The sequence below is a fragment of the Rhodoferax sp. RT4P68 genome (genome assembly GCF_056521305.1).
Genome location: NZ_JBWMBB010000010.1, coordinates 56,350 through 111,609, shown reverse-complemented (window position 1 = coordinate 111,609; position 55,260 = coordinate 56,350). Strand labels below are relative to the sequence as shown.

General features: G+C 67.3%; 58 protein-coding genes (2 of these 58 cut by a window edge). 34 read left to right on the top strand and 24 right to left on the bottom strand.

The genetic code is table 11. The annotated features are described in order from the left end of the window. The 4 genes in view from traD to AC099J_RS20895 are tightly spaced (at most 47 nt apart) and all read right to left on the bottom strand, a layout consistent with a single transcriptional unit that may run on beyond the window. Positions 1-851, bottom strand: the 5' end (the start) of a protein-coding gene (gene traD / locus AC099J_RS20910) for a conjugative transfer system coupling protein TraD (RefSeq protein ID WP_479617213.1). Its footprint begins 1,075 nt before the window's first position; the window shows 851 of its 1,926 coding nt (coding positions 1-851); its start codon is at positions 849-851; its stop codon lies off the left edge, out of view. A gap of 4 nt (positions 852-855) precedes the next feature. Next, positions 856-2,652: a MobH family relaxase gene (gene mobH, locus AC099J_RS20905; RefSeq protein WP_479617212.1), complete on the bottom strand. Its 1,797-nt coding sequence runs from the start codon at positions 2,650-2,652 to the stop codon at positions 856-858. 47 nt (positions 2,653-2,699) lie between these two features. Beyond that, on the bottom strand, positions 2,700-3,368 hold the full coding sequence (locus AC099J_RS20900; protein WP_479617211.1) for a FlhC family transcriptional regulator: 669 nt from the start codon (positions 3,366-3,368) through the stop codon (positions 2,700-2,702). 11 nt (positions 3,369-3,379) lie between these two features. Continuing rightward, a complete protein-coding gene (locus AC099J_RS20895) occupies positions 3,380-3,685 on the bottom strand; it encodes a hypothetical protein (protein WP_479617210.1) in 306 nt (101 codons plus the stop codon). A 356-nt stretch (positions 3,686-4,041) separates the two neighbouring features. Here AC099J_RS20895 and AC099J_RS20890 point away from each other — a divergent pair, with 356 nt between their 5' ends. Beyond that, on the top strand, positions 4,042-4,689 hold the full coding sequence (locus tag AC099J_RS20890) for a S24 family peptidase (protein ID WP_479617209.1): 648 nt from the start codon (positions 4,042-4,044) through the stop codon (positions 4,687-4,689). A 56-nt stretch (positions 4,690-4,745) separates the two neighbouring features. On the opposite strand, the gene AC099J_RS20885 is transcribed toward AC099J_RS20890, so the two are convergent. The 5 genes from AC099J_RS20885 to AC099J_RS20865 all read right to left on the bottom strand — a co-directional run bounded on the left by AC099J_RS20885 (position 4,746) and on the right by AC099J_RS20865 (position 9,417). After that, positions 4,746-5,810 carry a DUF932 domain-containing protein gene (locus tag AC099J_RS20885; RefSeq protein ID WP_479617208.1) on the bottom strand — a complete coding sequence of 355 codons (1,065 nt, stop codon included), beginning with the start codon at positions 5,808-5,810 and terminating at the stop codon, positions 4,746-4,748. Positions 5,811-6,111: 301 nt separating this feature from the next. Next, positions 6,112-7,125, bottom strand: a complete 1,014-nt coding sequence (locus AC099J_RS20880; protein ID WP_479617207.1) for a DUF7146 domain-containing protein — start codon at positions 7,123-7,125, stop codon at positions 6,112-6,114. Then, the gene (locus AC099J_RS20875; RefSeq protein WP_479617206.1) at positions 7,112-8,149 is read right to left on the bottom strand and encodes a hypothetical protein; all 1,038 of its coding nucleotides are present in this window, start codon (positions 8,147-8,149) and stop codon (positions 7,112-7,114) included. The genes AC099J_RS20880 and AC099J_RS20875 overlap by 14 nt, the downstream gene beginning before the upstream one ends. Further along, complete coding sequence (locus tag AC099J_RS20870; protein WP_479617205.1) at positions 8,053-8,778, bottom strand: ATP-binding protein; 726 nt, start codon at positions 8,776-8,778, stop codon at positions 8,053-8,055. The genes AC099J_RS20875 and AC099J_RS20870 overlap by 97 nt, the downstream gene beginning before the upstream one ends. 99 nt (positions 8,779-8,877) lie before the next feature. Further along, positions 8,878-9,417 carry a hypothetical protein gene (locus tag AC099J_RS20865; protein ID WP_479617204.1) on the bottom strand — a complete coding sequence of 180 codons (540 nt, stop codon included), beginning with the start codon at positions 9,415-9,417 and terminating at the stop codon, positions 8,878-8,880. 469 nt (positions 9,418-9,886) lie between these two features. On the opposite strand from AC099J_RS20865, the gene AC099J_RS20860 reads away from it, so the two are divergent. From AC099J_RS20860 to AC099J_RS20850, 3 genes are all read left to right on the top strand, one after another. Beyond that, positions 9,887-10,651: a DUF1845 domain-containing protein gene (locus AC099J_RS20860; RefSeq protein ID WP_479617203.1), complete on the top strand. Its 765-nt coding sequence runs from the start codon at positions 9,887-9,889 to the stop codon at positions 10,649-10,651. A gap of 258 nt (positions 10,652-10,909) precedes the next feature. Next, the gene (locus AC099J_RS20855) at positions 10,910-11,230 is read left to right on the top strand and encodes a helix-turn-helix transcriptional regulator (protein WP_479617202.1); all 321 of its coding nucleotides are present in this window, start codon (positions 10,910-10,912) and stop codon (positions 11,228-11,230) included. A gap of 147 nt (positions 11,231-11,377) precedes the next feature. Then, the gene (locus AC099J_RS20850) at positions 11,378-11,929 is read left to right on the top strand and encodes a DNA repair protein (protein ID WP_479617201.1); all 552 of its coding nucleotides are present in this window, start codon (positions 11,378-11,380) and stop codon (positions 11,927-11,929) included. 433 nt (positions 11,930-12,362) lie between these two features. On the opposite strand, the gene AC099J_RS20845 is transcribed toward AC099J_RS20850, so the two are convergent. From AC099J_RS20845 to AC099J_RS20830, 4 genes are all read right to left on the bottom strand, one after another. After that, positions 12,363-13,127 carry a hypothetical protein gene (locus AC099J_RS20845; protein ID WP_479617200.1) on the bottom strand — a complete coding sequence of 255 codons (765 nt, stop codon included), beginning with the start codon at positions 13,125-13,127 and terminating at the stop codon, positions 12,363-12,365. Positions 13,128-13,229: 102 nt separating this feature from the next. Continuing rightward, positions 13,230-13,670 (bottom strand): type II CBASS E2 protein, encoded by a 441-nt coding sequence (locus AC099J_RS20840; RefSeq protein WP_479617199.1) that lies wholly within the window; start codon positions 13,668-13,670, stop codon positions 13,230-13,232. A gap of 33 nt (positions 13,671-13,703) precedes the next feature. Then, positions 13,704-14,960, bottom strand: coding sequence for an SMODS domain-containing nucleotidyltransferase (locus tag AC099J_RS20835; RefSeq protein ID WP_479617198.1), 1,257 nt, complete (start codon positions 14,958-14,960; stop codon positions 13,704-13,706). Between the two features lie 54 nt (positions 14,961-15,014). Next, a complete protein-coding gene (locus AC099J_RS20830) occupies positions 15,015-15,197 on the bottom strand; it encodes a hypothetical protein (protein ID WP_479617197.1) in 183 nt (60 codons plus the stop codon). Positions 15,198-15,372: 175 nt separating this feature from the next. Here AC099J_RS20830 and AC099J_RS20825 point away from each other — a divergent pair, with 175 nt between their 5' ends. Further along, positions 15,373-15,750 carry a helix-turn-helix domain-containing protein gene (locus AC099J_RS20825; RefSeq protein ID WP_479617196.1) on the top strand — a complete coding sequence of 126 codons (378 nt, stop codon included), beginning with the start codon at positions 15,373-15,375 and terminating at the stop codon, positions 15,748-15,750. Continuing rightward, on the top strand, positions 15,747-16,613 hold the full coding sequence (locus tag AC099J_RS20820) for an ImmA/IrrE family metallo-endopeptidase (protein ID WP_479617195.1): 867 nt from the start codon (positions 15,747-15,749) through the stop codon (positions 16,611-16,613). Before AC099J_RS20825 ends, AC099J_RS20820 begins: the two co-directional genes overlap by 4 nt. A gap of 189 nt (positions 16,614-16,802) precedes the next feature. Here the strand turns inward: AC099J_RS20820 and AC099J_RS20815 are convergent, their stop codons facing one another. After that, positions 16,803-18,059: a DUF1173 family protein gene (locus tag AC099J_RS20815; protein WP_479617194.1), complete on the bottom strand. Its 1,257-nt coding sequence runs from the start codon at positions 18,057-18,059 to the stop codon at positions 16,803-16,805. Between the two features lie 5 nt (positions 18,060-18,064). Next, positions 18,065-19,006, bottom strand: coding sequence for a tyrosine-type recombinase/integrase (locus tag AC099J_RS20810; RefSeq protein ID WP_479617193.1), 942 nt, complete (start codon positions 19,004-19,006; stop codon positions 18,065-18,067). A 193-nt stretch (positions 19,007-19,199) separates the two neighbouring features. Here AC099J_RS20810 and AC099J_RS20805 point away from each other — a divergent pair, with 193 nt between their 5' ends. The 5 genes from AC099J_RS20805 to AC099J_RS20785 all read left to right on the top strand — a co-directional run bounded on the left by AC099J_RS20805 (position 19,200) and on the right by AC099J_RS20785 (position 25,116). Continuing rightward, positions 19,200-20,267 (top strand): recombination directionality factor, encoded by a 1,068-nt coding sequence (locus AC099J_RS20805; protein WP_479617192.1) that lies wholly within the window; start codon positions 19,200-19,202, stop codon positions 20,265-20,267. 16 nt (positions 20,268-20,283) lie between these two features. Next, entirely contained in the window at positions 20,284-21,573 is a 1,290-nt protein-coding gene (locus AC099J_RS20800; protein WP_479617191.1) for a metallophosphoesterase family protein, read from the top strand. Between the two features lie 34 nt (positions 21,574-21,607). Then, entirely contained in the window at positions 21,608-22,246 is a 639-nt protein-coding gene (locus tag AC099J_RS20795) for a hypothetical protein (RefSeq protein ID WP_479617190.1), read from the top strand. 7 nt (positions 22,247-22,253) lie between these two features. Then, positions 22,254-22,553, top strand: a complete 300-nt coding sequence (locus tag AC099J_RS20790; RefSeq protein WP_479617189.1) for a hypothetical protein — start codon at positions 22,254-22,256, stop codon at positions 22,551-22,553. A gap of 94 nt (positions 22,554-22,647) precedes the next feature. Next, on the top strand, positions 22,648-25,116 hold the full coding sequence (locus AC099J_RS20785; protein WP_479617188.1) for a DNA repair protein: 2,469 nt from the start codon (positions 22,648-22,650) through the stop codon (positions 25,114-25,116). A gap of 37 nt (positions 25,117-25,153) precedes the next feature. On the opposite strand, the gene AC099J_RS20780 is transcribed toward AC099J_RS20785, so the two are convergent. Further along, complete coding sequence (locus AC099J_RS20780) at positions 25,154-25,720, bottom strand: JAB domain-containing protein (protein WP_479617187.1); 567 nt, start codon at positions 25,718-25,720, stop codon at positions 25,154-25,156. Between the two features lie 287 nt (positions 25,721-26,007). On the opposite strand from AC099J_RS20780, the gene AC099J_RS20775 reads away from it, so the two are divergent. Then, complete coding sequence (locus AC099J_RS20775) at positions 26,008-26,220, top strand: hypothetical protein (protein ID WP_479617186.1); 213 nt, start codon at positions 26,008-26,010, stop codon at positions 26,218-26,220. A 48-nt stretch (positions 26,221-26,268) separates the two neighbouring features. On the opposite strand, the gene AC099J_RS20770 is transcribed toward AC099J_RS20775, so the two are convergent. Further along, positions 26,269-26,799, bottom strand: coding sequence for a hypothetical protein (locus AC099J_RS20770; RefSeq protein WP_479617185.1), 531 nt, complete (start codon positions 26,797-26,799; stop codon positions 26,269-26,271). 63 nt (positions 26,800-26,862) lie between these two features. Next, positions 26,863-27,027, bottom strand: coding sequence for a hypothetical protein (locus tag AC099J_RS20765; RefSeq protein ID WP_479617184.1), 165 nt, complete (start codon positions 27,025-27,027; stop codon positions 26,863-26,865). 125 nt (positions 27,028-27,152) lie between these two features. On the opposite strand from AC099J_RS20765, the gene AC099J_RS20760 reads away from it, so the two are divergent. Further along, on the top strand, positions 27,153-27,395 hold the full coding sequence (locus AC099J_RS20760; protein WP_479617183.1) for a hypothetical protein: 243 nt from the start codon (positions 27,153-27,155) through the stop codon (positions 27,393-27,395). Positions 27,396-27,566: 171 nt separating this feature from the next. Here AC099J_RS20760 and AC099J_RS20755 read toward each other — a convergent pair whose 3' ends face one another. The 4 genes from AC099J_RS20755 to AC099J_RS20740 form a co-directional block, all read right to left on the bottom strand. Then, positions 27,567-28,112: a hypothetical protein gene (locus AC099J_RS20755; protein WP_479617182.1), complete on the bottom strand. Its 546-nt coding sequence runs from the start codon at positions 28,110-28,112 to the stop codon at positions 27,567-27,569. A gap of 356 nt (positions 28,113-28,468) precedes the next feature. Then, a complete protein-coding gene (locus AC099J_RS20750) occupies positions 28,469-28,828 on the bottom strand; it encodes a DUF4148 domain-containing protein (RefSeq protein ID WP_479617181.1) in 360 nt (119 codons plus the stop codon). Positions 28,829-28,893: 65 nt separating this feature from the next. Then, a complete protein-coding gene (locus AC099J_RS20745) occupies positions 28,894-30,258 on the bottom strand; it encodes a heavy metal sensor histidine kinase (RefSeq protein ID WP_479617180.1) in 1,365 nt (454 codons plus the stop codon). Next, complete coding sequence (locus tag AC099J_RS20740; protein WP_479617179.1) at positions 30,255-30,938, bottom strand: heavy metal response regulator transcription factor; 684 nt, start codon at positions 30,936-30,938, stop codon at positions 30,255-30,257. The genes AC099J_RS20745 and AC099J_RS20740 overlap by 4 nt, the downstream gene beginning before the upstream one ends. Before the next feature lie 126 nt (positions 30,939-31,064). Between AC099J_RS20740 and AC099J_RS20735 the strand changes: the two genes are divergently transcribed. The 7 genes from AC099J_RS20735 (at position 31,065) to AC099J_RS20705 (ending at position 40,009) form a co-directional block, all read left to right on the top strand. After that, the gene (locus tag AC099J_RS20735; RefSeq protein WP_479617178.1) at positions 31,065-31,424 is read left to right on the top strand and encodes a hypothetical protein; all 360 of its coding nucleotides are present in this window, start codon (positions 31,065-31,067) and stop codon (positions 31,422-31,424) included. 77 nt (positions 31,425-31,501) lie between these two features. Further along, positions 31,502-32,764, top strand: coding sequence for a TolC family protein (locus AC099J_RS20730; protein WP_479617177.1), 1,263 nt, complete (start codon positions 31,502-31,504; stop codon positions 32,762-32,764). 23 nt (positions 32,765-32,787) lie between these two features. After that, positions 32,788-33,336 (top strand): hypothetical protein, encoded by a 549-nt coding sequence (locus AC099J_RS20725; protein ID WP_479617176.1) that lies wholly within the window; start codon positions 32,788-32,790, stop codon positions 33,334-33,336. Continuing rightward, positions 33,333-34,442 carry an efflux RND transporter periplasmic adaptor subunit gene (locus AC099J_RS20720; protein WP_479617175.1) on the top strand — a complete coding sequence of 370 codons (1,110 nt, stop codon included), beginning with the start codon at positions 33,333-33,335 and terminating at the stop codon, positions 34,440-34,442. The genes AC099J_RS20725 and AC099J_RS20720 overlap by 4 nt, the downstream gene beginning before the upstream one ends. A 6-nt stretch (positions 34,443-34,448) precedes the next feature. Then, a complete protein-coding gene (locus AC099J_RS20715; RefSeq protein WP_479617174.1) occupies positions 34,449-37,565 on the top strand; it encodes an efflux RND transporter permease subunit in 3,117 nt (1,038 codons plus the stop codon). A 24-nt stretch (positions 37,566-37,589) separates the two neighbouring features. Beyond that, entirely contained in the window at positions 37,590-37,967 is a 378-nt protein-coding gene (locus tag AC099J_RS20710) for a hypothetical protein (protein ID WP_479617173.1), read from the top strand. A 134-nt stretch (positions 37,968-38,101) separates the two neighbouring features. Next, positions 38,102-40,009 carry a heavy metal translocating P-type ATPase gene (locus AC099J_RS20705; protein ID WP_479617369.1) on the top strand — a complete coding sequence of 636 codons (1,908 nt, stop codon included), beginning with the start codon at positions 38,102-38,104 and terminating at the stop codon, positions 40,007-40,009. A 93-nt stretch (positions 40,010-40,102) separates the two neighbouring features. Here AC099J_RS20705 and AC099J_RS20700 read toward each other — a convergent pair whose 3' ends face one another. After that, positions 40,103-40,495, bottom strand: coding sequence for a YkvA family protein (locus AC099J_RS20700; protein ID WP_479617172.1), 393 nt, complete (start codon positions 40,493-40,495; stop codon positions 40,103-40,105). A gap of 262 nt (positions 40,496-40,757) precedes the next feature. Between AC099J_RS20700 and AC099J_RS20695 the strand changes: the two genes are divergently transcribed. The 9 genes from AC099J_RS20695 (at position 40,758) to AC099J_RS20655 (ending at position 51,060) form a co-directional block, all read left to right on the top strand. Further along, positions 40,758-41,123 carry a DUF4148 domain-containing protein gene (locus tag AC099J_RS20695; RefSeq protein WP_479617171.1) on the top strand — a complete coding sequence of 122 codons (366 nt, stop codon included), beginning with the start codon at positions 40,758-40,760 and terminating at the stop codon, positions 41,121-41,123. A 758-nt stretch (positions 41,124-41,881) separates the two neighbouring features. Further along, complete coding sequence (locus tag AC099J_RS20690; protein WP_479617170.1) at positions 41,882-43,075, top strand: TolC family protein; 1,194 nt, start codon at positions 41,882-41,884, stop codon at positions 43,073-43,075. 17 nt (positions 43,076-43,092) lie between these two features. Beyond that, on the top strand, positions 43,093-44,619 hold the full coding sequence (locus AC099J_RS20685) for an efflux RND transporter periplasmic adaptor subunit (protein ID WP_479617169.1): 1,527 nt from the start codon (positions 43,093-43,095) through the stop codon (positions 44,617-44,619). A gap of 14 nt (positions 44,620-44,633) precedes the next feature. Continuing rightward, the gene (locus AC099J_RS20680; protein WP_479617168.1) at positions 44,634-44,975 is read left to right on the top strand and encodes a P-II family nitrogen regulator; all 342 of its coding nucleotides are present in this window, start codon (positions 44,634-44,636) and stop codon (positions 44,973-44,975) included. 14 nt (positions 44,976-44,989) lie between these two features. Continuing rightward, positions 44,990-48,187 (top strand): efflux RND transporter permease subunit, encoded by a 3,198-nt coding sequence (locus tag AC099J_RS20675; protein WP_479617167.1) that lies wholly within the window; start codon positions 44,990-44,992, stop codon positions 48,185-48,187. 189 nt (positions 48,188-48,376) lie between these two features. After that, complete coding sequence (locus AC099J_RS20670; RefSeq protein WP_479617166.1) at positions 48,377-48,637, top strand: hypothetical protein; 261 nt, start codon at positions 48,377-48,379, stop codon at positions 48,635-48,637. A gap of 178 nt (positions 48,638-48,815) precedes the next feature. Next, positions 48,816-49,607 carry a HupE/UreJ family protein gene (locus AC099J_RS20665; protein WP_479617165.1) on the top strand — a complete coding sequence of 264 codons (792 nt, stop codon included), beginning with the start codon at positions 48,816-48,818 and terminating at the stop codon, positions 49,605-49,607. A gap of 46 nt (positions 49,608-49,653) precedes the next feature. Further along, entirely contained in the window at positions 49,654-50,004 is a 351-nt protein-coding gene (locus AC099J_RS20660) for a DUF6488 family protein (protein ID WP_479617164.1), read from the top strand. A gap of 3 nt (positions 50,005-50,007) precedes the next feature. Next, on the top strand, positions 50,008-51,060 hold the full coding sequence (locus AC099J_RS20655; RefSeq protein WP_479617163.1) for a DMT family transporter: 1,053 nt from the start codon (positions 50,008-50,010) through the stop codon (positions 51,058-51,060). Between the two features lie 65 nt (positions 51,061-51,125). On the opposite strand, the gene AC099J_RS20650 is transcribed toward AC099J_RS20655, so the two are convergent. Next, the gene (locus AC099J_RS20650) at positions 51,126-52,847 is read right to left on the bottom strand and encodes a hypothetical protein (protein WP_479617162.1); all 1,722 of its coding nucleotides are present in this window, start codon (positions 52,845-52,847) and stop codon (positions 51,126-51,128) included. A gap of 301 nt (positions 52,848-53,148) precedes the next feature. Between AC099J_RS20650 and AC099J_RS20645 the strand changes: the two genes are divergently transcribed. The 5 genes from AC099J_RS20645 to AC099J_RS20625 form a co-directional block, all read left to right on the top strand. Further along, positions 53,149-53,592, top strand: coding sequence for a hypothetical protein (locus tag AC099J_RS20645; protein ID WP_479617161.1), 444 nt, complete (start codon positions 53,149-53,151; stop codon positions 53,590-53,592). 189 nt (positions 53,593-53,781) lie between these two features. Continuing rightward, positions 53,782-54,246: a hypothetical protein gene (locus AC099J_RS20640; protein WP_479617160.1), complete on the top strand. Its 465-nt coding sequence runs from the start codon at positions 53,782-53,784 to the stop codon at positions 54,244-54,246. Between the two features lie 10 nt (positions 54,247-54,256). Continuing rightward, the gene (locus AC099J_RS20635; RefSeq protein ID WP_479617159.1) at positions 54,257-54,712 is read left to right on the top strand and encodes a DUF302 domain-containing protein; all 456 of its coding nucleotides are present in this window, start codon (positions 54,257-54,259) and stop codon (positions 54,710-54,712) included. A 50-nt stretch (positions 54,713-54,762) separates the two neighbouring features. Further along, a complete protein-coding gene (locus AC099J_RS20630; protein ID WP_479617158.1) occupies positions 54,763-55,086 on the top strand; it encodes a DUF2933 domain-containing protein in 324 nt (107 codons plus the stop codon). Beyond that, positions 55,083-55,260, top strand: the beginning of a protein-coding gene (locus AC099J_RS20625) for a methyltransferase family protein (RefSeq protein ID WP_479617157.1). It continues 479 nt past the right edge of the window; only the first 178 of its 657 coding nucleotides appear in the window; it begins with the start codon at positions 55,083-55,085; its stop codon lies beyond the right edge, outside the window. The genes AC099J_RS20630 and AC099J_RS20625 overlap by 4 nt, the downstream gene beginning before the upstream one ends.

The following is a 55,260-nucleotide window of genomic DNA, read 5'->3' as shown; positions in this document are numbered from 1 at the left end:
TCGACCAGACCCTGCACCACGACGTTCACGGCGTCCCAGCCGAAGGCGCTGAAGGCGCCGGCTGTGTCGGGCGGCATGATGGCCTGGATGCGCGAGGCGATCTCGGTCGGCTTCTGCCAGTTGAAGGTGAAGTCCAGCCGCACGCCGCGCTCAGGGAAGGCCGGATGGAATTCCAGGAAGCAGTCGGGCTCGCGGTAGTCGGCGCAGGCCCGCTCCACCACGCGCTTGAGGCGCTGGCTGTTCTTCGGGTCGATCACGACCACCACGTCGCCGCGGCGCACCGCCTGGGTGATCAGGCAGGCCAGGGCCACGCCCTTGCCCGACTGCGTGGTGCCGACCAGCAGCGTGCCGCCCTCGAAGTTCTGCAGCGGCCGGTGCAGCGCGTGCTCGCGCGGCTCTACGCCGTGGATGTAGGGCAGGCCGATCTCGGCATCGGGCTGGGCGGACTGGCCCTGGCCTAGGAAACGCTGGAGCCAGGCCGGCACGGCCAGTTGGCGGTAGTCGACCTTGGAGAGTTCGTAGAGGCGCTGGGCGTGCACGGGCTGCCAGGCGAAGCCGAAGCCGAGGAAGACCTGGTCCGGGTCAGGGCACAGAGCGGCCATCGCTTGGGGGCCGATCACCTGGACTCGGCGGCCGCCCAGCGCGCCGCGCAAGCGCAGCACGCGTGCAGCCTGCGCAATGCGGCGCCAGGCCATGGCGAGGCAGACGGCGGCCAGTCCCACGGACGGCCCCTGCGGCAGTGTTTCCCACCACGCGACTGCCGCGAAGTAGATGCCGGTCATGACCCAGACCACCGCCGCATGCGCCTCGTACGCGGGGCGCCACGGCATTTCATAGCGGCGGGTCAGCATGGGGTCACCCGATGGATGGGGCGTCGACAGAAGCGACCTGGACGGAGCCCGGGTCGCTTCCGGACGTTGGGGCGGACTCCAGACCGGCAAAGTGGTCGGTCAACAGCACCACGCCGGGGACCGCGGTGCCGGCGACGTGGATGACGCGCGTGGGTTCACCGCGACCGTTGCCGACCAGCATGCCGGCGTCCCGCAGGGCGCGCAGGGCCAGCGCCGGCTGGATGCCACGCCGCTGGAACTGGTCGAGCGCGACGAACACGCCGCCGTCCACGCGTTGCAGCGTCGCCCCGTCAGCGTCGGCGGCATGTGCGGCCGTCAGTTCGTCGAGTGTCTTCCGCACGGTGGGATGCAAACGCATCGGGGCCTTGAAGCGCACCGTTGGAAGGGCTGGGGGCCGCGTGGCGCGGGGATGGTTGCCGTCGATGTGGGCGCCGCCATCCTCGCTGCTGTCGCGCGCCGACGGAGGCGGCGCCGCATCGAGCAAGGACAACTGCCCACCATTGCCGCGACCAGCAAGACCACCGGCGACGGGCGCTGGCGCACGGTCATCGTCATCACGGTCGCCGATGTCCGCCGACGGGGCTGAAGGCGCTTGCGGGCTCGGCCTGGTATTTGGTCCGGCAGGTACACGCAGCACCAACCACGTGTCCAGCGGTTCGGCCAGCGCTGGCAGGCCGGCCAGCAACAACAGCGGCAACGCCAGCTTGAGGGCTTCCAGCGGCCCCTTCGCACCGGGCGGGCGGATCACCCAGACTGGCAGGTCGGGTGCACGCAGCGCGATGGCGCCGGCCTGCGCCAGCACGTCCAGGACCTCCAGCGCGGTGCCAGGCATGCCAGCCAGTTCATCGCCTTCCAGCAGTGCGAGCACATCGTGGCCGCAGGCCGGCCACAGCAGGAACAGGCCGTCCAGCCCATACCAGACGCGGCTTTTGTCCTGGTTCGGCGTCCACCCCGCGTGCCCGGCCGCCAGCCGACGCAGGGCCTCCAGCACGACGCGGGCCAGGTGCTCCCCGGCTGCAGGTGCACCCTGGCGCCGCGCATGCGCCAGCAGGTCGCGGTGGATCACGAGGGCGGCGGAACGGCGCACCAGACGGTCCAGCACGTTGTGCTCGACCAGCGCCACGCCGCCGATGCTGGCCATCAGGTGCGGCACGATCACGGCGTTGCCCCGGGTCAGGTCGTGCAGCACGGTGGCCGGCACCACATGGGGCAGCGCGAACAGCCCGAACCCCCGTGCCTCATGTCCCCCGCGAGAAGCATGCGCAGCGCCGGATGCGCGCACGTCGACGCGCCAGTGCACCGCGTAGCGCTGCGCTTGCTGCTGCGCAAGCCAGGGCGCGAGCGGCCCCAGGCACGCCGGCCACTCGGCGCCGTTGTCCGTGACCACCGTGACCGCCAGCGCGCGGTGCAGCTCGCTGCACAGGCCGCCGATGAAGGTGGCCAGCCGCCAGCGCGGCTCCAGCTCGACGCGCTCGGAGATCGTGGCCTTGCCCGAGAAGATGTGCGCGTCCGTGCCCTGCAGCGCGAAGAACGCCGTTTCCAGGCCCAGCCGCAGCAGGCCGCCCGGCTCGCTTAAGAAGCTGTCTGCCGTGGCGGGCAGGCGGTGCACGAAGTCCGCATAGCGCCGCACCAGCGGCAGCAGTTCGCGCTCGAAGGCCGCGCGGTCCGCGCCGTAGCAGAGCTTGATCCGCGCCAGCAGGGCGCCGTGCTCGGCCAGCACGTCGACCGGCTCGGCCGACAGGCCGTGCGCACCGGATCGGCGCCGCGGCGCGGCCGGTCGGGTCGATGGAATGGGCGCCACGGACAAGCTCCACGCCCCCACGGGCGTCCTGGCGCCCCATTCTTCGCCTAGTGCGGCGGCGGCGCACCTGGAAACGGCCCCCCATTTGCGGCGATTTCGGGATCAGCAGCCCGTGGTGCGTCGTTCGCGGTCGTGTAAGGGATGGCACGCTCCGCAGGGGCGGGCAGCGGGGGCAGTGCCGCCGCCAGGCGCGGGTCGCGCGGCGCGCGTTCGACCAGCTTGCAGATTGGGCACGCTGCGCCGGTGGCGGCGTTGGTGACCGTCAGGCCGTCCAGGAACTCATGGCACTTCGGGCACCGGCGGATGCGGAAGCAGGCGCTGCGCGTGATCCACAGGCCGGCTGTGTTCGCCGCCAGATCGAAGCCTCGGTCAAAGCCGATGCGGGCGACATCGCCACGCAGCGACCCGTAGTAGCGGTAGGCCGCAACCAGGGCTTCGGCCGCACCAAACCCTTGCGCGCGCAGGCGTTCGAACGTGGCCACCAGGATGGACGCATCGACGCGGTGCGGCAGGCTGGCGACGTGGTACCAATCCCGCGTGTCGGGCGGGCGGCCGCGCGGCGGCTCGACGTTGTCCGCGAACAGAAGCTGCTTTAACTCCCTCAGCGGCAGCCCGGTCAGGTAGTGGATGGTGCGAACGCGGGCACCCAGCAACGCGCAGTCGCGCGCCAGCGCCAGGGCCCGCAACCGCTGCTCGATGCGGTTTGCGATGGACATGGCAGCCTCCGTTACGTGGAGGTGTCGGGAGCGTCGACGGAGGGCGTCGCCGGATGTGCGGCGGCCAGGGTGCCGGCGAGCTGGGCAGGCGCTTCCAGCAGATCCATGAAGTCGCTGCGCAGCAGCATCAGCGAGGTGGGGCCGACGGCCTCGACTCGGCTCAGCAGCTTGTCGGGCGACATGGCCCGCAATCGGGCTGCCGCTTCGGCATGCAGGCCGAACGCGCGGCAGGTGTCGATGGGGTGACTCTCCAGGCCCACGCGGACGGCGAGCAGCAGATGGAGGTTCGTGCGTTGCACATTGACGAGGGGGCACATGGTCGGGTTCCTTGCGCGGGTGGCCCGGGGCGGGCCGAGGGTTACGTCGGTTTCATGGTGGTGGTGGTTTGCCGGTGGAAGAAGCCGCATGCAGCATATGTTGCGCGGCCAAAACCAATAGGCACAAATTGTTCCCATCTGTAGTGCGGATTCGGTTGCCATGCGAGAACACACGCCGGGTGGGGCGGTGTCGCACGCGTGCAACTGACGGGCGACGAGGTCCCGTTCAAACTCGCGCTTTGGGATCCCCAATAGCTCCAACAACGACCATGACCCCAAAACTTCCGAAGCGGCCCCGCCCAGGACGAGACAACAAGAGCAGCACAAGCGTCGCGCCTGCGCAGCACACCGCCGCGATGGGCCGCCTCGCGGAGGCCATCGATCCGACGCTGAGCCTGGTGCCCGGCGTGCGCGAACGCTTGCAGTCCCGCCTGCATGCCATGGGCATCCCGGCGTCGCGCACCGTCTCCTACGCCGCGCGCATCACGCAGCGCACCGCGCAGAGCGTGCGGCGCTGGTTCGACCCCCAGGCGCCCGGGCTGCCCGACCTGGCCTCGTTCACCCGGCTGTGCGTGGGCCTGGGCTGCCGCTCGGACAGCTTGCTCGGCATCGACCAAAGCGCCGCAGCGCCTACCCCGTCGACGCAGGACACGCGGGTGCTGGCCGACAGCATCGAGGCCATGGCACGCACCCTGGCGGCACGCGGCGGCGCCGGCACCCCCTTGCGCGTGCCGGGCGACGAGATGGCACCCCAGCTGGGCGAGGGCGACCTGGTCTTTGTCGACACGGGCCACGCGGGCCTGGATGGCAACGGCATCTACGCCGTGGAGTACGAGGGCCGTCGTTTGATCCGGCGCATCGAGCAGCGCCTGGGCGACCGCATCGTGCTCAAGTGCGACAACCCCGCCTACCGCGACTGCGAACTCAGTGCCGCGTTCACACGCGACGGGCGCTTGCGCATCCTGGGCAAGGTGCATGCCGTGATCGGCCTGCGCCTGCTCTGAGCCGGCGGCCGCGCAGGCGAGGGAGAGCCTTCTCCCCTGCACCTGCGCGGCGCCCCTCATGCGGCTGTGGCGATCGCCATCCACTCCGGCGCGCTCCATTCGATCAGCCGGCCACCCAGCACTTCGAACTCGGTCGCCCGGTCGTAGTCCTCGATCTCCTGGCTGTAGTGCGTGACCGCGTTCACCATGCCGTAAGCCGACAGATCGCCTCCTGTCACCAGGTGGCGCAGCACGCCGGCTCGCTCGGTGTCGTTCAGCGTGCAGCGCTGGGCCAGCACCTGGACCGCCTCCACCGGGTCGCCGACAAGCCGGATGCCCATGGTCTGGCGCAGCTTGTTGGCCGCCTGCTGGAAGCTCAGTTCGGACACGGCCGCCTGCACCACGTCGCGTGCCTTCAGGAAGAAGGCCTTGTCGTCGGCCTGCAGCGTGTCGTCCTGGTAGATCGTCACGGTTTCGTCGTCGCGTGCCAGGGCGCGGCCTACATGCGTCCTGCTCAGCGTGCGGTCCGGCACGATCAGCCCATTGCGGCAGACCAGCCGGAACAACAGCGGCTGCACCGACAGCCGGCCCTGGCCGACTTCTGAGTTGGTGATGGCCACTCCCGCCTGCACGATGTCGCCGGGCGCCATCTCGCACTGCAGCTGTGGCGTGATGCACTTGAGGTACATGCGCGTCTCGGTCAGTTCGACGGATTCGAACACCACGTCCGGCAGACCCTGCAGGATCGGCAGCACGGCCTCGGCCAGGTCGTAGTTGTCGAGCCGGCGGTAGCGGTCGGACAGCACCGCGCGCACCCGGCCATCCAGTGTGCGCAGCAGACGGCGCGCGCTTTCGTGTTCCAGCCAGGTGTTGACGTTGCGGTCCAGCAGGCTGGGCTGCTCGGCGCGCATGCGCTCAAAGTAGGCATGCGGAATGCCGAGCTTGTCGGCGAGCTGACGCCGCGCCAACTGCGTGACGCCGTACTCGACGGCCCCACTGGCTTCGGCGACCACCAGGCGGGTGTCGCCGGTGTCGCTGGTCGCGTGCCGCACGAGTGCGGACGGCACGACCAAATCCTTCTTGCTGTCCAGCTGGCGCTGCAGTTCCTGCGCCAGGCTCAGCAGGGTACGTCCAGATCTCATGACCATCTCCTTCAAGGGTGAGCGAAGAGGACACGGCGCCCCAGCGGGACGGGTGTCCCCAGGGGGTGGAACAAGGCACCGGCAAGCCGGTACCACCTCGGTGCGATTGCGCGCACCATCGACTCCAGGGCTGCCTTCGCCGCGCGAGCGGCCTGGTCTGGCAGCGACCAGTGGGGAAACGGGTGAGTGACCTTGTCGGCGCAGGCTGTCCTGATGCCAATCTGCGCTGAAAAGGCCGGGCGCGGCCTGTGCCGTCGCCCGCCAGGGAATGGCGCGTCGCCGCGCCGGGGTGGCCGCGTGCTCATGCCACGCGCAGCTGGGCCGTTTGCTGGCGCTGGCGCCAGACATCGGCCCAGTCCGATCCGGCGGCCTTGGGCAGGTAGACCTGGACCTCACGCGCCGTGCCGACCTCGCGCCGCAGCCGCCGCGCCAGTGCGTAGGCACTGGCCTGGCCGGTGAAGTCGCCATCGGCGTCGTTGTCGGCGTAGATGCAGACCCGGCGCACGGTGGCCGGCACCCAGAGCTTCTCCAGATTGCCCGCGCCGAGCGCGCACCACACCGGCTTGCCGGTGGCCAGCAGCACGGCCAGGCCGGTCTCCAGGCCCTCGCACACCGCCAGTTCGTCCGTGGCCTCGGCCAGGGGAACGGCCGCACCCACATAGCCGCCCGACAGCAGCTTCTTCGCATCCTGTGCGTCCAGCTTGTGGCCGTCCGTCAGGTAGGTGCGGTGCAAGGTCACCAGGCCCTGCGGGCTCTGCACGCTGGCCAGCATGGCCGGGTAGTCGGCCAACTTGCGCGCACGCGGGCCTCCGTCCTTGCGGAAGTAGCCCAGGGCGGGGTGGCAGCGCAGGGCAGACGGGTACGCCGCCAGGCCCAGGCCACGACTCTGCAGGTAGCGGTCGACCGCATCGCCGGGCGAGACCGGGCGTGCCTCGTCCCAAATGCGCTGCGCCAGTGCGCGCATGCGCTCTGGGGTGGGCGCAGTCGGCTGACCGGTCGTGGCCACCGGCGCCACCGGCAGGCGGCCCAGCAGTGACTCCACGGCGGTGAGGGCCGCATGGAAGTCCAGGCCTTTGCAGGCCTGCAGCAGCTTGAAGCCACCGCCGGGGCCGCACTTGCGGCAGTGGTAGTTGCCTTCGCCGAACTTGTCGGTGTACTGGAACCGGTCCACGCCCGCGCGGCACAGCGGGCAGGCCATGGGCTTGCGCAGCAGCATCCGCCCGTCCAGGCCTTGAGCGCGCAGGATCTCGGTCCAGCGGCCGTGCGCGGCCCGCCGGGCGGCGTCCACGCGCTGCGCGTACTCAGGGTTGACCATGCAGCGCTCCCAGTTGCCGCTCTTCCAATCCGAGGTTCCCCAGCGGGATGGCGACCAGCGGCGAGCCGACCAGCTCGACCGAGCAACCTGACGCCGCACCGTTGCCGACGCTGATCTCGAACGAGCAGCCGTGCAGCAGCGGGTAGCGGTCCAGCTTCATGGTGGCCAGCAGCGCCGACAGCGTGGCCTGCGCATCGGTGGAGCGCAGGTGCTGGATCAACGCCGCCAGGGCCTCGCGGTCGGCCTGCATGGCGCCGTCCTGGTACCGGTCGCAGTCGTCGAGGAAGTCCGACAGCTGGCGCACCGGCTCGCCACTGCACTCGCCGGCGGGCAGCAGCAGCTGCTCGGCATGGCAGACACCGGCGTCGTCGACCTCGGCTTCCTCCTGGCCTACCCGGATGCGCACGGCGCGACACAGCGCGACACGCGTGCGCACCACCCGGCCTTCGAGCTGCGCCTGCGTCTGCACGTCCAGCGCCTCGACCTGGGCCGGGGTGTCGTCCAGCATGCGGATGTGGCGCTGCGCCCAATGGCAGGCATGCAGACCGTGCGGTCTGACGACCAGCCAGTGGCGCGCGCGGGCCAGCATCCAGTGGGCGGCGTTGCCGGCATGCGGATCCTCCAGCGCGACCAGGCGCACCTGGCCTTGCTCGATCTCCGCACGGCTGGGCGCCGTAGCCACCGGGTCCATGAAGGCCCGGGCGAACGCATGGCCCTGGACCGGGTAGCCACCGATGCGCTCGCACAGCGCGGTCGGCAATTCGTCCAGGTCGTTGAGCAGCTCCAGCAGGTTCCAGCTGCGCATGGCGTTGTGGAATGTGTCGACGAAGCTGCGGTCCGGCAGTCCGTCGCGCGCCTTGTTCAGGTGGTGGCGCCAGCACTGGCGCAGCTGCGCCTCGATGCGCGGGAGCTGCTGGTCGGCGTCGATCAACATGTCGCGGTCCGGCAGCCGGGCCACGAACTGGCGCGGGTCCAGGTGCACGACATTGACGCGGTCACTTTCGTAGTACGAAGGCGCGTGCACGCAGAAGCCTGCAGGAATACCAGCATGCCGCGCATGGCGCGGCCGTCGTGGTGGCCCGTCAGGTGCACGGCGCCGATGGGCGTGGCTTCGAACACCAGGCAGTCCTCGGCATAGCGGCGCACCATGCGTTCGCCGTTGAAGACCACATCGACCGGGAAGCCCTGGCACAGCCGGTCCATGCGCACGGACAGTTCCGGCAGGTCCACGCCGTGCAACTCGATGCGCGTGCCCTGGACGACGGCCTCTGTGGCGACGACCTCGCACGGCGTGCGGTCCAACGCGGCGGCGGTGTCGATGTCGACGCAGTGCTGACCCGAGTGCACGATGCAGCGCGTGGCCGCATACAGGCACTTTGTGAAGCCCAGGCCGAACGGGCGTTCCTCGACCACGGTCTGGCTGTCCCAGCCCGAATGGTGGAAGGTCAGCAGGGCCTGGAAGTCCTGCAGGCCGCAGCCGTCGTCCTGGACGGTCAGGCGCTGGGCGTCCAGGTCGTAGTCGACCTCGATGTGCTGCGCGCCGGCACGGCGCGCGTTCTGCAGCAGCTCGGTGACGAGCGTGAAGCGGTTGGAGAAGGCGTAGCGCTGGTTGCGCAGCGCGCCGGCTTCGTCGATGTGCACTTGGATCTGCATGGTCATCTCCTGTGGAATGCGGGTCGCGCAAACGGAGCGCGGCACCGCGGGGGTGGATGGGTCGGGCGAGTGGACCGCGTGGGCGATCCGGGCAATAACTCAGGCGAACATGTCGCCTTGCAGCGCAATGCGCCGCACCTCCTCGTTCAGCCACTGCGGGTTGGCGGCCAGGCGCGCGGCCACCCAGTCGGGGTGGTCCAGCACGGCCTCGCGCACCCAGCCTGGGTAGCGCAGCAGGGTCTCGCGCAGCCAAGGTTGGACGGCGGCGCGGATGCGGTCGCGGACTTCTTCGGCGTCCACGAGCCCGCAATAGGGCAGCGGCGACAGCGGGCTGCAGCCCACTACGCGCAGACAGGACACGAACGAGAACGGCTGGCCGTCCTTGGTGCGTTCGGTGAAGACCCAGCGCAGCGTGTCCAGCTTCTCCTCCAGCGGCGTCTCCGGCTCGGCCAGCCGCTGGATCTCCCGGAGCAGCCGCCAATGCAGCAACACCAGGTCTTCTTCGCTCCATTCGACGGGCGCATCGACATCGAAGGCGTCGGTGTCGGCGCAGCGGGTGTCGGTCTCGAGCAGGTCGACCGGCACGTGGAACAGCGTGTCAACGGCAACGGCCTGCGAACAAGCGTGGGTGTGCAACATGGTGGGCTCCTGGGATGAACAGAAGGAGGCCACCAGCACCCGCGGGGCGTGGAGCCCCCAGGGGTTGGCAAACATCGGATCCGGGAAGGATCGGGACACGAGGCTGGCTTGCGCGCGGCGCGTTGCGTCGTGCGTCCGGTCTGCCAGCGACCGGCGGGAAAGCTTTCGGTGCCAGGCCAGGCACAGGGCCTGGGCTGGCCTCGAAAGCGGGTTCCGCGAACCGGTTCAGTCCGTGACGTCGCACGGCGCTGAGGGCGCGTGGACGTCGGTCTCTCCAGGGCTCGCCAGGGCAGGGCCAGCTACTGCATGGGACGCACAGTAGGCGCCCCGTTGCACGGCGTCAACGGTCCAGGCGGTCTCATGTGGGGCTGATGTCGAAATCGCCGCAAATCGCCCCCCGTTTCGCATGGCAATGCGGCTGAGACTGCCTGATCATGGCGACGGCGCGTTGGCGCTGCAGGAGGATGCCATGGCCCAGATCGATGTCGTCAAGCATGACCAGGGGGGCGTCAACGCCCGCATCCTTGCGCGCGAGAACAAGGCGGACTTCCGGCGCATCGAGGCGGCCAGCCTGAAGATCCCGGTGCGCTTCGCCAGCCCGGATGGCAAGCGCTCCTTCGTGCGCTACTTCAACACCTTCCAGCTCGGCAGCCACTTCGTGTCGGTGATCGCGCGCACGCGGTTGGACCATGCCGAGGTAGCGAAGGCCGAGGCGGCGCTGCGGGCGCAGATGGACAAGGTGGCAGACGACCTGAACCAGGCGATCGACGCGGCGGAGGCGCTGTTCCAGGCGCATGGCATCACGGCCGCCGCGACCTACGACACGGTGCCGATGGTGATGGAGGTGGGGGTTCTGTCGTCGAGCGGGCGGCGGTATCTGGAGATCCTGGGCAAGCTGGACCAGCTGATGCCGCTGCTGCAGACGCTGGAGATCCACGAGGTGGCAACGCCCGAGGGCATCGACCGAGAGCGTGCGGCGCTGAAGCGGAGGGTACGGGAGTTGGCCAGCAGCGCGCGCAGCCTGGCGGGGCGGCTGCGGCGGCAGATGAATGCGCTGGATGCCAGGGGTTCGGAGGGCAGTGCAGCGGTGCAGGCGGCGGACGATGCAGCCGATCCAGCGGCCGAGCCAACGGTCGACCACGCAGCCGCTGCGGCCGCAGCGGCCGCCGCGACCGTGCGGACGGAGCCTGTGCCCCATGCGCCGGAGCAAGGCGTGTCAGGCGCGCCCGCGTAGTCTCGCGCGTGCCATGCGAGAACGGCCGGGCATGGGGGTTGGTTTGACGTTGAAGGGGCGCCATCGCCAGGATGCGGTGGCCACGGTGGACTAGAGTTTCAGCATCGCCGTTCTGGCGCGTCGCAGTCGTCACCTGCCCTATGGCGAGCTTCTTCGCCACATCTCCCCCACGTGTGCGTTTCACGTCCCTGCCCGAGCGGAGCGCCGGCGGTCGACGGCATCGGTCTGGCGCTCCTTGGCAGCACATCGAACTTGACCATGGTGGCTGCGACCGAGATGGTCTTCCATGTCTGCCGGCGAATGCCGGCGCAAGGGTCGATCATGCAAGACGTTTCCCGTGCATCCCACTCCCTTTCCACGATGGCGGTCAATCCGCCACCTCCAGCGGCGGAGCCCACAGGCCTGCCGCTGACCGGGTTTGTGCGCGCCCGGCTGCTGCTGCGCCTGATTCCGTTCTCCAGAGCGACGCTTTGGCGGCGCGTCAAAGCGGGAAGTTTCCCTGGGCCGGTCCGGCTGTCCGAGGGCATCACGGCCTGGCGCGCGGAGGACATTCGGCGGTGGATCCAGGAATGCCGCTGAGCGGCACAGGCGGCGCTGATTCGTCCTCGGGTTCACTGCCTGGCTGAACGGGCGTCTGGGCAGACGCACGCGTCGACCAAGCGGCCGACGCTACAGTGCTAGGGCAATGAGCTGTGCTCATTTGCCTGCCCGTGCTCAACCTACCAGATGACCTACGTGCGCACGTCGTTCTGCAAGAACCTGCATGCGAAGTGTTACCTGAGCGAGTCGGCCTGCATCGTCACCAGCTTGAACCTGTACGAGTTCTCGATGGTGAACAACAACGAGATGGGCGTGCTGATCGATCGCCTCGCCGACGTCGACTTGTACCGTGATGCCTACGAGGAAGCTCAACGCATCATCCGAATCAGCGACGAGGTCCGGATCACGCTCGAACGCGTGGAGCGCAAGCCCGAGGCCCCGGCATCCTTGGCGACCAAACCCGACGCGGCGAAGCCAACGACTGAAGCGCCTCCGTCAGCGTCTACAGCGGCCACCACGCAGTACGAGAAGATCACGACCGCCAAGATCGCAGTCAAGCTTGGGATGACGACCAAGGCGTTCCAGGAGCGCCTGGTTGCGCTTGGGATGCTGGAGCTGCGTGAGGGTGGCCGGCACTACTTGACCGATGCAGGCAAGGGCGTCGGCGGGGAGTGGCGGCCGGGTCCAGGTGGCGGCTATATGCTGTGGCCTGACGGGTTCAGCCTGTCGGCCGGCTGAATGTGCTGCTGAGCGCCTGCATCCATTTGATGGTGGGCGTTGGCATCAAGTCTACGACCGGCCAGCTGCTGTCATTGGCCATGTGGCGCCGAAAGTCAATTTGGGGCGCAGAACGATCGCCCACGTTGCTTCGTGTTTTTCCGAACATGGCTTTTCTCTGCAAAGCCGTATGAGCTGCCTCATCTAAGCGTGGCCGCGCGGTGAAAAGAACGAGGCCCTTACAACCTGCGCTACTTCTTAACCCTCGACGTCCTGGTTTTCGCTTCCAAGTTCGCCTCGGCCGCCATGCCGGCGCGATGGCCGGCCGCAGAAGCGTAGCGAAAGCGCCGAGCCTGTTGCTCAGCAGCCGCAGCAGGTGGCGCTACACGGCAGGATTCTCCGATCCGCGGCGTCGCAGTCACAAGTTATCAACATCACAAGAAACGCGCTGATTCTAGATTTTGAGCGTCGCCTTTATCTTGTCCCACTCTGCGGAGACTTCGTCGTTCAACTCGTCGAAGATCTTGGAAGATAACGTGACCCCTGCACTAGCCTTGGAAGTCTCGTACATCGTGACAGCGTCAAGAGCATGTGCTTTGAACTGCACACCAGATGGCTGGTTCAAGAACAGCTTGTAGACGTCATCGAACGTCCGATCGCACCGAATTCGCAGCCACTCGATTCGAACCCATTTGGACAGTATCTGCTCACTGAAAAGAACTTGCGACGCGACCACAATCAATCCGAGTTCGGTCTTGCGGTAGTGCAACAGCACCGACCAGATCAGCGCGTAGCCGATGATCTTGACTCGCTCCCGGCGCGCCATCTTCAGGGCAATCGTCTTGCTGAACAGGCTGTTCTCAAGAACCTGCGCTGCCATTCGTTTGATCGGTTCCTTGAAGTCGTTGTTGTAGTAGCCGTCTGTCTGCTGGTGAGTTAAGTTGACGGCGCACGCGCTGCTGAAGAAGTCCTGGCGACGCTTGTCTTCTGCACGCGGCGTCAGATAGACCTTCAAGATAAGGCCGAGCGTGAACATTGCCACAACGCAGAGGCAGAAGGAGAGCAGGATGAGGTCGTAGACGTCTGGGACCTTCTTCTGATCAACCAGCAGTGTCGCGATCGACAGCGCCCCATTGAGGTAGAACAGGCCGTCCGAGACAGCTTCGGCAGCCTGAACGGAAGCAAAGTAGTTGGTGCGGATCGGGTCGGACCTAGACATGGCGTCCCGTCTGCACGGCGCAGACGCCGAGTGCAAGTATGTCGATGCCAATCGCAAATCCCGCCTGCATCGGGATGTGTTTCCGAACGGAGAGCGTGTTCATCAGATTCCCAGGCTCCTAGTCGGTAGTCGGCGTTTCCTTCGAGTCGGTGGGTGTTCCCCGCCGCCGGCCCACTGACCCGTGGCCAGCCACTCCTCGAAGTAGTTCAACCACTCGGCGGTCCAGGCCAGGTAGGTATCCAAGAACCGCATCTGCGGCTGCCACTCGTTTTTGCGCGGAAGCCATAGGCACAGTATGGTGCCGGGCCCGTCCTGCCTGTAGATGTGGGGCAGGGACCGGCCGTCCGCCAACGCGTCGAGATCGGGGTCCAGGACAACCATACGCGGCCAACGATTTCGGGTCACCACCAGCATGCAGCGGTAGAGACGCGAGAAGCTGGTCGGCGAGAGCGAGAACGTGAAGCGAAGCTCGCGTCCCTGTATCAGTTGCACACGCGATCCAGGAAAGTCCAGCCGGCGCAGCTCCACGGCGCGTTCGGCCAACGTGGGAATGCGGACAGGCGGTGTCGCTCGCATTCAATCACCGTAGTTGGTGTGAGCTCGGGCAGCTGTTGATACGGCAGCACCGGATCCCGCCAGGAAGACTGCGCGGCCTGCGAAGCGGTTGGCCTCCCTGCGTTGTGCGTTGTCTTCCAGCACAGCGGCTCGGGCCCGTGGACCGAAGGCACGCTCGGCAGCACGCGCGATGACGTCCATGCCCGAGTTGTGATCGATCGCATCGACGAGAGCGCTGAGATCCGCTGCAAGGCGCTCGTGCCAGGCGTCGAAAGCCTTCTGCCTGGCCTTTGTGTCCATGCACGCGGCCAAGTTGTCGCTCTGGGCCGTCGGATTGTCGAGGTACCAGAACTCGCCGCCATCCGGCCGCTCGAATCGCTGGATGAGCGTGGGCATCCGCGCAACGATGTCCAGTAGCAAGTCCATCGGGCCGTCGTGCGGCTGCGGCGCCTCGATCTCGTACGCGGTGGCCGCCAGGGTGGTCACGAAGCAGGAAGGGGGCGCCAGGTTGACGGTCCCTGTGGGAGCGCCGAACGCGATGTTCCGGTTGATCTTGATGAGCTGAACCAGCCGCGAGAGCAGCCGCGCGAAGACTTCTTCCGCGTCAGGAAGAGGAAGCAGTTGCGCCTCGCGCAGGGAGTCGAAGGTCATGCCAAGCTCCTTCCTGCGCTCGAAGGCAGGAGGGATCAGTGCGATCCTGTCAAACAGCTGGCAGTAGCCGCGTGGGTTCGTGGAGATGTAGCGCTGGAGATCGCGGTCGGGAATGCGGGCGTGCGTGTCGCCGAACAGCACGACGTGCGATGCGTCGTCGATGATCGGTGCGAAATCCGCCTTCATGCCACCGGCATAGGTGAGCGTCACGCAGCGATCATCCCGTTTGATCTTCAATCCGTGGCGATCGGCGTAGCGCTTGATTGCAACGAAGAGATGCTCAATTAGCATTGCCGGCCCGCCTGGGCCACCGTACCGCTGCAGTCCATCACGCTCCAGGCACGCGGCCAAGTCGATGTCGAAACCTTCGCGGAACTCGTCCATCGGCCGCACCATGGTGCCGAGTTGACGTGAGCCGTGCGCGTGCACCTGATACAAGAGGCCGTCAAACTCAGGGCAGGTGGCCAAGTACTCGCCAGTGCTTTGGTAGGCGCGATCGAGGTCGCTCAACTGGGTCTGTGTTGGTTCGTAGACGCGCGCAATGGCTTCGGCCAGATAGAAGAACCTGGCCGAAGCGCCGGTTGAGAAACGGCGGCGCTGCGAAACAACGGGCAAGTCACGATGCATGCTGATCTCCAACAAATTGCGGGAAGCAGCGCACAACTGCTGGCCCGCTGCTACTTACTTCACTGGCTTCTCCTTGCGGACGCCCTTGAACGGATCCCCGTCGGCCTTCTGGTCCATGAAGCGGCCGGTCGTCGCGTTCCGCTTCGTCCAGACCTCCGTCTGAGGATTGAAGACCTGCGAACGGTCGCGTACCGCTCCGACACGGACGCTGTCGCCGAGAGGTTTGTTCCTGGCCATGGCTCATTCCTTACGATGGACGTGCTTGCGGGCGCGAGGGTTGGATGGCATAGTCACTGTCTGCACGGGCAACACGAAGTTTTCAAAAAATCATCTTTCGTGCCCTGCTAATTTTCTCGTTTGTTGCCTGTGTGGGCAACACTTTACACCTATTTTTTGATGAAAGGAAGCCCTCATGGCGCAGTCTGGCTTGGGAATGCTCTTGCGGAAGTTGCGCGAGGCCCGAGACCTGTCATCGCGGGAGCTCGGTCAGCTCGCAGACATCGACCACACCTACATCTACCGCCTGGAAACTGGGGAGAAGCAGTCTCCCTCCAGCGAACTGTTGGAGCGGCTGCTGCGTGTACTGAAAGCGAAGCCGCGGGAGGTCGAGATGGCCCAATTCATGATGGGCAATGAAGTCAACCCAGACTGGGTCGAGTACGTGCTTGGCAAAGAGTTGACGGCAGAGGCGTTTGAGATGGGCGCCACGATGCGACACCGTGGGGCCGGAAGGCCTGACATGGAGGCCATTGCTGCGCGCGTGCGCAGGGCACTCGAGGACGACGAGTGATCGACGAGCCGGCAATCCGCCAGATGGCCCGCCGGTTCATGGCAGGGCTCGATCTGTCGGACATCGACAAGGATCTGAAGGTCTACACCCGAAAAGTCAACGCCAGGCTCACGACCGAAGAGATGAGCCCTGGCGAGTCGGGTTACACGCTAACCCGACGGGACGGAAAGTCGACGATCGTGGTCAACGAGTTGGAGCGACGCGAGCGCCAGCGGTTCTCGGTGTGCCATGAGGTGGCCCATCTCGTGCTGGGGCTCGCGTCCAACCACCAAGAGACCCCCGCCTGGTCCTACGTCAAGCGAGATGACAACGAGATCGCGTGCGACATCTTTGCTTCCGAGATGCTGATGCCGCTCGACGCGTTCAAGCGCGACGTCGATCAAGATGAACCGTCGTTCGAGTTGATCGAACGTCTGCGCTCGCAGTATGTGGTCTCGTTCGCTGCCTGTGCCTCGCGCCTGGCGGCCGTAACCGACTACCCGTGCGCCTTTGTGTTCATGAACGCGACGGTGATCCGGTATGCGTCGCGCTCCAAGGCGTTGCGCGATCTGAATGCTTGGGTCGAGATGCGCACGCCGATTCCGCCTGGATCTGTCGCTGAGCGTCTGGTCCGAGAGGGCGAATGGTCAGGCGAAAATGCCTGTGTTGCTCAGGACGTGTGGTTTCGGGACTGGCCCAAGGGCTACGACCTAACTGAGATGGCAAAACACCATCCGTCCTTCGACGAGACTTTCTCCTTGCTCTGGTTCGAGCCGGACAGCGGTCCGGACGAACCGGTCAAGGCTTGGAGTGGCGCCGTAAGGCAGGACGACGACGGTGGGCTACAGGAGCTCGATGGAGTCTTGAAGTTCAAGGATAAGTGACGTAGCTGCCGACTCATCCCCTCAAGGCGTCCAGGACCTAGTGTCCAAGACCGCCCCGCCCCCCCCCGCGGAAATCTGCGACGGGTGATCGGCAGGTATGTGCCCACACCGGTCTTTGGAACCTGCGATATGCAAGAACGTTGTGGGCACACAGCGGGCACCCGCTACACCCTGAAATCGGGGCTCGACTCAGACACTATTTGTCAAGTGATCTGCGAGCGGCAGCGGCGGCATGGGCGACTCCAATAGCCACGCCCACGCAGTTGGTGTCGCCGCCTGCAGCAGGCGGTCCTTGATTGCACGGTCCTGATCCGACATAAAAGCACTCAGAAGATGCAGCGCAACCGGGCTGGGTCCTGCATCGAGCAGCAGCGCATTGGCAAACAGCGCAGCCGTCCGCGCGTCGTAGCGCAGCGGCTTGAAGAAACGCCGCTGCTGCGCGACCAGGGCCTCAACCAACGGCAGTTCGTGCGGGCCTTCCAGCGGAATCCAGTCGCGGCTCGTCAGCATCAGGCAGGCGGTGTCGATCTCTTGCGCAAATGGGCGACGCGCGCGGACCAGCGCTGCCACGACCAGGCGCAGGCGCCGGCCGCCGTCGGCTTCGTGAGCTTCCAGCAGCGGCCGGTATGCCCGCACCAGGCGCTGCCAGCCCTGCGGCTCCAGCAGCAAGGGCAGGTCGGGCATGTGGCGGATCCACAGGCGGTGCACCAGATCGCCCGCCTCGTAGGACTTGAAGTCGCCGACCACCAGCGCCATCGGTGCGCAGCCGTCCTTGGGGTGCGTGATGGCCAGCTTCTCGCTGCGACGCGCCGCGACCTCGGCCATCCGGCGTTCGTCGAAGCGCTCCGGCACGTACAGGCGCTCGGCCAACGTGGCGCCCTTGACGGCGATGCCTTCGGCCGCCTCCATCAGGTACTTGTGCAGCACGCCCTGGTGGCGTCGGCCAGCCATGGCCGGCGTCCAGCGGTTGAAACCGGCACGCTCGAACAGGTAGTGCAGCACGGCCCGCAGCGACATGCGGGCTCGCGGGTTAGCCACGTCCCCATGGTCTCCGGGCGTGCCCGGAGGCACGGCACGTCCCTGCAGGCGCACCCACGGGAAATCCACCCGCAGCTCGACGCGCTCCGATCCGGCGTCGCGCACCGCGTTGCCGACCAGATGACCCAGCCCGGAGCAGGTGCAGTCTGGCTCGTACGAGGGGCAGCTCGGGTGGTGCTGGGGGCCGCTGTCCGGCAGGCGCTTGACGCTGTAACGCTCATGCCGCGCGACGTACATGTCGAGCCCGGCAGGCGTGCACAAACAACGCGGCCGGTCGCCGCCCGCGTGTGCACGCGCCAGCGCCTGCTGGAACGCGGGCTCCTGACCCGACCACGTGCGGCCGTACAGCGCGAACTGCTGCGCGTCGGCCGGGAGTTCCGGTCTATCAGACAGGTCGTCGGCGTCCATGGCGATCAGACCAGGTCCCGCGTCAGCGCGTCCAGGTTCGGCAACCGGCGCGGGAACTGCTCGCGCACCGCGCGGCGATCGCCGATGCCAAACAGCAGGCCGATCTGCCCCTCGTCGGCGCCGCGCGCGTACAGGCGATCGGCCACGGTGTGCCGCGCCGTCAAGGCCGTCACCTGCTTCTGTTCGGCATGCCGGAACAGCTTGCGGTATTGGTGCCAGATGGCGCGGCATTCAAAGCGGTGTTGGCCTGGTTCGCCATAGGGTGTGATCGTGTAGCCGGTGCCAGTGGAGGACAGGAAAAGGCGGCTGTCCGGGTCCAGTCCCCGGTACTCGGCATTCGTGCCGACGCCGCGGCCGTGGGCCAACCGCTCGGCCAGGTAGGCGTCCAGCGCGTCGCGCAGGCGGGCGCTGGCGAACAGCAAGGGCCGCACGCGCCCGGTGATCGTGACTTCGCTGCGCAGCTGCGAGACCTGTCGCACGCTGCCGTCCACCGCCAGGTAGTCGCGTACCAGCAAGCGGGCGATCTCCATCGGACGCGCGGCCGTGGCGAACAGCAGGAGGTACAGCGCCACATCCTCCAGCGGCTGCCGGCTGCGCGTCCGGATGCGTTGCGCACCGGCGGTGATCTCGGCCGCCGAGAGGATGACGATGGATCGGTCTTGGGCATCGTCCGTGGGTTCCAGACCATCGAGTGCGCGCAGCACGTCGTCGCGGTGCAGGCGCAGGCGCCGCACGAAGCTGGCCGCCTCGGCGTTGAGGCCTGCGATGCCGGCCGTGCCGGCCAGACGCACGGCGACGACCTTGATGCGGCGCTCGACGGCCGTCCGGGTGACGCCGCGCGCGGCCGCCACGGCGTCGTAGGTCTCGCCGCGTACCACCGCGCGCAGCATGCCGACCGAGCATTCCCAGCTCGAAGGGGGCGACTCGGCGATGTCCAGTTCATCCATGCGGTTCTCCCATCGTGCATGCCCGACATAGCCACATGCTGGCGGATGGCAGCGCTGGATGCCAGCGGAAACCACCCCCTGAATCGCGCGATATCGACACTGGCATGCGCCGCCGGCAGCGGGACTTGAAGCCGCGCGGATGCACGAGACCATGTTGAGGCCGGCATGTGCCGGCGCCGCACAGGAGCCCTCCATGCCCACCGCACTCGTTTCGGTCCCCGGCGGACCGCCGTCCCTGGCCCCGCTGCTGGGCCACGGCCCGGCCCGCATCCCCACGGCCGGCAAGATCCGGCCCGGCATCATGGTGCTGACCCGCAAGGCGGCCGACCATCCCGAGGCCAAGACCATCTACCGGCAAGGCCTGGCGGAAGGCCGCTCGTTCGAGCAGATCGAACGCATGCTGGCCGAGGCGTTGCCGCAGCTCAAATCGCCGCTGGTGCCGCGCAACGTGCCCTGGTTCACCGTGCGTGGCCAGGACTTCCCGAACCCCGAAGTGGCGCAGCAGATCCTGGACCTGTATGGCGAGGACCGGGGCCAGGGGCACCGGCTGTACCGCCTGCCGGTCGTGTTCCCGTCGGACCACTGGAGCACCGTGATGCCGCACGAGCTGGTCTGCTGGACCACGCATGCCAAGCGCTACTGGTCGCAGTACGGCGCCGATGGCCAGCGCCAGTGCCTGCAGCATGCGCCGGTGCCGATGGACGCGACAGGCCGCCGCACCATCCGCGTATTCGCCGGACGCAAGGTGGTGCCGCGCGAAGACAACGGCGGCGTCTGCGATCCCGAGGCCTGCCCGGAGTACCAGAACCGCCAATGCAACCTGAGCGGCCGCTTCCTGTTCTTCGTGCCGGGCGTGCGCTCGATCAGTGCGCTGGAGTTGCCGACCAACAGCTTCTACGCCATGAGCCGCGCGGTGCAGCGCTTCCAGGCGGTCGCGCAACTGCGCGGCGGCCGCATCTCGGGCTTTCTGGGGCGCGAGCGCGCGAGCTTTGTGCTGACCAAGGTGCTGCAGGAGGTCGCGCATCTGGACGACCAGGGCCGGCCGCTACGCGTGCCGCAATGGATCATCGAACTGGAGGCGCCGGTGGACGTGACCGCGCTGCTGCGCGAGCACGAGGACGAGGAGACGGCGCTGCGGCAGGCGCAGTGGGCGGCCGGCGTGCTGGAGAACCGGGGGGAGGGTGACCTGTTGCCCGGGGTCGGTGCACCCGCGGTATCCGCTGCACCCGCTGTACCCGCTGCAGCCGTCGTTCGCGCTTGAGGCAAGGAGGCCCAGCATGCGCATTGCCCACCTCTCCGACCTGCACTACGGCACGCGGATGCTGCAGGAAGCCGACCGCTGCCTGGGGTACGCCATCGACCGCGTCGCCGCCCTGGGCGTTGACGCCGCCGTGCTGTCCGGCGACGCCACCGACCACGCGCTGGAGCTGCATGCGCCAGCCGCGTCACGCCTGCTGGCCCAGGTGCGCCGGCTGGCCGACCACTGCCCGGTGCTCATCCTGCAGGGCACCTATTCGCACGAGCCCCCGGGCACGCTGGATGTGTTCCGCACGCTGGGCGGGCGCCACGCGGTGCATGTGGCAGACCGCATCCAGCAGGTGGCGCTGACGGATGCCGGTCACTGGGTGGCATCGGCTTCATGGCGCTTCGAGGCGCTGCCGGTGGGTGCGGTCGGCGTCTTCTCCTGCGTGCCAACCGTCAACAAGGCCAGCGTCGCGGCGGCTGTCGGCGGCGCCCAGGCCGGCGAGGCGCTGGGCGAACAGTTGGCGGCACTCCTGGCGGGCTTCGCGCCGATACACCGCGCCGCCCGGGCACGCGGACTGCCGACCCTCGGCGTGTCGCACGGCACCGTGTTCGGCTGCCTGAGCGAGCACGGCGTGCCGATGGCCGGCTTCGACCATGAATTCACCACCGGCGCGCTGTTCGCGGCCCAGGCCCAGGCGTTTCTGCTGGGGCACATCCACCGGCACCAGGCCTGGCGCCAGGACGGTGTCTGTGGCGAACAGTGCATCGCCTACGCCGGATCGATAGGGCGCTTCCACCATGGCGAGCAGGGCGACAAGGGTTTTCTGGTCTGGGACGTCCAGGCGCAGCGCGCGCAGTGCCGGCTGGAGCCCACGCCGGCGCGACGCACGGTCGACATCGTGTTCGAGGGCCGTCCCGACTTGGAGGCGTTGCGCGCGGCGGCTGCGAACGCGGCGGTGCCCGGCGCCAGCGTGCGCGTGCGCTGGACCATCGCGGAGGAGGACCGGGGTGCCGTGGACCGAGAGGCCATGCTGCGCATCCTGGACGGCGCGGCGGATGTGCAACTGGAAGGCCGCATCGTGCCGCTGGCCCGGGCGCGGGCGCCAGGGATCTCTCAGCTGCCGCAGCTGGCCGACCAGGTGCGCGCCTGGGCGCAGACGGTGCAGGCCGATGCCGAGCCACTGCAGCAGTGCCTGGCAGCGTTGGCGGCGGCTTCTCCGGAGGACATCGCGGCGGGCATCCTGTCGCGCGCGTCGAACGACGCCGCAGCCCAGCCCACTGCTCCCCAGAATCCGGGCGGAGACGTCGCCACCGTTTGCTAGGATGCCCCGGATCACCAGCACCCAGAACATGACGATGAACGCCAAGACGATTGCCACCATCCAGGCTGCGGGCGCAGCCCTGCACCAGGCCCAGGCCGCGCTGACCGAAGACGGGCAGCGCTGCGCGGAGCGCGTGCGCGAGGCCCTGGGCCAGGATGCGTTCAGCGTGTCGAACGACGGGCTGTTCGAGCACTGGAAGTCGGTCTCGCGCCTGGCGCAGTCGCTGTCGGCGATGGAAGCGCAGTTGAAGGACCTGTACTTCATGGCCATCGAACTGGCGGCCACCGGCCACGCATCGCAGCCGAGGTCGGCACCACGTCTGGCGATGGCCTCAGCGCCGGCACCGCCCGCACCGCGTGGGCGGGGGACCGGCGACGTGGTGGACGTGGTGTTCGCAGCGCCGCGCACGATGAAGCGGCGCGGTGCAGGATTGGTCACGCCAGCGGCGGCCGAGCCCACCCCCACGCCAGCACCACGCCTGCGCGGCAACGCGGTCGGCACGCTGGCCTTCCTGCGGGCGCGTCTTGACCGCGACCGCTTCACGCGCCTGACCCACGCCGAACTGGCCGACGGCGTGCCGATGCCGCGCGGCTCGGTCGGCGCCACCATCGCCAGCCTCAAAATCAAGGGCCTGCTGGTGGAGGGCGAACGCGGCAGCTACCGCCTGGCGTAGGGACGCGATGCCGCTGCAGCACACCCTGCACCGACTGCGGCCGCGCACCGCTGCTGCGCCGCACAGCCCGCCGGATGCGCGCCTGGACGACCTGCAGCACCTGCCCGAGGCCGAACTGGCACAGTTGGCCAGCACCCTGCGGGTCGAGGCCTTGCGCGGCGTGCTGGAGGCGCGCGGCCAGGCGCATCTGTGCGAAGCCGAACTGCGGCGCCGCCGCGGTGCGGGTCCGGCGCACAATGCCGACCGCCTGGATCTGCGGCCGCTGGACGCGCGTGGTGGGCGTCGGCCTTGGTGGGCGTTCTGGTGAACAGACGGGCTGCCAGGATCCGCTGAGCTGGGCCTTGCGGCCGGGTGATCGGCTGGCAAGCTGGTCGCATTGAACGTTTCTTCGGAGGCCGGCCATGCAACCACTGCAACTCACGCTCACGGGATTCAAGGGCATCCGCGACGGTCTGGGGCGGGCCGACCTGCATCTGGACCTGGAGGCGCTGGCCGGCGATGCCGAACTGATCGCCATCACCGGCGCCAACGGCAGCGGCAAGACCACCGTCATCGACAACCTCACGCCGTATTGCCTGCTGGCCAGCCGGGGCGCCAGCGCTGGCACAGGCGGCTTCAGCTACTACGACCATGTCTACCTGCCCGAGAGCGTCAAGGACCTGGTCTGGGCGCACGAGGGCCGCAGCTACCGCTCGCAGATCGTCGTGCGGCTGAATGGTCGGCGCCGCACCGAGGCGTTTCTGCACCGGCTGGACGACGATGGCCGCTGGCGGCCGGTGGTGCTGGCGCAGGGCACGCGCTCCGACGGGCGCCTGGAGACCTATACGGCCTGTGTCGAATCGATCTGCGGCACGGCGGAGACCTTCTTCACGTCCGTGTTCGCTGCCCAGGGGCGGCGTCCGCTCAGCAGCTACCGCAATGCCGAGATCAAGGGGCTGCTGGCCGAGTTGCTCGGGCAGGATGCCATCCTGGCCATGGGTGCCAAGGCGGCCGAGACGGCGCGTCTCGTCAAGAGCGGCCTGGGCAGCCTGCGGCAGGAGCGCGCGGCAGTCGAGCAGGAGGCGGGCCAGGTGCAGGCCGGGCTGCAGCGGCTGGATGGCGCCGAGCAGCGGCAGGGCGCGGCCGAGGAGGCGCTGCGTGTGGCGCGTACGGCCGTGGATGTGGCGGTCGCGGCACAGGCGCAATGCGCCGCCGAGCAGGCACAGCACCAGGCCGCAGCGCAGCAACGCGCGCGGCTGCTGGCGGAGCGCCAGGCGGTGCAGGAGGAGGGCGAACGTGCGGCGCAGGCGTTGACGTCTCAGGACGGCGCTGCGGTGCGTCGGCTGGAGCGGCTGCAGCAGAGGGTCCGCGAGCGCGCCGCCCTGGCCGTGCAGCGGCGCGAGACCCTGCAGCGGGCGCGCGTGCCGTGCGTGCGGACCCTTGCGCAGGCGGCGGACGTCGAGCGCGCTGCACGCCGTCTGCCGCTGGCGCGGCGCGTCCACGCGCAGCGCTGCGCCGCCACGCAGGCTCGGCGCGGCCAGGTGGCCGAACTGCGCGAGGCCCTGGCCGCGTTGCAACTGGTGGAGCAGCGGCTGGGTGCCCTGGAACGCGAAGCCGGCAAGGCCGTGCTGCAGGTGCAGGACCTGGTGCGCCGCAGCGGCTTGGTGGCCGATGTGCCGTGCGCCGGCACCGACCTGCAGGGGCGCTGCATGCTGCTCGGCGATGCGCGGGCAGCACAGTCCCTGATGCCGAGTGCGCAGGCCGTCGTCGACCGTTGCGCCCATGAGCGCGAGGAGGCGCTGCACCAACGGGCAGCGGCGCTGCGCCGCATCCAGTCACTCAACCAGGCGGCGCAGGCCCTGGCCACGGCGGAGCGCCAGGAAGGCCGCGCGGCAGACCGCGTCGCCTACCTGCGGGATCGGGTGGCGCAGCAAGCAGCCTGCGTGCAGGCGCGGGCGACCTTGGCGCAGATCGACACGGAGCTGGCCGTGCTGCCGCCGGCGGGCGCCGCGCCCACGTGGAATGCCGAGGAGCAGGCCGAGCGGGCGGACCTCGTGCGCGAGCGTCGGGCGATGGCGGCGCACGCTGCGCAGTCCCAGGCGCGTAGCGCAGCGGCCCTGGCACGCTGCGATGCGGCACTGTCTGCGCTGCCGCCCTTGGCGGACGCCGGTCAGCTGAGAGCCGCAGAGGCTGCCGTGGCGCGGGCGCGCATCCAGCAGGAGACCGCGCAGCAGGCCCTGGTCGCAGTGGCCCGCGACCGCCAGGCGTGCGACGACCTGCGCGCGCGCCAGGCGCACCTGGCGCACCGGCTCGCTGCGAGTGCCGCCCACGTCGAGCGGGTCGAACTGGCCCTGGGCGACTGGACGCTGCTGGCGCGCTGCCTGGGGCACGACGGCCTGATCGCGCTGGCCATCGACGATGTCGGGCCGACGCTGTCCGCCCTCACCAATGACCTGCTGCTGGCCAGCCACGGCCCGCGCTTCACGGTGGCGCTGCGGACGCAGTGCGCGACCGTGAAGGGTGAGTTGCGCGAGGGCTTCGACATCGTCGTGCACGATGGCCTGGTGGGCGAAGCCAAGAACCTGGCGCTGATGAGCGGAGGGGAGAAAAGCTGGCTAGAAGCCTGCTTGGTGCGCGCCGTGGCGCTCTACCTGGTCCGGCACACGGGCCGGTGCTACACCACGCTGTTCTCCGATGAGGCGGACGGCGCCCTCGACCCGGAGCGCAAGCGGATGTTCATGGCCATGAAGCGTGCCGTGCTGCGGCTGGGCGGCTATGCGCGCGAATTCTTCGTGACGCAGACGCCGGAGCTGGTGGCCATGGCGGATGCGGTGATCGATCTGGACCGGCTCAAGCAGCCGGAGTCGGCGACCGCTTTGCACGCGTGCTGACGGCCAACCCGCCGTGGCGGATCGGCCGACGGCCGCGTCAGATCAAACCGTGTTCGGCGAAGGAATACAGCCGATCACCGGCCACGATGAAGTGGTCCACACAGCGCACATCCACCAGCGCGAGCGCGCTCTTGAGCGTCGCGGTCAGGCACTCGTCCGCCCGGCTCGGCTCCGGGTCGCCGCTGGGGTGGTTGTGCGCGAAAGCCACCGCCGCTGCGTTGCGCGCCAACGCCGCCTTCACCACCTCGCGCGGGTAGACCGAGGTCTGCGACAGACTGCCGCGGAACAGCTCCTGCACGCCAACGATGCGGTGGTGCGCGTTCAGGAACACCACGATGAACACCTCGTGCTCCAGCGCGCTGCAGTGCAAGCGCAACCACTCGCGGAAGGGGCCAGGCCCGTCCATCAGCGGCAGGTTCTGCCAGTCGCGGCGCAGGTCGCGCAGCAACAATTCCTTGGCGACGTCCAGCAGTTCGCGGACGCGCTCGGCACGCGACGTTGCGGACGCGGCACAGGCCTCACCGGTGCGGGGCACGCTGGCACCGACATCCGGGGCCAGCAGGCGCTCGACCAGCGCCTTGCGGTGCATGTGGGTCAGATCCATGGCGATCTCCTTTGAGAGGAAATTGGGCGAACGCCATCCCCGACGGGGTGCGACGCCCGTGGGGGTGGATGGAATGCGCGGCAGATGCCGGCACGGTGAAACCCGCGCTTCTAGCTGGAAGCGTCGGTGGTACTGCACGTGCGTTGCTGCTGCGCCACGCAAGGGCACAGCGCTCGCACTCGACTGTCATTGCAATGTCCCTGCAGAAATCTTTGCGCGGACGGTCTGCCGAGCGCCACACAGAGCCCTTGCATCGCGTCACCATGGTGGTTGGGAGGTCCACCACCATGCTCCGACTGGGCTCCAGCATCCGGCTGACGCACGCCGAGCGCGCACGTCTGCAACACCTGACCGACATTGCGCCGGACGGGATCCGCTCGCGTACCGATCTGCTGCACTACGTGGTGCAGTGCAAGGCGCACTACTGGGGCAACTCGGAGGACACGCGCTTTCTGCACTGGCTCATCGACCAGGAATTCGAGCGCTGCCTGGCGAGCTGATGGCGCCCGTCACCAGCGGGGCGAACCCCGATGGTGGCGGCGCGCACGTCAGCTGCCGTGGACGGCCCGCACCGCTGGCGATGCCGCTGCGGGTGGCACTTGCGCGTCGGCTGCACTGGCAGATGCCTCCGCAGTGGCAGCCGCCGCGCCTCGACGCCGAAACGTTGTCCGCGCGGCGCGAATCGCCGGGTCGGACGCCAGGCGTCTGACCTGCGCCTGCGCTGGCTCTTCAACGCCGCCCGGCAGGCATGCCAGCGCGACATCGGTCGTGCGTCCGAACACGCGGCGCACGGCGGCAAGGCTCTGCACCGTCAAGGCGTCGACCAGCCAGCGCACGCTGCGGCCGATGCGCTGGTCACGGGCGGCGCGTGCCTCGTGCAGCCGCAGGGATTCGCGGCAGCACAGGTACAGCGCCAGATGCTCGCGCTTCATCTCCGGGTCCAGATCGAGCTGGGTGAGCACTTCCGCCGCGATGGCGGGGTTGTGGCGGGCCCGCTGGTAGAACGACACCCAGGCGCGCTCCTCCTCGGATTGCACGCTGGGCCGTGGCGGACGGCTGCGGAACGTGTGGACGGTCATGGCGATCTCCTTGGAGGGGGCGACGCGCCCCGGGACCTGGCGTCCCGGGAACGGCCTGACCGTTCAATGCGCTCTGCACCCTGCGTAGAGCAGGGCTTGGGCGCTTGGCAAGGGCCGCAGCAGCGCCGGCACGGCCTGGCGCGGCATCGATGGTGCGTGGTGGGATGCAGCGCCCCCCAAGAGGTAAGGGACGCGACGCAGCGCCTGGTTCATCGGGACAGTGAACATGGGGTTCTCCTTTGCGTTGAACAAGGGAACACCCATCCCCGGCGGGGACACGGGTCCCCGGTTGGGAAAGCTCCAGGCAAGCCGGAGCGGCGATCTGCTGGCGCAGGTATCTGAGCCAGCAACAGGTGAAGGCCCGTATCCGCAGACACAGGCCTTCGCTCGATGCCGGGCAGCGCGGGCTGCGACGGCATGCGGTCGGCATCGGCACGGGGCCGACGACGCATCCAGGCCATCAGGTGATGGCCAACCGGCACAGGGCCGGCTTCTACGAGGCAGGTGACGACTGCGACGCCAGCGAACTGGACTTCAGGGCCACTGACGCGGCCGATGAAGGCTTGGTGGACGCGATCTCCACGGGAGCAGGGTGAGTATGGGGCGACCGGAGTGCGTGGACCATAGGTCGGTGACGGTTGCCATGCGAGAGCACCTCGCAATCGGAGGGGATCTCGGCCGCAGTTCGTTGGCGTGTGCGAGGCGGGCAGTGTGTAGCCGGCAAGACCAAGCGAGAGACTGTCTTACGAGTCGAAAACGCGCAAGTGTTAAGCGCCTTGAACATCTGCGATCAAGCGCGTTCTCGACGCGCGCTGCCGGATGGCGGCCTGCTGATCATCCCCCCACGAATAGCGACTGCGCCAAGCCCATGCTGTGCCACTAAGCCAAACAAAACGTACCTCACCCACGCCACCTACGACTTGCGCAGTCGTGCGCTGACCTTCGAACTCGTAGGCCAGTTCGTGACTCCCCGGCTTGAGTCGAAGCCTAACCATGGTGTCAGGAAGAGTTTCGATGGCGCTGCCGCCGTCAGCAATGACTTGAACGATATTGCTGCCGTCGCCCCAGCTTTGCCGAACAACGTATACGGTGAGGTAGCCGGGGTCAGGCTTGAACTGCTTGGCTTCGGCATCCCGTGCCAAGCTTGGCACGGGCGCTGCGGTGCACGGTCCCTTTCTGTAACGGTCCACCTTGCTGCGATAGCAGTAAATGGACTGCGCGGTCAAATCCGGTGGGGGGAGGGACGCGCAGCTCGCCATGACGACGGCGGCGCCAACAAGTACACCCATGCGCGCAAGCGTGTGGAATTTCACTTCTGATCCTTCCCGAGTGGCATCTAGACGCCGACTGCCGCAGTACAAATTCCTGGTGACCACCCGTCGATGAGGACTTCGCAGCCACCCACCGAACTTTGTCGTGGGCCCGCATTTGGATCGACGGCCACAGATGGGCGATGCATGTGCCTTGAGTCTGGAAGTCCAAAGCAGTGTTCTGCAAACAGTCTGATTACATTTTTGTCATCTTTGCCATACGCGAAAGTTGAGCGATGGACAGTCTGATGCCAAGTCGTCGGAAGCTGTACGACGATTGGTTCGGTCTGGCTGGAAGATGGCGCCGCCACCGTGCCCGCCCGGCGGACCGGTGGCCATTGCAGCTCGACCCTTCGTAATCAGACCTCGCCGCCCGGGATGCTGCCGCTCCGGACTGCCCGTACGGCTTCGGCGTGCACTTCGGCGCGCGTGCGCTGGCTGCCGACTGCGGGAGCGATGCCTGCATCCACGCCTTCACCGGTGAGCATCGGGCCGGACGCCATCAGTGCCTGGCGCACTTGTTCACGTGTCAGCAGGCTGCCGCTTGCGGTCGGCTTCTGCGTGTCGCCGACTTCGCCGAGGACAGGCAGGCGCCCCTGATCGCGCGCCTGGAAGTACTCAGCGCGTACTTGCTCGCGCGTCATGGTTTGGGCGTGGGCCTGACTTGCAAACCCCAAGGCGGCGAAAGTCGTGATCAAGATGGCGTTGAGGCGGTTCATGGTGTTTCCTTTGGTAGTGATCCGAGCAACGGTGCGCGGTGCGACCAATTCTGGGAAACGAATGTTCAGGAAACCGCACCACTGGATGACGTTTGCGTCATGTCGACCAGCCAAAGGCCGATGCATGTGCGGCCGGCCTGCGACTGCGCCAGCGTCCCGCCGCCGTGCAGTCGCGCGATGGCCGCGACGATGGCGAGGCCCAGGCCGTGGTGGCGATCTGCCTGCGCGCGTGCGGAGTCGGCACGAAAGAACCGATCAAAGATGCGTGGCAAGTGCTCCGGCGCGATCGTGCTCCCAGAGTTCTCTACCGTGATCTGCGTGGAGGACGTTTCGAGAGTCCGGATCCGCAACACCACCTCCGTTCCCGCGCGTGCATGCCGCGTCGCATTGCCCAACAAGTTCGAGACGGCGCGTTGCAGCAGCCCCGCGTCAACCCTCACTGCTGCGTCGCCCTCTATCCGCAGTGTCAGGCGCGCATCTGCGAGTGCCGCTTCATGGAACTCGGCGACATCCGCGACAAGCGCGGCCAAGCTGGGCACTGCGGTCCGGCGCGCGCCCGATCCCCGTTCCGCACGGGACAAAAACAGCATGTCAGCCACGATGTGGGCCAGCCGGTCCAACTCTTCCAGCTGCGAGCCCAACAACTCTTGAAGCTCATCCTTGCTCGCGGCCTGACGCAACGCCAGTTGGCTGCCGCTGATGAGTGTGGCGAGCGGGGTGTTGAGTTCGTGCGCCACGTCGGCATTGAAGGCCTCCATCTGCGTATAGGAAGCAGCCAGCCGGTCCAGCAGGGCGTTGAACTGGACGATCAGCGGCTGTAGCTCCGCTGGTTGGGCTCGGCCGTCCAGGCGATGGGCCAGTGAGTCTGCGGAGAGTGTGTAGGGTGTCAACTGTGACGTTTGCTCCACCAGCTGGTGCAGTGGCGCCAAGCTTCGATGCACCAGCAATCGGCCGCCTAGTGCGATGGCTGCAGTGCCTGCCAGTGCAGCTGCAAGGAGCAGCCAGGCGACCCGTTGCAGCAGGGCTTGGTCCGCACTCGGGTCCAACTGCAAAGTGACTTGCACCGGCGCCGGCATGTCCGTCACCGACATTTGAAAATGGTGAACGGGTGCCGTGGCCGCCACGGCTTGCGGCAAAAGACGCGAGAAGACGACTTGGCCCACTCCATCGACCAGTCGCAGGCCCAAATCGCCGTGTCCGGCCAACATGTCCTGCAAAAGATGCGGTACATCTTCGGGGCGGTGCGCGCCGCGGGTCTGCGCCAACAAATCGCGTACCGCGGTTTCCTTCTGCGCCAGCGTCTCGTCGCGGCGTTGATCCAATGTCCAATCAAAGCCTAGATACAAGGCCCCGCAGACCAAGCCCAGTCCGATCATCGATTGCAGGGCAAGCCAGAGCGAAAGCCTGGCGCCAAGACCACGCGCGCTCACGCCTGCGCCCTGGTTTCCAGCACGTAGCCCATGCCGCGCACGGTGTGCAGCAGCGGTCGCTCGAAGGGCTGGTCCAGCTTGCTGCGCAGGCGCCGTACGGCGACCTCGACCACGTTGGTCTCGCTGTCGAAGTTCATGCCCCAGACCTGCGATGCCAGTTCCGTGCGGGACAGCACCGCGCCCTGGCGACGCAGCAGCAGCGTGAGCAGGCTGAATTCCTTGTTCGTCAAATCCAGCCGCTGGCCGGCGCGCGTCACGCGGCGACGGATCAGGTCGACCTCCAGATCGGCCAGGCGCAGAACCGTTGCTTCTGCCTGGTCCGGCGAGGCGCGCCGCAACAGCCCCTGGATGCGTGCCACCAGTTCGGGAAACGCGAAGGGCTTGACCAGGTAGTCGTCCGCCCCGCTGCGCAGGCCGCGCACCCGGTCTTCCACTTCGCCGCGCGCGGTCAGCATCAGCACCGGCGTTTGCTGGCCCTGGCGCAGCGCGGCCAGCACGGCCAGGCCGTCCAGCCCCGGCAGCATGCCGTCCAGCACGATCAGGTCGTAGCGGTGCAGCGAGGCGGCTTCCAATCCGGTCACGCCGTCGTGCGCCACGTCCACCGCGAAGCCTTCCTCGCGCAAACCCTTCTGCAGGTACTGGGCGAGCTTGACCTCGTCCTCCACGATCAACAATTGCATGGCCGGATTGTGGTGTGCACCCTGGCTCCAGCCCGATGACAAATTTGTCATCGGGCTTTTGCACGGGGGATAGATTTGGACCGCTACACTCGCCCCGCTGCTGCGTTGCAGCAAACCCCATCGTCCATGCACCGTTTTCTTTCTATCGTGCTAATGCTCGTGCTGTCGCTGCAGGCCACTTGGTCTGCAGCGGCGAGCGTGTGCCGGCACGATGTGGCTGTCAAGGCGCCGCACTTCGGGCACCACGCGCATGCCGATGAAGCGGCGCCGACCCATGTGGTGCAGGCGGACGATGCCGCTGGCGTGCAGATTCCGCACCTCGATTGCGTGGGCTGCCATGGCGGCCTGTGCGCCGTTCTGCTGCATGCCCCCGTGTTCAGTACGGCCGAAAGCCAACCTGACGCAGCGGCTACGCCCTATCGACGCAGCATCACCGACGGCCTGCCTGAGCGGCTGATCCGGCCGCCGCATTCCTTCCTCGCCTGACTTCGGCCGTTCGCGGCCTTCGTCGGCCCCATCGGGGCCTGTTTCGCGGACCTGCTTCCGCGTTCACGAGGATGTGCATGCACTGGATTTTTTCGAGCAGATCGGCGCCCCGCTGGCTGCGTAACGCCGCGTGGGCCTGCGCCATGCTGCCGGCGTTCTCGAGCGCGCAACCCGCCGCGCCGGCCCCTGCCAACACCTTGACCGAAGCCTTCGCCCAGATCTGGGCGCTACAGCCCGAGCAGGCCGCAGCCGCCACACGGCGCGAGGCCGGCCAGGCCCGCCGTGAGGCGGCGCAGCGTTGGACGCCCGAGCCACCGGCGCTGGAGGCCGGCCTCAAGTCCGACCGCCTCACCGGCAACGACGGCGCGCGCGAGATCGAGGCTGGTGTTTCTGTGCCGCTGTGGCTGCCGGGTGAGCGTGGGCTGACCCAGTCCCATGCCGACGCAGAGGGCCAGGCGCAGGAAAGCCGCTTGCGCGCTGTGCAATGGCGCCTTGCCGGCCAGTTGCGCGAGGCCTGGTGGGGCTTACAGGCCGCGCTGCTGGAGCAGCAGGCCACCCGCGGCCGCGCCGACAGCGCCGCGCAACTGGCGCGCGACGTGGCGCGCCGCGTGGCGGCAGGCGACCTGTCGCGCGCCGACCAGAACCAGGCCGATGGGGCGGTGGCCACGGCCCAGGCCGAGATGGCCGAGGCCGGTGCCGCCGTGGTGCTGGCGCGCCAGGCCCTGGCCGGTCTGGGCGTCGTGGTGACCGAAACCGCGGCCGGTGCCGAGCCGCTGCCTGCGCCTGGCGCCGACCTGTCACCCGCTGCCGACCACCCCGCGCTGGCCGAGCTGGACGACCGTGCCCGCGTGGCGCGCCAGGCGCAAGACCTGGCCGCCGTGCAAAAGCGCGCCAACCCCGAGTTGACGCTGCTGGCCGGGCGCGAGCGCGGCGCGCGGGGCGAGTCCTACAGCCACAGCCTGACCTTCGGCATCCGTGTTCCGCTGGGCTCTGCCTCCGGCTACCGCACCAAGGTGGCTACCGCGAGCGCCGAGCGCATCGAGGTCGAGCAGACCCGCGTGCTGGAGGCCAACCGCCTCGCGGCCGACATTGCCGGCGCCCGCGCCCGCATGGCGGCAGCCGAGGCCGTGGCCACGGCCGCTGCGCGCCGCCTGGCGTTGGCGCAGCAGACGCGCGGCTTCTTCCACAAGTCGTTCCGCCTGGGCGAGAGCGACCTGCCGACCCGTTTGCGCGTGGAGCTTGAAGCCGCCGAAGCCGAGCGCCAGAGCGCGCGCGCCCGCGTCGGCGTGCAGCACGCCATCTCCACGCTGCGCCAGGCCCTGGGCCTGCTGCCGCAATGAACCACTTTCAAGAAAGCACCTCAATGCGATCCCTCTTCATGACACCGCTGCTGCTGGCGCTGTGGCTGGCCGGCCCCGCCCTTGCCGGCGACGGCCACGACCACGGCGAAGCCCCTGCGACGGCGGCCGGCCCGGCCTCGCCACGCTTCTCCGCCGCATCCGATCTGTTCGAGTTGGTCGGCGTGCTCGAAGGCCACCACCTGCGGCTGTGGCTGGACCATGCGTCCAGCAATGCACCAGTCGAGAACGCCACGCTGCAGCTGGAGCTGGCCGGCAAGCCCGTCGCGCTGAAGGCTGTCGCGGCCGGTGCGTTCGAGGCCGAGCTGGCCGAGACGCCGGGCGAGGGGACGCACCCCATCACCGCCACCGTCACCGCCGGTGCCGAGTCCGACCTGCTGGCCGGCGAGCTCGACATCCATGGTGCTGCAGCACCCGCAAAGGCGGCGCATGCGGCCGGCTGGCGTGTGTGGGCGCCCTGGGTGGCTGGCGGCCTGGCGCTGCTGTTGCTCCTTGTCGCCTTGCTCAAACGTGGCCGCACCGCTCGCCATCAACCGGCCGGAGGTGCCGCATGAATGTCCGCATGAAGACCACCGTGGCCCTGCTGCTGGCCGCGCTGTTCACCACGTCCACGTGGGCCGGCGAAGGCCACGACCATGGCGAAGCACCCGCCGGCGCCAACGCCAACGCCCCGCAGCGCCTGCCGGATGGCGGCGTGTTCCTGCCGAAGCCCGCGCAGCACCAGATCGGCGTGCGCACGCTGGTGGCTGAGCAGAAGCAACTGCCGCGCGCCTTCACGCTGGCCGGTAAGGTCGTGATGGACCCGAACGCCGGTGGCCGCGTGCAGCCCACGCAACCCGGCCGGCTGGAGCCCGGGCCGCGTGGCTTCCCCACACCCGGCCAGGCCGTGCGCAAGGGCGAAGTTCTGGCCTACGTCGCACCCGCTGCCGGCAACTTGGAGCGCGCGGGCCAGGCTTCGCAAGTGGCCGAGCTGCGCGCTGCGCGTGCGCTGGCCGAGAAGCGCGTCGCTCGCCTGCGCGAGCTGGCCGACACCGTGCCGCGCAAGGAGATCGAGGCGGCCGAAAGTGAACTCGCCAGCTTCGCCGAACGTGCCAGCGTCATGTCGGCCGGCCTGTCCGGCCGCGAGGCGCTGGTCGCACCCGTCTCCGGCGTCATCGCCTCCGCCACGGCCGTCGCCGGTGCCGTGGTCGATGCGCGCGAGCTGCTGTTCGAGATCGTCGACCCCACGCGCCTTCGAATCGAGGCGCTGGCCTACGACCCGGCCCTGGTGGCCGATATCGCAGGCGGTGCATTGGCCGTGGGCAAGGACCGCGTGCCGCTGCGTTTCGTCGGCGCTGCGCGCTCGCTGCGCGAGCAGGCGCTGCCGCTGCAGTTCGCGGCCGAGGGCCCGGCGCTGCAGCACCTGGCCGTGGGCCAGCCGGTGCAGGTGGTGGTACAGACCAAGAGCCAGGTGGCCGGCGTGCCGGTGCCAGCAGCGGCGCTGATGCGCAACCCCTCGAACCAGAGCATCGTCTGGGTCAAGGTCGCGCCCGAGCGCTTCGAGCCGCGCGTGCTGACCACCGAGCCGCTGGACGGCGCCAACGTCGTCGCGACCACCGGCCTGAAGGCGGGTGAGCGCTTCGTGCACCAGGGCGCAAGCCTGGTCAACCAGATCCGGTAACGCACGATGTTCAAGTGGCTTTTAAACAGCAGCCTGGCGAACCGGCTGCTGGTGATCATCGCGGGCGTGGTGCTGGTCGCCTATGGCGCCTACACGCTGTCCACCATGCCGGTGGATGTGTTCCCCGACCTCAACAAACCGACCGTCACCATCATGACGGAGGCGGGCGGCATGGCGGCCGAGGAGGTGGAGCAGCTCATCACCTTCCCGCTGGAAACCACCATGAACGGCCTGCCGGGTGTGGAGTCGGTTCGCTCGACATCGAGTGCCGGGCTGTCTTTCCTCTACGTCACCTTCGACTGGTCGACCGAGATCTTCCGCGCGCGGCAGATGGTGTCGGAGCGCTTGTCGGCCATGGAGGAGGGCCTGCCCGGCGGCGTCATTCCGCGCATGGGGCCGATCAGCTCGATCATGGGCGAGATCATGCAGATCGCCATTCCGATCGACGCGACGAAGCTGGGTGCGATGCCGGTGCGCGAGTACGCGGACTGGGTCTTGCGCCCGCGCCTGCTGGCGATTCCCGGTGTGGCCCAGGTTATCCCCATCGGCGGCGAGGTGCGGCAGTTCCAGGTGCAGCCCGACACGGCCAAGATGGCCTCTCTGGGCATCACGCACGAGCAACTGGAGGGCGCGCTGAAAGGCTTTGCCTCCAACACATCGGGCGGCTTCCTGGAGCTGAACGGCCGTGAGTATCTGATCCGCCACCTGGGCCGCACCTCGCGGCTGGAAGACTTGCGCCAGCTCGCGCTGACCGCTAGGGACGGCCAGCCCATCGTGCTGCGCCAGATGGCGCAGGTGGAGTTCGCGCCCGCCATCAAGCGCGGTGACGCCGGCTTCGAAGGCCAGCCCGCCGTGATCCTGGGCGTGCAGAAGCAGCCCACGGCCGACACCATCGCGCTGACCCTGGCCATCGAGACGGCGCTGGCCGAGATGAAGACCGCGCTGCCGGCCGGCATGCAGGAGCCGCAGGTTACCTTCCGCCAGGCCAGCTTCATCGAGGCGTCGATCACCACGCTGCAAGGCAAGCTGATCGGTGCCTCGGTCTTCGTGGCGGTGATCCTGCTGCTTTTCCTGGGTAACCTGCGCACCACCATCATTGCCTTGGTGGCGATCCCGGTGTCCATCTTCGCCACGGCGCTGGTGTTCCGCGGCTTCGGGCTGTCGATCAACACCATGACGCTGGGCGGCCTGGCGATCGCCATCGGCGGCCTGGTGGACGACGCCGTGGTCGGCATCGAGAACGTGATGCGACGGCTGAAGGAGCAACGCGCCACGCACCCCGACAGCTGGAGCCCGCTGCACGTGGTGGGCGCGGCCACGATGGAGGTGCGATCGGCCATCCTGTACGCGACCGTCATCATCGTACTGGTGTTCGTGCCGCTGTTCGCACTGCCGGGCATGGAGGGCAAGCTGTTCGTGCCCCTGGGCATCGCCTTCATCGTCTCCACGTTGGCCAGCCTGGTGGTGTCGGTGACCGTCACGCCGGTGCTCAGCCTGTACTTGCTGCCGCACATGAAGTCGCTGGACCATGGCGACACCAAGCTCTTGGCCTGGCTGAAGGCGCGCTACCGCAATGGCCTGCAGCCTGTGCTGAACCATCCGCGCCAGGCGATTGCGGCCGGCGCGCTGGCGGTGGTGGCGGCGGCCGTGGCCGTGCCTTTCTTCTCCACTACCTTTCTGCCGCCGTTCAACGAAGGCACGCTGCTGATCGGCCTGCGGCTGAACCCTGGCGTGACCTTGGCCGAAAGCTCCGCCCTGGCGTCGCAGGCCGAGAAGCTGGTGGCCCAGGTGCCGGAGGTCACGCACGTGGGCCGCCGCAGTGGCCGCGCCGAGCTGGACGAACACGCCGAGGGCGTGCACGTGAGCGAGCTGGATGTGGGGCTGAAGCCGCCCGGCGAGATCACGCGATCCATGGACGCGGTGCAGGCCGACATCCGCGCGCGCCTGCAGAACCTGCCGGCGGCCATTGCCATCGGCCAGCCGATTTCGCACCGCATCGACCACATGCTCTCGGGCGTACGCTCGCAGATCGCGATCAAGATCTTCGGCGAAGACCTGGACACCTTGCGTGGCCAGGCCGATGCGCTGCGCGCGCGGCTCGCCGCCATCCCCGGCCTGGCCGACCTGGAGGTCGAGAAGCAGGTGCTGGCGCCGCAGATCAAGGTAGCGCTCGACTACGAGGCTGCGGCCCGCTACGGCGTACCCGCCCCGCAGGTGCTGGCCGTGCTGCAAAGCCTGGTCGAGGGCGAGCGCGTGACGCAGATCGTCGAGGGCAACCGGCGCTTTGCGCTGGTGGTGCGGCTGCCGGAAGAGGCGCGCTCGGTCGAGGGGCTGGCGCAGATCCTGGTGGAGACGCCGACGGGCCGCGTGCCGCTGTCGCTGCTGGCGCGCATCGAAGACGGCGACGGCCCCAACCAGATCAGCCGCGACGACGGCAAGCGGCGCATCGTGCTTTCGGCCAACGCGCAGGGCAGGGCGCTGTCCGACGTGGTGGCCGACATCCGCGCGGCGGTGGCGGCGCACAAGCTGCCCGAGGGCTATTTCGTCACGCTGGGCGGCCAGTTCCAGGCGCAGGAAGAGGCGTCACGGCTGGTCGGCTTGCTGTCCATCGTCTCGCTGATCCTCATGTTCGTGGTGCTATTCAGCCGCTACCAGAGCACGCGGCTGGCGCTGCTCATCATGGCCAACATTCCGCTGGCGCTGGTGGGTGCGGTGCTGGGGCTGTGGCTGTCGGGCCAGCCGCTGTCGGTGGCGGCGCTGGTCGGCTTCATCACGCTGGCCGGCATCTCGGTGCGCAATGGCATTTTGAAGGTCAGCCACTACATCAACCTGATGCGCTTCGAGGGCGAGAACTTCGACCACAAGATGATCATGCGCGGCTCCATCGAGCGGCTGAGCCCGGTGCTGATGACCGCGCTGGTGACGGCGTTTGCGCTGGCGCCCTTGCTGTTCGAGGCAGAGCGGCCAGGCACCGAGATCCTGCACCCGGTGGCGGTGGTGATCTTCTCGGGCCTGGTCAGCTCCACGCTGCTGGACACCTTCCTCACGCCCGCGATGTTCTGGCTGTTCGGCCGCAAGGATGCGGAGCGTCTGGCCGCCAATGGCGCGAACGAAGCGCTGTAGTTTTTTCTTGAAAGGCAATCACCCATGAAAGCATCTGCTCTGCTGGCCGCACTGGCCATGACCCTCGCCACCACCGGCACCATCGCCGAAGACAAGCACGAAGTCAAAGCGCTGCACGGCGGCGTGGTGATGGAGGCTAACCACCTGGACTACGAACTGGTGGCCAAGGCCGACACCATCCACCTGTACGTGCGGGACCACGGCAAGCCGGTGGACCTCAAGGGCGCCAGCGGCAAGCTGACACTGCTGGCCGGCAGTACCAAGTCCGAGGCCACGCTGGCCCCCGTCGGCGACAAGCTGGAGGCCAAGGGCAGCTTCCCCGCCGCCGCCGGCACCAAGGTGGTGGCGACGGTGCAGCTAGCCGGCAAGAAAGCGGCGAACGTGCGGTTCACGCTGAAGTGAGCGCGGACCACGCCCACGTTGAAGGTGACGGGCACGACCACAGCGCTGCACACGCACACGCGGCCGGTTCCGGGCCGTCTCTGGAGCTGATCTTCTCGCTGGCCTGCGGTGTGGCGCTGCTGGCCGGCTGGGCCATGGAGCGCTGGGGCCTGGCCGGCCCCGTGCTCGCCCGTGCTTGCTACGTGCTGGCCTACATTGCGGGCAGTTGGTTCGCGCTACGCGAGGCGTTCGACAACCTGAAGGCCAGGCGTTTCGAGATCGATACGCTGATGCTGGTCGCCGCTGCGGGCGCAGCGGCGATCGGCGCCTGGGCCGAGGGCGCGTTGTTGCTGTTCCTGTTCAGCCTGGGCCACGCGCTGGAGCACTACGCCATGGGCCGCGCGCGGCGCGCCATCGAGGCGCTGGCCGAACTGGCCCCCGAGCGCGCCACCGTGCGGCGAGGCGACACGACCGAAGACATCGCGGTGGCCAGCCTGGCTGCAGGCGACGTCGTCATCGTGCGGCCCAATGAGCGGTTGCCGGCGGACGGCTTCGTCGTCGTCGGCCAGACCAGCGTGGACCAGGCCAGCGTGACCGGCGAGAGCGTACCGGTCGACAAGGAGCCGGTGGCCGATGCACAGGCCGCACTGGCCGGCTTCGACAAAATCGCTGCGAAGCACCGCGTCTTCGCCGGCACCGTCAACGGCGCTGGCGCTATCGATGTGATGGTGGCGCGGCCGGCTGCGGAATCGACGATGGCGCGCATGGTGAAGCTGGTCATGGCGTCGCAGCAGCAGCGCTCACCGGCGCAGCAGTTCACCGAGAAATTCCAGCGCGTGTTCGTGCCGGCCGTGTTGGTCGGCGTGGCGCTGTTGCTGTGCGCCGGCCTGGTGCTGGACGAACCGTTCGCGGCCACGTTCTACCGCGCCATGGCGGTGCTGGTGGCGGCCAGCCCCTGCGCGCTGGCGATCTCCGTGCCCAGCGCTGTGCTGAGCGCCGTGGCGCGGGCCGGGCGCAGCGGTGTGCTGGTCAAAGGCGGCGCCCCGTTGCAGCACCTGGCCAAGGTGACGGCCATGGCGTTCGACAAGACCGGCACGCTGACCGAGGGCAAGCCGCGCCTGACCGATGCCATGCCGGCCGCGGGTGTGGCCGAGGCCGAGTTGCTGGCACTGGCCTTGGCCGTGGAGCAGGGCAGTGACCACCCGCTGGCCGGTGCCGTGCTGCAGGGCGCGCGCGAGCGCTTGGGCGACACGGCGGTGCTGCCACAGGTGCAGGCCCTGCGCAGCATCACCGGGCTGGGCGTCACGGGCGAGGTCGGGGGCCTGCCGGTGCACATCGGCAAGCCGGCGCTGTTCCAGCAGGATGGCGTGCCACCACCCGCCGCACTGCTGCAGACCAACGAGGCCTTGGTGGCGGCAGGCCGCACCACCATGCTGGTGCGCCACGGCGAGCGCTATCTGGGCGTGCTGGGCGTCATGGACACGCCACGCGTTTCGGCCCAGGGCGTGGTGACCGCGCTGCGGGCGCAGGGTGTCACGCGGCTGCTGATGCTGTCAGGCGACAACCAGCGCGTGGCCGAAGCGGTGGCCGCCAGCGTTGGATTGGGCGAGGCGCGGGGTGATCTGATGCCGGCCGACAAGGTGCAAACCATCGCCGCGCTGCGGGCCGAGGGCCTGGTGGTTGCGATGGTGGGTGACGGCGTCAACGACGCACCGGCGATGGCCCAAGCCAGCGTGGGCATCGCCATGGGCGGGGCCGGATCGGATGTGGCGCTGGAGACGGCCGACATGGCATTGATGGCCGACGACCTGACGCAGCTGCCGTTCGCCGTCGCGCTGGCGCGACGCACAGACCGCGTGATCCGGCAAAACCTGTGGGTCAGCCTGGGTGTGGTGGCGGTGCTGATTCCGTCCACGCTCTTCGGGTTGCCGATCGGCTCGGCCATCGTGTTTCATGAAGGGTCGACGCTGCTGGTTGTGGCGAATGCGCTCAGACTGTTGCGGTTTCGTGGGCCGGCGGCGCCGCGTGTGGTCCGCGCCTCCAGCGCTTCCCTGACGCGCTGAACCATCGCGCTGCAGCCAGGCTTCGCTGCGCGTCGTGGGTTCACGGGACGACGAAATCCACGGCCGCTGGCTGCAGCCGGGGCCCCAGACCCGCTACAGGTGCGGGCGAAGCCACCACCAGCTCGCGACACCGACCACGATCCACAGCGACACGATCAGCACAGCGCCCAGTGTGCTGGTCGGCTTCGCGCCTTTGGTCAGCATCCATTCGTCTGCCTTGCCTCGACATTGCGCGAGGACTTCTGGCGGGAGGAGCTTGATGGTCAGCCAGATCAAACCCGGGAGCAGCAGGACATCGTCGACATAGCCAAGGACGGGGATGAAGTCGGGGATGAGGTCGATCGGGCTCAATGCGTAAGCCACGACGAACACGCCAAGTGCCTTCACATACCACGGGGTCAGCGGATGCTTTGCGGCAAACCATAACGTCACGCCGTCACGCTTGATGCGTTGTGCCCAGGCTTTGAGGGTGTTGAAGAAGCGCATATTCGCAAGCATGCCAGGACAGCGCTGCTCACTGCGTTGCCAGCAGCAACGCTGCGACGATCGACCTTGTTGTCAACAAAATCAGCTACTGCGTGCGCGCCGGCAGGCTGTCGTTTGCAGTCGGTGACCGGCCTCCTGCCGAAGTCTGCCCAGATCCCGAAGATGACAAGAACGTCATCAGGCAGTCCGCCTTTTCGATGCCACGCTTACCAGAATTCCAACACCGCGCCAGATGGCGCTAACGCACCAAGACTGAGAATACATGTCTACCAAAGCAGCTCTTCTCCTCGCCATGTTGGCCGCAACCACCATCGCTGCCCAGGCGCAGCCTCCAGGCAGTGCTTCGCTCACCCGGGAGCAGGTGCGTGCAGAGGTCATCCAAGCGCGCGCCCAAGGCCTGTTGCCGGTCGGCGGTGAGGTTGGTGATGCGCCCATGGCCACAGCGAACCAAAGCTCGCTCACCCGTGCCCAGGTTCTTGAACAACTGCGCCTGCACGGTCCACTGCCGACAGCAGAAGGGGCCGACGTCAAGCTCGCGGACAGTGTCAGTTTGCGCAGCCGCGCCGAAGTCCGCGCCGAGGCCGTCGCCGCTGTGCGTGACGGCACCACAGTCTCTGGCGAGCTTTAACCGACGGTGCAGGCCAACACGGCTCGCACCTCCGGCCCACCCGTTGCACAGAACTTGTGTGAATCTCTCTTGTCTGCTGCGAAGATGGCACCTTGGCCGTACTCCTACGCGGTGGTCCGGTCACGCCGCGCAGCAGGCGAACTTCAACGAGCAAATCTCGCGCGGCCATGTCACAACCGCATTGGTACACTGACTCGTATGGTCCGCGCTTGGCTCGTCGCTCTGATGTTGATGCTGTCGTTCCAGTGCGTCTGGTCGACGGCGGCGAGTGCATGCACGCACGAGAAGACGGTTGGCGGCGCGCATTTTGGCCATCATGACGAGCACCATCAAGAGCGCCACGATGTGGGCACGGCTGACTCGACATCGGATGCAGATGAGAGCGACCTTTCGACCTCCGATCACCACCATACGTTGAGCGTCTCCCTGTTGCCCAACGCAGTAGCGCAGGCAACGTTTGCAGACGGTGAGTCGCTTGTCCGTACCCACGGCAGTGATGCATATCCCAGCAGATCGATTGCAGCCCTGGAACGACCTCCACGCCCCCTTGCCGACGTCCATTCGGCGAGGTTGGACTAGCAGCACTTTCCGCACGTCTTTGTGCGGGCGGTCTGCACCCGGCAGACCTCGTCGAATTCCCGTTCATCCCGTGAATATTGGAGAGTTCGATGCGAAGGTTTGTGTTGCCGCTGGTGACAGTGGTATGTCTTTTGGCGCGCGCGGCTTCGGCCCAAGGCGGCGCCACTCCCTCTCCCCCTATGGCTGTGGAATTAGCCAACGCTGCGGTCAGCGCGCCGTCCTTGTCGCTACGTCAGGCCGTGGACATTGCGCTGACCCGCCATCCGGATCTTGCGGTTGCCCGCTCCGAAGTCGATGCGGTCGGCGGGGCGCGTGTGCAAGCCGAGTCTCGGCCCAACCCTGAGTTGTCCGTTCTCGTTGAGGACATTCGGCCGAGCACGCGCACCACCACCGTGCAGATCAGCCAGCCGATCGAACTCTGGGGCAAACGCGACGCGCGGATTGCGGCTGCGGACCGCGCACTCGACGCAGCCAGATCAGACTTTGACGCACGTCGGCACGCCTTGCGCTCGGCCGTGATCACCGCCTACTTCGACCTGCTGACCCTGCAGGAGCAGGCGCGCGTGGCCGAGACTTCGCTGTCGCTCGCGCAGCGCTCCTCGGACGCGGCTTCCAAGCGGGTGCTGGCCGGCAAGGTGTCGCCCGTCGAGGAGACCAAGGCGCGCGTCGCCGAGGCCGGCCTGCGCATTGAGCTGACCCAGTTGCGGGGTGAGCAAGCCAGCGCGCGCGCTCGGCTTAGCGCAGCCATGGGTCAACCGGTCGGCAACCTGGTGTTGCAGGGCAGCCTGACGGATCTGCCTGTGGTGCCGAGCGAGGAAGCGGTTCGCGGTCAACTGGAGGCAGCGCCTGCGATCCGCCGCGCGCAGCTGGAAGTGGAACGCCGCAAGGCGCTAACCGCCGTCGAAAGCGCTCGCCGGTATGGCGACCTCACGGTCAATGTCGGTGCCAAGCGCGACCAGGAGGCCAGACGTACCCAGGCGGTCATCGGTGTCACGATTGCGCTGCCGCTCTTCGACCGCAACCAAGGCAATCTGCTCGAAGCGCTCAGGCGCGAGGACAAAGCCCGCGATGAAGTGATGGCAGCGCGGTCGGTGGTCGAGAGCGAGGCCGTCCAGGCACGCGAACGCCTGGCATCGTCGCGTAGCGCAGCAGCCTCCCTGGCTGCGGACGTGTTGCCGGGCGCGCAAAGCGCGTTCGACGCGGCCACCAAGGGCTTCGAGCTGGGAAAGTTCGGCTTCCTCGAGGCGCTCGACGCGCAAAGAACGCTGCTCCAGGCGCGCACGCAGTACCTCAATGCTCTGGCCGGGGCGCAGCGTGCTGCCGCTGACCTGAACCGCATCCTCGGCATCGATGCGATGTCCGGCACCCCATGAACAACGGATCCAATATCATGAACAAGACCCAGCCCAAAAAACAGTGGATCGCGATCGTGGCCGTGCTGGTGATCAGCGTCGTCCTGGGCGCCGTCATCCTGCGCGACAAAAAGACCGGTGCTGGCACTGACGAGCATGGCCACACGGAGGCCGAAGCCGACGCGCAAGCGAAGGGCGAGCACGTTGAAGAGGGCGCCAAGGAGCCCGCCAAAGGCCCGCGTGGCGGCAAGCTGCTCAAGGATGGCAACTATGCCGTCGAGGTCACGATCTTCGAGACCGGCGTCGAACCGCAGTTCAGGCTCTACACCTACCTTGATGGAAAGCCTCTGGATGTGGCGCAGAGCCAGATTCAGTTGACGCTGGAACGACTCGGCCAGCCCCCTCAGATCTTCACTTTCAGGAAGGAGGCGGACTACCTTGTGGGCGACGCCATCGTCACCGAGCCCCATTCGTTCAAGGTGGGCGTGCAAGCTGAGCATGCGGGCAATACGCATGAGCTGGGCTATGAACAGGTCGAAGCCCGCGTGACGATGACCGACGCGCAACTCACCTCTGCCGGTGTCGAGGTGGGCACCGCTGGCCCGGCCATGATCGGCACCACGCTGCGGCTGCTCGGCGAAGTCAAATACAACAGCGACCGCACGGTACAGGTCGTGCCACGATTGGCGGGGCTGGTCGAGCTGGTCCTCGCCAGTGCCGGCGACACCGTCCGCAAGGGGCAGGTACTGGCCGTGCTCAGTAGCCAGAGCCTCTCCGACCAGCGGGCCGAGTTGCTGGCGGCACAGCAGCGCCTGTCGCTCGCGCGGACGACGTATGAGCGTGAACTCAAACTCTGGGAAGAGAAGATCTCCGCCCAGCAGGACATGCTGCAGGCCCGATCGGCGATGCAGGAAGCCGCGATCGCAGTGCAAAGCGCGCAGAGCAGGCTGGCAACGCTCGGTGGGGCTGCGTCCAGCGGCAGCTTGAGTCGCTATGAACTGCGCTCGCCGATCGACGGTGTGGTCACTGAAAAGCGCCTGTCGCTGGGCGAAGCCGTGCGGGAAGACACCGCGGTGTTCACCGTGTCCGATCTGTCGTCGGTGTGGGTAGAAGCATCCGTTTCGCCGCAGGACCTGGGCAGTGTCACGAAGGGGCTGCCGGTCGTGGTCAAGGCCAATGCGTTCGATGCGCAAGCTTCCGCCAAGATTGGCTACGTGAGCGCGCTGGTCGGCGAGCAGACGCGCAATGCGATGGCGCGCGTCGTTTTGCCCAACCCAAAGGGCATCTGGCGCCCTGGCCTGCCGGTGGCGGTCGAGGTGCTGGTCGAAGAGACGCAGGTCGCGGTATCGGTCGCGGCGGATGCGGTGCAGGACCTGCGTGATTGGAAGGTGGTGTTCGGCCGCTACGGCACCGCGCTCGAAGCCCGGCCGCTCGAACTAGGCCGCAGCGACGGCAAGCGCGTCGAGGTGCGCGAGGGCCTGAAGGCCGGTGAGCGCTACGCGCAAACCAACAGCTTCCTCGTCAAAGCCGAGCTAGGCAAGGCCGGCGCGAGCCACGACCACTGAGCGAGGAGCGAGCCATGCAGCAAATCACCGCCATCATTCGCCCCCACCGCCTGGACGCCGTGGAAGCCGCACTCCACGCGCTGCCGCACCTGCCAGGGTTCACCGTCCTGCCGTCCTACGGCCACCCACGCGGCCACGGCGAGCACCACCGCTTTGCCGGTGACGAGTGGCAACCCGATGCGCACAAGCAACTGACATTGATCGTGTTCTGCGCCAGTGCGGACGCGCCTGGCATCGTCGAGGCAATCGTCCGGGCGGCGCGCACCGGCAACCCTGGTGACGGCATCGTCGGCGTGACCGAACTCAATGATCTCGTGCGTATTCGCACCGGCGAACGTGCCGACGCCGCTGTCTGAGGCACCCCCACACCATGTTCGAACGCATTATCCGTTTCGCCATCGATCAGCGATGGCTCGTCATGCTGGCCGTCCTGGGGATGGTCGGTCTCGGCGTCTTCAGCTACCAGAAGCTGCCGATCGACGCCGTGCCCGACATCACCAATGTCCAGGTGCAGATCAACACCGAGGCGCCGGGCTACTCTCCACTGGAGGCAGAGCAGCGTGTGACCTTCCCGATCGAGACCGCGATGGCGGGCCTGCCGAAGCTGGAGCAGACGCGCTCGATCTCGCGCTATGGCCTGTCGCAGGTCACCGTGATCTTCAAGGAGGGCACCGACATCTACTTCGCGCGCCAGCTCGTGGGCGAACGCATCCAGGAAGCGCGCGGCAAGCTGCCGGCGGGCCTCACGCCCAGCCTGGGGCCGATCGCGACTGGCCTCGGCGAGATTTACATGTGGACGGTGGAGAGCGAGCCCGGTGCGCGCAAGCCCGATGGCAGCCCGTACACCCCCATGGACTTGCGGGAGATACAGGACTGGGTGATCAAGCCGCAGTTGCGCACTGTGCCAGGCGTTACGGAGATCAACACCATCGGCGGCTACGCCAAGGAGTTCCAGGTGGCGCCGCTGCCTGATCGCTTGGTGGCCCACGGGTTGGCGATCTCCGATCTGGTGACTGCGCTGGAGCGCAACAACGCGAATGTGGGCGCTGGCTACATTGAGCGCCGGGGCGAGCAGTACCTGATCCGCGCACCTGGCCAAGTGGGGGGCATCGAAGACATCGCCAACGTCGTGATCGCCAACGTCAAAGGCGTTCCCGTGCGCATCCGCGACGTGGCCGAAGTCGGACTCGGCAAGGAGCTGCGGACCGGTGCCGCAACCGAGAACGGCCGGGAGGTCGTGCTGGGCACCGTCTTCATGCTGGTAGGAGAGAACAGCCGCGACGTGTCGACAGCCGTCGACAAGCGCCTGAAGGCCATCAACGCGAGCCTGCCGAAGGGCATCATCGCCAAGACGGTGTACGACCGTACCGTGCTCGTGGAAAAAGCCATCGCGACCGTGCAGAAGAATCTGGTCGAAGGTGCCTTGCTGGTCATCGTCATCCTGTTCCTGTTCCTGGGCAATATCCGTGCGGCGATCATCACTGCCATGGTGATCCCGCTCGCCATGTTGTTCACCTTCACCGGCATGGTGACAAACAAGGTCAGCGCAAACCTGATGAGCCTGGGCGCCCTGGACTTCGGGATCATCATCGACGGGGCGGTGGTCATCGTCGAGAACTGCATCCGGCGCATGGCGCATGCGCAGACGCAGGCAGGCCGACCGCTGACACGCAACGAACGCTTTCACGAGGTGTTCGCCGCCTCCAAGGAATCGCGCCGGGCCTTGATGTTCGGCCAGCTCATCATCATGGTGGTGTACCTGCCGATCTTTGCGCTGACGGGCGTCGAAGGGAAGATGTTCCACCCGATGGCCTTCACCGTGGTGATCGCGTTGCTGGGCGCGATGATCCTGTCGATCACTTTCGTGCCCGCTGCGGTTGCGCTGTTCATCACGGGCAATGTGAGCGAGAAGGAGGGGCGCCTGATGCTGTGGGCCAAACGCGGCTATGCACCCGCCTTCGACTGGGTGATGGCACGCAAGCCGCTGGTGCTGACGGTGGCTGCGGCCTCCATCGTGCTGTCGGGCTTGCTGGCCACGCGCATGGGCAGTGAGTTCATTCCGAGCCTGGACGAGGGCGACATTGCACTGCACGCGTTGCGCATCCCGGGCACCAGCCTCACGCAGGCCATCGGCATGCAGACGCAGCTCGAAGACGTGGTGAAGTCGTTTCCCGAGGTCGATACCGTCTTTGCCAAACTCGGCACGGCAGAGATCGCGACGGACCCGATGCCACCGAATGTGGCCGACAACTTCGTCATGCTCAAACCGCGCGATCAGTGGCCCGACCCAGGCCGCAGCAAGGCCGATCTCGTGGCGGCCATGCAAGAGGCTGTGGAAAAAGTACCCGGCAACAACTACGAGTTCACCCAGCCGATCCAGATGCGCTTCAACGAGCTGATCTCCGGCGTGCGCAGCGATGTGGCCGTCAAGGTGTTCGGTGATGGCATGGACGAGATGAACGAGACGGCTGAGCGCATTGCCAAGGTGCTGGAGGGCATCGCGGGCGCGGCCGATGTGAAGGTGGAGCAGACCACCGGCCTGCCGATGCTGACGCTGCAGGTAGACCGCGACAAGACTTCCAGGCTGGGCCTGAATGTGGCTGACATTCAGGACAGTGTGTCTGCAGCACTGGGCGGACAGGAGGCCGGCGCGGTGTTCGAAGGCGACCGGCGTTTCGACATCCTGGTGCGCCTGCCGGAAGCCATCCGCAGTGATATCGAAGCGATCAAGCGTCTCCCGGTGCGCTTGCCGGCGGGCGAGAACGGTGCAGCACGCAGCTTCGTACGCCTGGGCGATGTGGCGACCATCGTGTCCGCTCCCGGACCGAACCAGATCAGCCGGGAGGACGGCAAACGCCGCGTTGTGGTCACTGCCAACGTGCGTGGGCGTGACATCGGCAGCTTCGTAGCCGAAGCGCAGCAAAAGCTCGGCGATCAGGTAAGCGTGCCCTCAGGTTACTGGACCCAGTGGGGTGGCACGTTCGAGCAACTGCAGTCGGCCAGCAAGCGTTTGCAGATCGTGGTGCCGGTGGCTTTGTTGCTGGTCTTCACACTGCTGTTTGTGATGTTCGGAAATGCCAAGGACGGGCTGTTGGTCTTCACCGGGGTGCCGTTCGCGTTGACCGGTGGCGTGGTGGCGCTTTGGCTGCGCGACATCCCGTTGTCGATCTCCGCCGGGGTTGGCTTCATTGCCTTGTCAGGTGTGGCGGTACTGAACGGGCTGGTCATGATCTCGTACATCCGCAGCCTGCGCGAGGACGGCATGCCGCTGGATGCGGCCATCCGCGAGGGCGCGTTGACCCGACTTCGCCCCGTGCTGATGACTGCGCTGGTGGCGTCGTTGGGCTTTGTTCCGATGGCGATTGCCATCGGCACAGGTGCCGAAGTGCAACGTCCGCTCGCGACCGTGGTGATCGGCGGCATCTTGTCCTCGACCGCCCTCACGCTGCTGGTCTTGCCGCTGCTCTATCGGCTCGCGCATGGAAGAGCTCAGCCTGCAGGCGCGGCCGCTGGTGGCAGTCGGGAGGTCAGCGGGCTTCAGCCCGAGCCTCAGGTGACGCCCACCTGACTCGCCAGGGGGCCTGCGGACTGCAACGTGGCGCAAACCAAGGTCCGCTAGCCGTTCGCAGCGCTATCGCCAAATACAATCCTCTCTGTGAGCTGCAAACGCCGAGCCCTGTTACTGCTGATTGCCATGGTCTGGCAAGCATTGGCTTGGCTGACGCCCGTTCACCTTGACCACCGAAAAGAGGTCATCGTGCACATGGTCGTGCACGCGCAGGAGGTGGACCACCACCACCATGCCGACCAGACGCTGCACGTCGAGGACGACGGCAGCGAGCCGCCCCACCAGCACGCGAACCAGGCGGCGCAGTTGCCCGGCCTGCCGCCTACGATGACGCTGGCCGCAAGCGATCCCCTCCCATCGGTTCTCGTGCCCAGCGCGGGCACCGGGCATGCGCCCGTTTTCCTTGAAGGCCCCTTGCGGCCTCCGCAGCGCCGCGCTGATCTGGCCTGACAGGCCTTCGCGACGCCGACTGAGCCGTCGCCGCGCTGGTGATCGGCCAGCACCCCCTACCTGTTCACTCGGCACGCCACCAAAGGCGTTGCCGCGCTCGGAACATCGTTCCGCGACCGTGCCTGCCGTCGCATCGCGACGGGCTGGGCTGTCTCAATACACAAAGGGCTCCTGGTCCATGACCCGAACCATCTCCAATCGCTTGTTGGCATTGCTGCTGCTGGGCTTCATCCCGCTTGTGGGGCTCGCCCACGGCATCTCCGAGGAGGACCGACAGCGCATGCTGGATGGCGGCTACCTGCAGTACGTCGGCCTGGGCGCAAGCCACATGCTGACGGGCTACGACCACCTGCTGTTCCTGTTCGGCGTGGTGTTCTTCCTGACAACGTTCAAGGACGTGGCCAAGTTCGTGACCGTCTTCACCATCGGCCATTGCATCACGCTGGTGTTCGCAACCTGGTTCAAGATCACCTGGAACTACTATCTGGTCGACGCCATCATCGCTGCGAGCGTGATCTACAAGGGCTTCGACAACAACGGCGGGTTCCAGCGCGTGTTCGACATGCAGTCGCCGAACTTGCTGGGTGCCGTGTTTGTTTTCGGGCTGCTGCACGGATTTGGCCTGTCCACGCGCTTGCAGCAGTTGCCGTTGGGCGACGACCCGGTGGCGATGCTCGGCCGCATTCTGAGCTTCAACGTGGGCGTGGAGCTGGGCCAGATCGCGGCGCTGGCCGCGATGGTGGCGCTGCTGGCAGCCTGGCGGCATCGGCCCTCGTTCACGCGCTTCAGCTACGCGGCCAACCTGGCGCTGATCTATGCCGGCGTCTACCTGCTGTTCACGCAGTTGCACGGCTACCAGCACGATGCGCACCCGGACAGCTTTCGTTTCCCTGCGCAGGAACACCGCCACGTGCACGACGACATGAATATCGAGAACACCCAGGATGACAGCCGCAACACGCTCAACTGACCCCGCATTCTTTACCTCCTCCGTCCACTTCATCAAGGAACGCACCATGCACAAGTCTTTCATCGCCACCATCGTTCTGTCCGCTGCTGTCTGGGCGCCTGCTGCCTACGCCAATGAGGGTGGTAGCTGCCACTTCCACGGCGCCAAGCCTGCCGCCGAGTCGGTCGTCATCGGCTGTGCAGATCAGCGCAAACAGGTTCTGATCAAGGGCGGCAAGCTCGATGCATCGTGGACCGCCATCAAGCCCGAGAAGGTAGAGACCGTCGACGGCAAGAAGGGCAAGGAGTGGAAGATGACCTTCAAGAACCCAGCCGTGACCGACGCCAGCAAGCAGACGCTGTACATGTTCTACAGCCTGCCGGGCAACTTCATTGCTGCCAACTTCACGGGGCAGTGAGCGATGCGGCGCGATCTGGCTTCACCCGCGCTGCGCGGAGGAGGGCTGGCGCTGCTGGCTGCGGCTCTGTTCGGCCTGAGCACGCCACTGGTGCAGGGCCTCGGGGCCGGCATCGGGCCGTTCACCACGGCGGCGCTGCTCTACGGCGGCGCCGCAGCGGTGGCGGCCCTGCTGCGCCGGCCCGCCACGCGCGAGGCACAGCTACGCCGTGGCGACCTGCCGCGCCTGCTGGCCATGGCCGGCATGGGCGCCGTGGTGGGGCCGGTCGCGCTGGCCTGGGGACTGCAACGCACCAGCGGTTCCAGCGCATCGCTGATGCTGACGCTGGAGGCCGTGTTCACGGCCATCCTGGCGTGGCGTTGGTACGGCGAGACGCTGGACCGGCGCGTCATCGCGGCCGTGGCGCTGCTCTTGTTGGGCGGTGTCGTGTTGGTGTTTGAGCAAGGCCTGGCCGGTCAGGTCCAGTTGCTCGGGCTGCTGGCCGTGACCGTGGCCACCATGGCCTGGGGTGTGGACAACACGCTGTCGCGTGGGGTTGCAGACCGAGATCCGGGTCAAGTTGTCATGGTCAAGGCCGTGCTGGGCACACTGGCCACCGTTGTCATGGCCTGGCTGTGGAGCGAGCCGGTGCCGGGCTTGGTGGCGGCATTGGCCTTGCTGGCGGTGGGTGCCACTGGCTATGGCCTGAGCCTGCGCTTCTACCTGCTCGCGCAGCGCGAGTTCGGCGCGGCGCGCACAGGTTCGGTGTTCGCGTTCGCGCCATTCATCGGCGCCCTGGGCGCCTTTGCGCTGGGCGACCGGTCCGGCTCATGGTTGATGGGCCTGGGTGGCGTGTGCATGGTCTGCGGCGTCGCGTTGCACCTGGCCGAGCGGCACGAGCACGCCCACACGCACGAAGCCCTCGAGCACGAGCATGCACACACCCATCACGACGGCCACCACACACACAGCCATGACCCGATGCCCACCGGCCTGCACAGCCACCAGCACCGTCACAGCCCTGTGGAGCACAGCCATGGTCACGTGCCCGATGCGCACCACGGGCACACCCACTGAACCATACCGGGCCACGCCACCGGGTCGCACCCCAGGTAGCGATGCAAGGGTGTATTGGCATCGGCCTACAGCAACGCCCGCATCTGGGCCCGTTCCGCAGCAGTGGGCCACGCTGGGTTCTCCAATGCGTCCTCAGGTGGCAGGCCCGCAGTGCGTGCCGGCACCAGACCAGCGCGCCCTTGGGCGTCGAAATGCACCAGGCTGTAGGTTTCGTTGACGACAACGTCCGGCGATCCGTCTTTCAAGCGCACATACCAGTCCGCCAGGCGCAAGGTCTGCCCCGCCATGGCTTGCAGCGTGGCCTCGCCGCGCGACATCGCAACGTACAAGGCATGGGGGACCGCGTGGACACCGCTGCCGTTGTCGAGCAGGAAGACGTAGGAAGCGTACGCAGCGTCGTGCGCGCCGGCCTCGCCCGTGCAGGCCTGCACGGCTCGGCCCGATGCATCGGCCGCGCTGTACACCGGCGCGAAGCCACCGCCCGGCGTGCGGAAGTTGGTGGTCTGCCCCTGGTACATCCGGGCGGCCACCCACTGCATCGCGCCATCGTAGGTGTAGGCGCGCAGGTCGAACTTCATCGCCTTGGTGGCCCGCTCGGACGCCGCCGCGTCCGGGTCGTCGATCACCCGCTCGCCGGGCGCGACGATGGCCTGGGCCACATAGTCCCCTGCCAGGATGTCTTGCCAGACCCGCTTGGTCAGCTTGTCTCCCCGGTAGGCCGCACGGCTGCCGAAGCCTGCGACGGGCTTGAAGAACAAGCTGCGGCGCGCATCCCACAAACGCTGTGCCTGCGCAGGCTCGACCAACTCGGTGCGAGGCACGTGCTCGAGCAGCGTGTGCTGCGTGGCTTGCGGTACGCCCAGCGCTTGCAGCCGCGCAGCGTCGCTGAACAGCGCCAGGTGCCGCTTGTCGGCGTACAGCGCATGGGCCTGCGGGTGCGGTGTCAGCACCACGGCATGCTGCAGGTACGCTTCACGCAGTGCGGCGCTGGAAGGCTCCTCCAGGTAGAAATCGGTCAAGCGGTTGTAGACCAGATCGATGGCCAGGTCGCCGTGCCACAGCACGCCGTCGCGCCACGCCAGCGCAGCCGGATCGGCGATGACCGCGCGCAAGCCATGCCGCTCGAACAACTGCTGGAACAGCAGAAACTCGGGGTAGAGGTACTGGCCCTCGGGTGCCACGTCGACGATGGCGATGCTGGCGAGCGGCCGCGTGCTGGCAGACGTGCCAGCCGCCCCTCGGGCCAACATCCATTCGTTCCGAAACATCGCAACGATCTGCTGCTCGAAGTTCACCACGCTGGCAAGCGTGGGCACCATGGCATGTACGGCTGCGCAGCAGGCTTGCTGCGCGCGCGCCAGCACGGCGTTGAGCATGGCCCCGCCGGCGTTGGTGTTGATCTCTATCAGTCCGAGATGTCCTTCGCTCAGATGGAAGTCGTAGCCGAAGAGTGCACCGAGCGGCGCCGGCGTGCCCAGCCTCGCAATCGCTGGCGCGGCGCCCAGCACCTGCTCACGATAGGCTGGCAGGGCCACCACTGATTCAACGGCCTGCATCACCTGCACCATGCGCCGCAACTGAGGGGCTGCCACGAACACCGGCAGCGCTGCGAAGAGATGCGGGCAGCGCTGCCGCAGCATGTCTGAAAGGCCCGGCTTGCCCAATTCCGAATCGAGGGCATGCGCCAGGGCCTTCTCATCGAGACTGAAGCAAAAGCACGCGCTGTTGAGCATGTCGATGGCGGTGCGGGCGGTCTCGCGCGGCGGCGGTTGCAGGATAGTGGTCACGGCTTGGTGTTGATCGTGGGGTGGGGAGACGCGCTTGCCAACTGACGGTCAGAAGGACGCGCAGCATTGCGCATGACAGGGTATCAGCGGCGCGTACTTCCAGTCCGTTCGCACCCCTGCCTGCCGGCAGTGCGAGAAAAATGCACTTCGTCATGTGCGGCAACGAACAGACGGCCTGGGCGACCAGCCGCAGTATTTGGATCATCAGTTTTCTGTCGTACTCCGCGTCCTGTTTGATGCAGGGCAATGTTCCTTGTGTCCACCTGCGTAGCATGCATCTTCCAATACCAGCATATTCACCATGAAGTTCTTCGGCAACACCCGCACCAAGCGCAGCAGCGCGTTGCTGTTGCTGTTGGTGTGGCTGTTTGCACTGGCTTCATCGGTCGCCAATGCCTGTTTGCTGGAGACGCACGAACCGCACGCCACGACGGCAGAAACTGCGCTGGTAGCGAGCGGCCCTGCGCCTGCCGAGCTACTCGCCACGGTGCGTATGGACCCAGGCCACCACGACGAGGCGGACGGCGCCAAGGCATCGTGTCTGAAGGCTTGTGACGACGGGACGCGCACCTTGCCCAAGACGTACGCGGGCGTTGACCACAGCGACCCCGGTCCGGCACCGCTGGTCGCGACACTGTGGACCGGTTCGTCGAACGTCCTGCCGGCGCCGCGCCAGCCGGATGACCTGGCGGAACCTACCGTCGGGCCACCTTTGAGGGTTCGCTACTCGCGACTTGCGCTGTAGCCCATGTGACGCTCGATCCGGGGCCACCGTGCTCCGCGTCGGCGTCCATCTTCCGTCCTGCCCTGATCCGTACTCGGCGTACGGATAGCACGACGAAGCAGCGCAACGACTGCGCGCGGTGCTTGCACCACACATCCCCATCCCGGTCGATTCCCGACCTGCTTTTTTCCAATGGACAAGGAGTCCCCCATGAAGTTCGTTCGCCCTTTTTCTCTCGCCCTTGCCCTTTCAGCCGTCGCTGCGCCCGGCTGGGCCACACAGCACGACCAGCACAAGGGGCACCACCCGGCGGGCCCCGCCGCTGCCGCCCCTGCTAAATCCATGCCCGGCAAGACCACGCCAGAGATGGCCCGGATGTCCAACCACATGAACGCCATGCAGGAGATGCACAACAAGATGATGGCTGCCAGGACACCCGAAGAACGCAATGCGTTGATGGGTGAGCACATGAAGACCATGCAGGAAGGCATGCGCATGATGAAGGGCATGGGCGGCATGGGCGGCATGGGCGGCATGGGCGGCATGGGCGGCCCCAAGAGCCCGCCGACCGACATGGCCGAGCGCCAGACCATGATGGAGCAGCGCATGGACATGATGCAGACCATGATGGAGATGATGGTCGATCGTCTCCCGCCAACGCCGGCCAAGCCGTGAGAGGGGCGCCATGACCGCTCCACACGACGACGCGTTGCCAGCGTCGAGGTACGGCTTTTATTGTGTCTTGCAGCCTCAGACCTTTGCCCAGGGCGTCGCACTTGTGACCGAGGCGCTCAAGACCGAAGGGTTCGGCATCCTCACCGAGATCGACATGCAGGCCACGATGAAGGCCAAGCTCGGCATCGATGGGCGGCCCTACCGAATCCTAGGCGCCTGCAATCCGCCACTGGCCCACCGCGCACTGGAGGCCGAGCCGGACATCGGCCTGCTGCTGCCGTGCAATGTCGTCGTGCGCGAGGAAGCGGATGGCCGCCTTGTCGTCGGCTTCATGGACCCGGTGGCGGTGATGCAGATGACTAGCCATCCGGAGATCGCCCGGGTCGCGCATGAAGTGCGTGAGCGGCTCGAGCGTGTTCGGTCAGCGCTGAGCGGCTCGGCCACCAACCTCCTTGTTCAGGACTGACCGCCACCCACCGCGGCGGCCATACGCAGCATGACTTTTGAAGGCTTCAGATGAATCACGACCATGCCCATCCACCACCACCGGCGCATCGGCCCGGTCATGACAGTGCGCCGCCGTCCTTTTGGCGCTCCCGATATGCAGTCGGTCTGCTCGTGTTCGGCGCGGTCGCCGCGTACTTCTTGCTGAGCGAACACCGCGCCCACTTCTTTGGAGCCTTGCCATTCTTGTTGTTGCTAGCTTGCCCGTTCATGCACATGTTCATGCACGGCGGACATGGTGGACATGGAGGAGGGCAGGGTCACCAGGCAGACGGCAGACAAGCTGCCGGTTCACCCGAATCCAGCCCTGCGCCCAGCAAGGGAGAGCAGCCATGACCCACGATGCTTTCGGCTACGGCCTGTGGACGCTGGTCGTCCTCAACTCGGCTCTGTTCCTGATGTTCGCGTTCAGCTTCTTCAAGCCACAGACCGGGCGCGACTGGCGCACCTTCGGGGCCTTCGCTGCCTTCATCGTTGCGCTCTTCGTCGAGATGTACGGCTTCCCGCTCA

Excerpts from the sequence above, each read along its gene's own strand:
- AC099J_RS20785 (WP_479617188.1), top strand. The coding sequence starts at position 22,648 with ATGCAACCACTGCAACTCACGCTCACGGGATTCAAGGGCATCCGCGAC.
- AC099J_RS20830 (WP_479617197.1), bottom strand. The coding sequence starts at position 15,197 with ATGGCCAGGAACAAACCTCTCGGCGACAGCGTCCGTGTCGGAGCGGTA.
- AC099J_RS20695 (WP_479617171.1), top strand. The coding sequence starts at position 40,758 with ATGTCTACCAAAGCAGCTCTTCTCCTCGCCATGTTGGCCGCAACCACC.
- AC099J_RS20790 (WP_479617189.1), top strand. The coding sequence starts at position 22,254 with ATGCCGCTGCAGCACACCCTGCACCGACTGCGGCCGCGCACCGCTGCT.
- AC099J_RS20630 (WP_479617158.1), top strand. The coding sequence starts at position 54,763 with ATGAATCACGACCATGCCCATCCACCACCACCGGCGCATCGGCCCGGT.
- AC099J_RS20765 (WP_479617184.1), bottom strand. The coding sequence starts at position 27,027 with ATGTTCACTGTCCCGATGAACCAGGCGCTGCGTCGCGTCCCTTACCTC.
- AC099J_RS20685 (WP_479617169.1), top strand. The coding sequence starts at position 43,093 with ATGAACAAGACCCAGCCCAAAAAACAGTGGATCGCGATCGTGGCCGTG.
- AC099J_RS20705 (WP_479617369.1), top strand. The coding sequence starts at position 38,102 with ATGGAGCGCTGGGGCCTGGCCGGCCCCGTGCTCGCCCGTGCTTGCTAC.
- AC099J_RS20885 (WP_479617208.1), bottom strand. The coding sequence starts at position 5,810 with ATGAGATCTGGACGTACCCTGCTGAGCCTGGCGCAGGAACTGCAGCGC.
- AC099J_RS20850 (WP_479617201.1), top strand. The coding sequence starts at position 11,378 with ATGACCTACGTGCGCACGTCGTTCTGCAAGAACCTGCATGCGAAGTGT.
- AC099J_RS20900 (WP_479617211.1), bottom strand. The coding sequence starts at position 3,368 with ATGTCCATCGCAAACCGCATCGAGCAGCGGTTGCGGGCCCTGGCGCTG.
- AC099J_RS20735 (WP_479617178.1), top strand. The coding sequence starts at position 31,065 with ATGCACCGTTTTCTTTCTATCGTGCTAATGCTCGTGCTGTCGCTGCAG.
- AC099J_RS20870 (WP_479617205.1), bottom strand. The coding sequence starts at position 8,778 with ATGCAGATCCAAGTGCACATCGACGAAGCCGGCGCGCTGCGCAACCAG.
- AC099J_RS20715 (WP_479617174.1), top strand. The coding sequence starts at position 34,449 with ATGTTCAAGTGGCTTTTAAACAGCAGCCTGGCGAACCGGCTGCTGGTG.
- AC099J_RS20835 (WP_479617198.1), bottom strand. The coding sequence starts at position 14,960 with ATGCATCGTGACTTGCCCGTTGTTTCGCAGCGCCGCCGTTTCTCAACC.
- AC099J_RS20855 (WP_479617202.1), top strand. The coding sequence starts at position 10,910 with ATGGTGGCTGCGACCGAGATGGTCTTCCATGTCTGCCGGCGAATGCCG.
- AC099J_RS20635 (WP_479617159.1), top strand. The coding sequence starts at position 54,257 with ATGACCGCTCCACACGACGACGCGTTGCCAGCGTCGAGGTACGGCTTT.
- AC099J_RS20690 (WP_479617170.1), top strand. The coding sequence starts at position 41,882 with ATGGCTGTGGAATTAGCCAACGCTGCGGTCAGCGCGCCGTCCTTGTCG.
- AC099J_RS20740 (WP_479617179.1), bottom strand. The coding sequence starts at position 30,938 with ATGCAATTGTTGATCGTGGAGGACGAGGTCAAGCTCGCCCAGTACCTG.
- AC099J_RS20660 (WP_479617164.1), top strand. The coding sequence starts at position 49,654 with ATGCACAAGTCTTTCATCGCCACCATCGTTCTGTCCGCTGCTGTCTGG.
- AC099J_RS20860 (WP_479617203.1), top strand. The coding sequence starts at position 9,887 with ATGGCCCAGATCGATGTCGTCAAGCATGACCAGGGGGGCGTCAACGCC.
- AC099J_RS20710 (WP_479617173.1), top strand. The coding sequence starts at position 37,590 with ATGAAAGCATCTGCTCTGCTGGCCGCACTGGCCATGACCCTCGCCACC.
- AC099J_RS20675 (WP_479617167.1), top strand. The coding sequence starts at position 44,990 with ATGTTCGAACGCATTATCCGTTTCGCCATCGATCAGCGATGGCTCGTC.
- AC099J_RS20845 (WP_479617200.1), bottom strand. The coding sequence starts at position 13,127 with ATGTCTAGGTCCGACCCGATCCGCACCAACTACTTTGCTTCCGTTCAG.
- AC099J_RS20805 (WP_479617192.1), top strand. The coding sequence starts at position 19,200 with ATGCCCACCGCACTCGTTTCGGTCCCCGGCGGACCGCCGTCCCTGGCC.
- AC099J_RS20780 (WP_479617187.1), bottom strand. The coding sequence starts at position 25,720 with ATGGATCTGACCCACATGCACCGCAAGGCGCTGGTCGAGCGCCTGCTG.
- AC099J_RS20680 (WP_479617168.1), top strand. The coding sequence starts at position 44,634 with ATGCAGCAAATCACCGCCATCATTCGCCCCCACCGCCTGGACGCCGTG.
- AC099J_RS20665 (WP_479617165.1), top strand. The coding sequence starts at position 48,816 with ATGACCCGAACCATCTCCAATCGCTTGTTGGCATTGCTGCTGCTGGGC.
- AC099J_RS20750 (WP_479617181.1), bottom strand. The coding sequence starts at position 28,828 with ATGAACCGCCTCAACGCCATCTTGATCACGACTTTCGCCGCCTTGGGG.
- AC099J_RS20825 (WP_479617196.1), top strand. The coding sequence starts at position 15,373 with ATGGCGCAGTCTGGCTTGGGAATGCTCTTGCGGAAGTTGCGCGAGGCC.
- AC099J_RS20795 (WP_479617190.1), top strand. The coding sequence starts at position 21,608 with ATGAACGCCAAGACGATTGCCACCATCCAGGCTGCGGGCGCAGCCCTG.
- AC099J_RS20640 (WP_479617160.1), top strand. The coding sequence starts at position 53,782 with ATGAAGTTCGTTCGCCCTTTTTCTCTCGCCCTTGCCCTTTCAGCCGTC.
- AC099J_RS20720 (WP_479617175.1), top strand. The coding sequence starts at position 33,333 with ATGAATGTCCGCATGAAGACCACCGTGGCCCTGCTGCTGGCCGCGCTG.
- AC099J_RS20725 (WP_479617176.1), top strand. The coding sequence starts at position 32,788 with ATGCGATCCCTCTTCATGACACCGCTGCTGCTGGCGCTGTGGCTGGCC.
- AC099J_RS20815 (WP_479617194.1), bottom strand. The coding sequence starts at position 18,059 with ATGGACGCCGACGACCTGTCTGATAGACCGGAACTCCCGGCCGACGCG.
- AC099J_RS20800 (WP_479617191.1), top strand. The coding sequence starts at position 20,284 with ATGCGCATTGCCCACCTCTCCGACCTGCACTACGGCACGCGGATGCTG.
- AC099J_RS20865 (WP_479617204.1), bottom strand. The coding sequence starts at position 9,417 with ATGTTGCACACCCACGCTTGTTCGCAGGCCGTTGCCGTTGACACGCTG.
- AC099J_RS20770 (WP_479617185.1), bottom strand. The coding sequence starts at position 26,799 with ATGACCGTCCACACGTTCCGCAGCCGTCCGCCACGGCCCAGCGTGCAA.
- AC099J_RS20645 (WP_479617161.1), top strand. The coding sequence starts at position 53,149 with ATGAAGTTCTTCGGCAACACCCGCACCAAGCGCAGCAGCGCGTTGCTG.
- AC099J_RS20700 (WP_479617172.1), bottom strand. The coding sequence starts at position 40,495 with ATGCGCTTCTTCAACACCCTCAAAGCCTGGGCACAACGCATCAAGCGT.
- AC099J_RS20775 (WP_479617186.1), top strand. The coding sequence starts at position 26,008 with ATGCTCCGACTGGGCTCCAGCATCCGGCTGACGCACGCCGAGCGCGCA.
- AC099J_RS20730 (WP_479617177.1), top strand. The coding sequence starts at position 31,502 with ATGCACTGGATTTTTTCGAGCAGATCGGCGCCCCGCTGGCTGCGTAAC.
- AC099J_RS20890 (WP_479617209.1), top strand. The coding sequence starts at position 4,042 with ATGGGCCGCCTCGCGGAGGCCATCGATCCGACGCTGAGCCTGGTGCCC.
- AC099J_RS20895 (WP_479617210.1), bottom strand. The coding sequence starts at position 3,685 with ATGTGCCCCCTCGTCAATGTGCAACGCACGAACCTCCATCTGCTGCTC.
- AC099J_RS20810 (WP_479617193.1), bottom strand. The coding sequence starts at position 19,006 with ATGGATGAACTGGACATCGCCGAGTCGCCCCCTTCGAGCTGGGAATGC.
- AC099J_RS20655 (WP_479617163.1), top strand. The coding sequence starts at position 50,008 with ATGCGGCGCGATCTGGCTTCACCCGCGCTGCGCGGAGGAGGGCTGGCG.
- AC099J_RS20880 (WP_479617207.1), bottom strand. The coding sequence starts at position 7,125 with ATGGTCAACCCTGAGTACGCGCAGCGCGTGGACGCCGCCCGGCGGGCC.